The sequence below is a fragment of the Microbulbifer jejuensis genome (assembly GCF_047289955.1).
GTDB lineage: Bacteria > Pseudomonadota > Gammaproteobacteria > Pseudomonadales > Cellvibrionaceae > Microbulbifer.
The window spans coordinates 1-56,827 of the sequence record NZ_JBLBUB010000019.1; the positions used below are offsets into that span (position 1 = coordinate 1).

General features: G+C 54.0%; 58 protein-coding genes and 1 pseudogene (1 of these 59 cut by a window edge). 38 read left to right on the forward strand and 21 right to left on the reverse strand.

Annotated elements, in window-relative coordinates:
- Nucleotides 1-301: transposase (locus tag ACL7TT_RS13105; protein WP_413395994.1), on the reverse strand; the 301-nt coding region annotated here is incomplete at its 3' end.
- 28 nt (nt 302-329) lie between these two features.
- On the opposite strand from ACL7TT_RS13105, the gene ACL7TT_RS13110 reads away from it, so the two are divergent.
- Nucleotides 330-941, forward strand: a complete 612-nt coding sequence (locus tag ACL7TT_RS13110) for a hypothetical protein (protein ID WP_413395995.1) — start codon at nt 330-332, stop codon at nt 939-941.
- Between the two features lie 57 nt (nt 942-998).
- The gene (locus ACL7TT_RS13115) at nt 999-1,472 is read left to right on the forward strand and encodes a hypothetical protein (RefSeq protein ID WP_413395997.1); all 474 of its coding nucleotides are present in this window, start codon (nt 999-1,001) and stop codon (nt 1,470-1,472) included.
- A gap of 237 nt (nt 1,473-1,709) precedes the next feature.
- Here the strand turns inward: ACL7TT_RS13115 and ACL7TT_RS13120 are convergent.
- Nucleotides 1,710-2,872 (reverse strand): IS3 family transposase gene (locus ACL7TT_RS13120; RefSeq protein WP_413395999.1). Its coding sequence is split into 2 segments (ribosomal slippage): nt 1,710-2,605 and nt 2,605-2,872, totalling 1,164 coding nucleotides; the frame shifts between segments, so codons are not numbered across the junction.
- Between the two features lie 56 nt (nt 2,873-2,928).
- Here ACL7TT_RS13120 and ACL7TT_RS13125 point away from each other — a divergent pair.
- From ACL7TT_RS13125 to ACL7TT_RS13135, 3 genes are all read left to right on the forward strand, one after another.
- Complete coding sequence (locus ACL7TT_RS13125) at nt 2,929-3,366, forward strand: hypothetical protein (protein ID WP_413396001.1); 438 nt, start codon at nt 2,929-2,931, stop codon at nt 3,364-3,366.
- Nucleotides 3,367-3,643: 277 nt separating this feature from the next.
- Complete coding sequence (locus tag ACL7TT_RS13130; RefSeq protein WP_413396003.1) at nt 3,644-4,921, forward strand: RHS repeat-associated core domain-containing protein; 1,278 nt, start codon at nt 3,644-3,646, stop codon at nt 4,919-4,921.
- Nucleotide 4,922: 1 nt separating this feature from the next.
- A complete protein-coding gene (locus ACL7TT_RS13135) occupies nt 4,923-5,594 on the forward strand; it encodes a hypothetical protein (protein WP_413396005.1) in 672 nt (223 codons plus the stop codon).
- A gap of 405 nt (nt 5,595-5,999) precedes the next feature.
- Here ACL7TT_RS13135 and ACL7TT_RS13140 read toward each other — a convergent pair whose 3' ends face one another.
- Together ACL7TT_RS13140 and ACL7TT_RS13145 are read right to left on the reverse strand one after the other, a co-directional pair.
- On the reverse strand, nt 6,000-7,496 hold the full coding sequence (locus tag ACL7TT_RS13140) for a YifB family Mg chelatase-like AAA ATPase (protein WP_413396006.1): 1,497 nt from the start codon (nt 7,494-7,496) through the stop codon (nt 6,000-6,002).
- Nucleotides 7,497-7,527: 31 nt separating this feature from the next.
- A complete protein-coding gene (locus tag ACL7TT_RS13145; RefSeq protein WP_299948017.1) occupies nt 7,528-7,770 on the reverse strand; it encodes an accessory factor UbiK family protein in 243 nt (80 codons plus the stop codon).
- Between the two features lie 428 nt (nt 7,771-8,198).
- Between ACL7TT_RS13145 and ACL7TT_RS13150 the strand changes: the two genes are divergently transcribed.
- The 5 genes from ACL7TT_RS13150 to ACL7TT_RS13170 all read left to right on the forward strand — a co-directional run bounded on the left by ACL7TT_RS13150 (nt 8,199) and on the right by ACL7TT_RS13170 (nt 11,649).
- On the forward strand, nt 8,199-8,924 hold the full coding sequence (locus tag ACL7TT_RS13150) for a TorF family putative porin (protein ID WP_413396009.1): 726 nt from the start codon (nt 8,199-8,201) through the stop codon (nt 8,922-8,924).
- 51 nt (nt 8,925-8,975) lie between these two features.
- A complete protein-coding gene (locus tag ACL7TT_RS13155; protein WP_413396010.1) occupies nt 8,976-9,314 on the forward strand; it encodes a P-II family nitrogen regulator in 339 nt (112 codons plus the stop codon).
- Nucleotides 9,315-9,371: 57 nt separating this feature from the next.
- On the forward strand, nt 9,372-10,631 hold the full coding sequence (locus tag ACL7TT_RS13160) for an ammonium transporter (protein WP_413396012.1): 1,260 nt from the start codon (nt 9,372-9,374) through the stop codon (nt 10,629-10,631).
- A 76-nt stretch (nt 10,632-10,707) separates the two neighbouring features.
- A complete protein-coding gene (locus ACL7TT_RS13165; protein ID WP_299948010.1) occupies nt 10,708-11,046 on the forward strand; it encodes a P-II family nitrogen regulator in 339 nt (112 codons plus the stop codon).
- Between the two features lie 378 nt (nt 11,047-11,424).
- Nucleotides 11,425-11,649: a hypothetical protein gene (locus ACL7TT_RS13170; protein ID WP_413396014.1), complete on the forward strand. Its 225-nt coding sequence runs from the start codon at nt 11,425-11,427 to the stop codon at nt 11,647-11,649.
- 116 nt (nt 11,650-11,765) lie between these two features.
- On the opposite strand, the gene ACL7TT_RS13175 is transcribed toward ACL7TT_RS13170, so the two are convergent.
- The 4 genes from ACL7TT_RS13175 to lptM all read right to left on the reverse strand — a co-directional run bounded on the left by ACL7TT_RS13175 (nt 11,766) and on the right by lptM (nt 15,191).
- The gene (locus tag ACL7TT_RS13175; protein WP_413396016.1) at nt 11,766-12,503 is read right to left on the reverse strand and encodes a DUF484 family protein; all 738 of its coding nucleotides are present in this window, start codon (nt 12,501-12,503) and stop codon (nt 11,766-11,768) included.
- A 129-nt stretch (nt 12,504-12,632) separates the two neighbouring features.
- Entirely contained in the window at nt 12,633-13,463 is an 831-nt protein-coding gene (gene dapF, locus ACL7TT_RS13180; RefSeq protein WP_413396018.1) for a diaminopimelate epimerase, read from the reverse strand.
- Nucleotides 13,464-13,701: 238 nt separating this feature from the next.
- Nucleotides 13,702-14,955: a diaminopimelate decarboxylase gene (gene lysA / locus ACL7TT_RS13185; protein WP_299948442.1), complete on the reverse strand. Its 1,254-nt coding sequence runs from the start codon at nt 14,953-14,955 to the stop codon at nt 13,702-13,704.
- Nucleotides 14,952-15,191, reverse strand: a complete 240-nt coding sequence (lptM, locus tag ACL7TT_RS13190) for an LPS translocon maturation chaperone LptM (protein WP_299948440.1) — start codon at nt 15,189-15,191, stop codon at nt 14,952-14,954. Before lptM ends, lysA begins: the two co-directional genes overlap by 4 nt.
- 107 nt (nt 15,192-15,298) lie before the next feature.
- Here lptM and cyaY point away from each other — a divergent pair, with 107 nt between their 5' ends.
- A complete protein-coding gene (gene cyaY / locus ACL7TT_RS13195) occupies nt 15,299-15,625 on the forward strand; it encodes an iron donor protein CyaY (protein ID WP_299948438.1) in 327 nt (108 codons plus the stop codon).
- On the opposite strand, the gene argH is transcribed toward cyaY, so the two are convergent.
- Nucleotides 15,605-17,068 (reverse strand): argininosuccinate lyase, encoded by a 1,464-nt coding sequence (gene argH / locus ACL7TT_RS13200; RefSeq protein ID WP_413396021.1) that lies wholly within the window; start codon nt 17,066-17,068, stop codon nt 15,605-15,607. The two genes, cyaY and argH, sit on opposite strands and share 21 nt — an antisense overlap.
- An 89-nt stretch (nt 17,069-17,157) precedes the next feature.
- Here argH and ACL7TT_RS13205 point away from each other — a divergent pair, with 89 nt between their 5' ends.
- The gene (locus tag ACL7TT_RS13205) at nt 17,158-18,315 is read left to right on the forward strand and encodes a sensor histidine kinase (protein WP_413396023.1); all 1,158 of its coding nucleotides are present in this window, start codon (nt 17,158-17,160) and stop codon (nt 18,313-18,315) included.
- A complete protein-coding gene (locus ACL7TT_RS13210; protein WP_413396025.1) occupies nt 18,312-19,052 on the forward strand; it encodes a LytR/AlgR family response regulator transcription factor in 741 nt (246 codons plus the stop codon). Before ACL7TT_RS13205 ends, ACL7TT_RS13210 begins: the two co-directional genes overlap by 4 nt.
- Before the next feature lie 15 nt (nt 19,053-19,067).
- Here ACL7TT_RS13210 and ACL7TT_RS13215 read toward each other — a convergent pair whose 3' ends face one another.
- From ACL7TT_RS13215 to ACL7TT_RS13230, 4 genes are all read right to left on the reverse strand, one after another.
- Nucleotides 19,068-19,667: a LysE family translocator gene (locus ACL7TT_RS13215; protein WP_413396027.1), complete on the reverse strand. Its 600-nt coding sequence runs from the start codon at nt 19,665-19,667 to the stop codon at nt 19,068-19,070.
- Between the two features lie 11 nt (nt 19,668-19,678).
- The gene (locus ACL7TT_RS13220) at nt 19,679-20,440 is read right to left on the reverse strand and encodes an SDR family oxidoreductase (RefSeq protein ID WP_413396029.1); all 762 of its coding nucleotides are present in this window, start codon (nt 20,438-20,440) and stop codon (nt 19,679-19,681) included.
- Between the two features lie 195 nt (nt 20,441-20,635).
- The gene (locus tag ACL7TT_RS13225; protein ID WP_299943080.1) at nt 20,636-21,787 is read right to left on the reverse strand and encodes a PilT/PilU family type 4a pilus ATPase; all 1,152 of its coding nucleotides are present in this window, start codon (nt 21,785-21,787) and stop codon (nt 20,636-20,638) included.
- 64 nt (nt 21,788-21,851) lie between these two features.
- Nucleotides 21,852-22,886: a type IV pilus twitching motility protein PilT gene (locus ACL7TT_RS13230; RefSeq protein WP_299943082.1), complete on the reverse strand. Its 1,035-nt coding sequence runs from the start codon at nt 22,884-22,886 to the stop codon at nt 21,852-21,854.
- Nucleotides 22,887-22,954: 68 nt separating this feature from the next.
- Here ACL7TT_RS13230 and ACL7TT_RS13235 point away from each other — a divergent pair, with 68 nt between their 5' ends.
- The gene (locus ACL7TT_RS13235) at nt 22,955-23,659 is read left to right on the forward strand and encodes a YggS family pyridoxal phosphate-dependent enzyme (RefSeq protein WP_413396031.1); all 705 of its coding nucleotides are present in this window, start codon (nt 22,955-22,957) and stop codon (nt 23,657-23,659) included.
- A 173-nt stretch (nt 23,660-23,832) separates the two neighbouring features.
- On the opposite strand, the gene ACL7TT_RS13240 is transcribed toward ACL7TT_RS13235, so the two are convergent.
- Nucleotides 23,833-25,839, reverse strand: coding sequence for a S9 family peptidase (locus ACL7TT_RS13240; RefSeq protein WP_413396033.1), 2,007 nt, complete (start codon nt 25,837-25,839; stop codon nt 23,833-23,835).
- Between the two features lie 141 nt (nt 25,840-25,980).
- Here ACL7TT_RS13240 and proC point away from each other — a divergent pair, with 141 nt between their 5' ends.
- From proC to ubiD, 12 genes are all read left to right on the forward strand, one after another.
- On the forward strand, nt 25,981-26,814 hold the full coding sequence (gene proC, locus ACL7TT_RS13245) for a pyrroline-5-carboxylate reductase (protein WP_413396035.1): 834 nt from the start codon (nt 25,981-25,983) through the stop codon (nt 26,812-26,814).
- Between the two features lie 63 nt (nt 26,815-26,877).
- Nucleotides 26,878-27,486: a YggT family protein gene (locus tag ACL7TT_RS13250; protein ID WP_299943089.1), complete on the forward strand. Its 609-nt coding sequence runs from the start codon at nt 26,878-26,880 to the stop codon at nt 27,484-27,486.
- 150 nt (nt 27,487-27,636) lie between these two features.
- Nucleotides 27,637-29,604, forward strand: a complete 1,968-nt coding sequence (locus ACL7TT_RS13255; RefSeq protein WP_299943090.1) for a dynamin family protein — start codon at nt 27,637-27,639, stop codon at nt 29,602-29,604.
- A gap of 116 nt (nt 29,605-29,720) precedes the next feature.
- Entirely contained in the window at nt 29,721-30,902 is a 1,182-nt protein-coding gene (gene metX / locus ACL7TT_RS13260; protein ID WP_299943092.1) for a homoserine O-succinyltransferase MetX, read from the forward strand.
- Complete coding sequence (gene metW / locus ACL7TT_RS13265; protein ID WP_299943094.1) at nt 30,902-31,492, forward strand: methionine biosynthesis protein MetW; 591 nt, start codon at nt 30,902-30,904, stop codon at nt 31,490-31,492. Before metX ends, metW begins: the two co-directional genes overlap by 1 nt.
- A 177-nt stretch (nt 31,493-31,669) precedes the next feature.
- Nucleotides 31,670-32,122: a DUF4426 domain-containing protein gene (locus ACL7TT_RS13270; protein WP_299943096.1), complete on the forward strand. Its 453-nt coding sequence runs from the start codon at nt 31,670-31,672 to the stop codon at nt 32,120-32,122.
- Nucleotides 32,123-32,230: 108 nt separating this feature from the next.
- Nucleotides 32,231-32,848 carry an RdgB/HAM1 family non-canonical purine NTP pyrophosphatase gene (rdgB, locus tag ACL7TT_RS13275; protein WP_299943098.1) on the forward strand — a complete coding sequence of 206 codons (618 nt, stop codon included), beginning with the start codon at nt 32,231-32,233 and terminating at the stop codon, nt 32,846-32,848.
- Nucleotides 32,838-34,049, forward strand: a complete 1,212-nt coding sequence (gene hemW / locus ACL7TT_RS13280; protein ID WP_413396039.1) for a radical SAM family heme chaperone HemW — start codon at nt 32,838-32,840, stop codon at nt 34,047-34,049. The genes rdgB and hemW overlap by 11 nt, the downstream gene beginning before the upstream one ends.
- A gap of 146 nt (nt 34,050-34,195) precedes the next feature.
- Nucleotides 34,196-34,525: a thioredoxin TrxA gene (gene trxA / locus ACL7TT_RS13285; protein WP_299943102.1), complete on the forward strand. Its 330-nt coding sequence runs from the start codon at nt 34,196-34,198 to the stop codon at nt 34,523-34,525.
- Nucleotides 34,526-34,895: 370 nt separating this feature from the next.
- Nucleotides 34,896-36,155, forward strand: coding sequence for a transcription termination factor Rho (gene rho / locus ACL7TT_RS13290; protein ID WP_413396040.1), 1,260 nt, complete (start codon nt 34,896-34,898; stop codon nt 36,153-36,155).
- Nucleotides 36,156-36,424: 269 nt separating this feature from the next.
- Nucleotides 36,425-36,694: an RNA recognition motif domain-containing protein gene (locus tag ACL7TT_RS13295; RefSeq protein WP_299943106.1), complete on the forward strand. Its 270-nt coding sequence runs from the start codon at nt 36,425-36,427 to the stop codon at nt 36,692-36,694.
- Between the two features lie 154 nt (nt 36,695-36,848).
- Nucleotides 36,849-38,312 (forward strand): 4-hydroxy-3-polyprenylbenzoate decarboxylase, encoded by a 1,464-nt coding sequence (ubiD, locus tag ACL7TT_RS13300; RefSeq protein WP_413396042.1) that lies wholly within the window; start codon nt 36,849-36,851, stop codon nt 38,310-38,312.
- Between the two features lie 284 nt (nt 38,313-38,596).
- On the opposite strand, the gene ACL7TT_RS13305 is transcribed toward ubiD, so the two are convergent.
- Complete coding sequence (locus ACL7TT_RS13305) at nt 38,597-39,556, reverse strand: alpha/beta hydrolase (RefSeq protein WP_413396044.1); 960 nt, start codon at nt 39,554-39,556, stop codon at nt 38,597-38,599.
- Nucleotides 39,557-39,974: 418 nt separating this feature from the next.
- Between ACL7TT_RS13305 and ACL7TT_RS13310 the strand changes: the two genes are divergently transcribed.
- From ACL7TT_RS13310 to ACL7TT_RS13320, 3 genes are all read left to right on the forward strand, one after another.
- Entirely contained in the window at nt 39,975-40,448 is a 474-nt protein-coding gene (locus tag ACL7TT_RS13310) for a type VI secretion system amidase effector protein Tae4 (RefSeq protein ID WP_413396046.1), read from the forward strand.
- Nucleotides 40,449-40,455: 7 nt separating this feature from the next.
- On the forward strand, nt 40,456-40,791 hold the full coding sequence (locus ACL7TT_RS13315) for a hypothetical protein (protein WP_299943113.1): 336 nt from the start codon (nt 40,456-40,458) through the stop codon (nt 40,789-40,791).
- A gap of 162 nt (nt 40,792-40,953) precedes the next feature.
- Nucleotides 40,954-41,352, forward strand: coding sequence for an ester cyclase (locus ACL7TT_RS13320; RefSeq protein WP_413396048.1), 399 nt, complete (start codon nt 40,954-40,956; stop codon nt 41,350-41,352).
- Between the two features lie 115 nt (nt 41,353-41,467).
- On the opposite strand, the gene ACL7TT_RS13325 is transcribed toward ACL7TT_RS13320, so the two are convergent.
- The 3 genes from ACL7TT_RS13325 to tkt form a co-directional block, all read right to left on the reverse strand.
- Nucleotides 41,468-42,004, reverse strand: coding sequence for a peroxiredoxin-like family protein (locus ACL7TT_RS13325; protein WP_413396050.1), 537 nt, complete (start codon nt 42,002-42,004; stop codon nt 41,468-41,470).
- 174 nt (nt 42,005-42,178) lie between these two features.
- On the reverse strand, nt 42,179-43,186 hold the full coding sequence (locus ACL7TT_RS13330) for a type I glyceraldehyde-3-phosphate dehydrogenase (RefSeq protein WP_413396052.1): 1,008 nt from the start codon (nt 43,184-43,186) through the stop codon (nt 42,179-42,181).
- Nucleotides 43,187-43,302: 116 nt separating this feature from the next.
- On the reverse strand, nt 43,303-45,300 hold the full coding sequence (gene tkt, locus ACL7TT_RS13335) for a transketolase (RefSeq protein WP_413396054.1): 1,998 nt from the start codon (nt 45,298-45,300) through the stop codon (nt 43,303-43,305).
- A gap of 260 nt (nt 45,301-45,560) precedes the next feature.
- On the opposite strand from tkt, the gene ACL7TT_RS13340 reads away from it, so the two are divergent.
- The 4 genes from ACL7TT_RS13340 to metF all read left to right on the forward strand — a co-directional run bounded on the left by ACL7TT_RS13340 (nt 45,561) and on the right by metF (nt 50,232).
- Nucleotides 45,561-46,517 (forward strand): metalloregulator ArsR/SmtB family transcription factor, encoded by a 957-nt coding sequence (locus ACL7TT_RS13340; protein ID WP_299943123.1) that lies wholly within the window; start codon nt 45,561-45,563, stop codon nt 46,515-46,517.
- Nucleotides 46,518-46,589: 72 nt separating this feature from the next.
- Complete coding sequence (gene metK, locus ACL7TT_RS13345) at nt 46,590-47,810, forward strand: methionine adenosyltransferase (RefSeq protein ID WP_299943125.1); 1,221 nt, start codon at nt 46,590-46,592, stop codon at nt 47,808-47,810.
- Nucleotides 47,811-47,906: 96 nt separating this feature from the next.
- Entirely contained in the window at nt 47,907-49,292 is a 1,386-nt protein-coding gene (gene ahcY / locus ACL7TT_RS13350; protein ID WP_413396056.1) for an adenosylhomocysteinase, read from the forward strand.
- A gap of 61 nt (nt 49,293-49,353) precedes the next feature.
- On the forward strand, nt 49,354-50,232 hold the full coding sequence (metF, locus tag ACL7TT_RS13355; RefSeq protein ID WP_299943129.1) for a methylenetetrahydrofolate reductase [NAD(P)H]: 879 nt from the start codon (nt 49,354-49,356) through the stop codon (nt 50,230-50,232).
- Between the two features lie 204 nt (nt 50,233-50,436).
- Here metF and bla read toward each other — a convergent pair whose 3' ends face one another.
- Nucleotides 50,437-51,312, reverse strand: a complete 876-nt coding sequence (gene bla, locus ACL7TT_RS13360) for a subclass B3 metallo-beta-lactamase (RefSeq protein WP_299943131.1) — start codon at nt 51,310-51,312, stop codon at nt 50,437-50,439.
- Nucleotides 51,313-52,033: 721 nt separating this feature from the next.
- Here bla and ACL7TT_RS13365 point away from each other — a divergent pair.
- From ACL7TT_RS13365 to ACL7TT_RS13385, 5 genes are all read left to right on the forward strand, one after another.
- Entirely contained in the window at nt 52,034-52,504 is a 471-nt protein-coding gene (locus ACL7TT_RS13365; RefSeq protein WP_413396058.1) for a GNAT family N-acetyltransferase, read from the forward strand.
- Between the two features lie 1,315 nt (nt 52,505-53,819).
- Complete coding sequence (locus ACL7TT_RS13370; protein ID WP_413396060.1) at nt 53,820-54,065, forward strand: hypothetical protein; 246 nt, start codon at nt 53,820-53,822, stop codon at nt 54,063-54,065.
- A 538-nt stretch (nt 54,066-54,603) separates the two neighbouring features.
- On the forward strand, nt 54,604-55,092 hold the full coding sequence (locus ACL7TT_RS13375) for a hypothetical protein (protein ID WP_413396061.1): 489 nt from the start codon (nt 54,604-54,606) through the stop codon (nt 55,090-55,092).
- Between the two features lie 10 nt (nt 55,093-55,102).
- The gene (locus tag ACL7TT_RS13380) at nt 55,103-55,504 is read left to right on the forward strand and encodes a hypothetical protein (protein WP_413396063.1); all 402 of its coding nucleotides are present in this window, start codon (nt 55,103-55,105) and stop codon (nt 55,502-55,504) included.
- 150 nt (nt 55,505-55,654) lie between these two features.
- Complete coding sequence (locus ACL7TT_RS13385; RefSeq protein ID WP_413396128.1) at nt 55,655-55,909, forward strand: IS4/Tn5 family transposase DNA-binding protein; 255 nt, start codon at nt 55,655-55,657, stop codon at nt 55,907-55,909.
- A 17-nt stretch (nt 55,910-55,926) separates the two neighbouring features.
- On the opposite strand, the pseudogene ACL7TT_RS13390 reads toward ACL7TT_RS13385, so the two are convergent.
- Nucleotides 55,927-56,297: pseudogene (locus ACL7TT_RS13390) on the reverse strand (transposase); the annotation flags it as partial.
- A gap of 212 nt (nt 56,298-56,509) precedes the next feature.
- On the reverse strand, nt 56,510-56,827 hold the 3' portion of the coding sequence (locus ACL7TT_RS13395) for a GNAT family N-acetyltransferase (RefSeq protein WP_413396065.1). The gene runs 252 nt beyond the window's last position; only the last 318 of its 570 coding nucleotides appear in the window; the start codon falls outside the window, past its right edge — the gene reads right to left on this strand; the stop codon is at nt 56,510-56,512.

Consider the following 56,827-nt stretch of genomic DNA (forward strand, 5'->3'; position numbering starts at 1 on the left):
ATGGCGGCACCAAAGCTGAGCGGAAGGTTACTGGCTTACCGTCCTTGCTCCGGACCTTCGGCACTTTCACTTTCACCGGGCCAATTCCGGTCTGTATATCACGCTCTGGCAGGTATCCATTGCGGACTACAGCCGCTCGGCCATCACCCAGGCGGCGGTTTTGAAACTCCTCCATGAAGGTCGACAGCTCTGCCTCCACTGCCTTCTGAAGCAGCTCTCGTGCCCCTCGACGTAATAGCCCAGTTAGCGGATCTACTGTCTCATGTCGACCTGCAAACTCAACAACGGTATTCTTATCCATAGCAGCGTATTCCTGGTTGGTTGACTGTTTGGCGACAACAAATCAACCAGATACGCTGCTTTCTTTCAAACCTTCAAACACCAAAATTGGTTATAGCTCGCTTGCAGGTGGTGCAGCGGCAAAGGCTTTGGGTGGTCGCTTTAAAGATGGCTTTGCCGGAGGCTTGTTAAGTGCCGGGGCTCGGCATGCGATGGGGCATTTTAATCAAAAAGCCGTACAAGAAGCTGCTGAATCACAGGAAGGAATAACTTATACAAAGTTAAATGATAGAGAAACTGAACAAGCCCTTATGGTAAAAGCTGATATGATAGCTGATGGTCTAGGCGCTCCTGGGGGCGATGCGGATTGGCACTATTCTGGAGTGGAATCTATAGATTGTGCCGGAACTATGACTTACGGTTGTACCTCAACTACAATCATCAGGCACACGGACGGAACAAAGAATTATATAAGTTCTATTGAATACGGACATGGCGTTGCTAGTCCAGGTACTCATAGAATTGTCTGGCGGGCCAATCAGACACGGCTAATGGAATTTAAGACAGGTCTTGAAAGAGCAGTATTTGTTACTTTACATGAAAGAGCGCACGTTGCAAAACCGGGTAACACCCCGTATAGCGAATTATTTGCAAATAAATAAGCCCTAAAGTATTACAACGAATGGTTAAAACAAGATTAGCTGAAGAGAGTAAAACTGATGTCTTTTAAGAACCCAAGATATAGCCTTGTTATTTTTGGCTTTGTTGCTTCTATCGTAATTTTTAGTTCACCTCCCGCGAAAGCTTGCATGTGTGTTTCAAAAGATGACAGTTTAGAAAGTGTATACAAAGGAGCACAAGGTATCTATCTAGTAGCAATCAGCGCAATACAAAAAGATGGTTTACGACAAGGTAACGAAAGCGTTTCTCTGACGTTAGATGTCCTCAGAGTGCTTAAAGGGGAATCTGTCCCTCAGCTAAATGCAGTTGGTTATGCCGGGTTTCCCAAAGTTGATTCGACTGGTGCTATTACGGAATTAATAACGAGCTGTGGTATGCAATATATTTATGGATCACAGCATATCGTTGTTAAAAAAGGCAGTAGTGAAATTATATTAAGCAAGTGTAGTGAAAATGTTATTAGGCTTGAACAATTGGCGGCACTAATTTCATTAATTAAAGAACAGAGATAAATAAATGGCCCCTACAGAATTATAATCTGTAGGGGCTATTTTTTAAAACATATAAGCCAAGCCAAATTGCCAAGCGCCCAAGTTATTCAAATCAAAAACAATGCGCTCCCCATCTCCAAGCTTGTATTGCCCAATCTCGCCTATTAAATAATTCACGTATTCTAATTTAACTCGCACATGATCCGCAAATTCGTACCGAAAACCTCCTGATCTTGCCCACCAGCAACGGACACGCCATTAAGCAGCTTGCTGTGCCTCAAACGCTTCTGGGCTGAGGTAGCCGTTGGCGCTGTAAAGGCGGGTTCGATTGTAATCCAATTCTATGTATTCAAACACCGTTTCACGCATCGCCAGTCTTGTTGGAAATCGTTCGTCATGAATCGATTCTACTTTTAGTGAGTGGAAAAATGTTTCTGCGCAAGCGTTGTCGTAGCAGTTTCCCTTCGCGCTCATGCTACATTCCAGATTATGCGCTTTGATTAGCGACTGATAATCTCGGGAGCAGTATTGGCTCCCCCGATCAGAGTGCACGATAACTCCCCTAGGCATTTTTCGTCGCCACAGGGCCATACGCAAAGCATCACAGACTAGTGTGGCCGTCATTCGCTCTGACCTCGCCCAGCCGACAACCAGGCGGCTGTAGAGATCTATCACTACAGCCAGGTATAGCCAGCCTTCTTCTGTCCATAAATAGGTGATGTCCCCAACCCATTTCTGATTCGCCGCCGTAGCATTGAAGTTCTGCTTCAGTAGATTGGAAGCCACCGGCAGATTGTGCTTCGAGGAGGTAGTGGCCTTATACTTTTTGGCTGCCTTAGCCCGCAGTCCCTGCCGCCGCATGCTGACAGCAACTGTCTTACGGTTATACGCATTACCTCGGCTTGCCAGTTCCTTTGTCAGCCGCGGAGCGCCACTGCGGTTTTTGCTGGCCGTAAAACACTCCTGTACCAGGCGATCCAGCTGGTCCCGATGTTGCTGTCGCTTGGAACAGAGTGTTCCTCTGGCTACCCAGTCGTAGAAGCCGCTGCGGGATACGTTCAAAACCCGCACCATTGCCTTGACGCTGAACTCTTGCCTGTGTTCTTGCATGAAGGCGTACCTCATTTCAGGCTCTTTGCAAAGTACGCCGCGGCTTTTTTTAAGATTGCCAGTTCCTCTGCCTGCTCCGCCAGCTGCCGTTTCAGCCGGGCATTCTCAGCCGCTAGCTGTTTCTCGGCATCTCCTCGATCCTGGTGTAATCTAGCCTTACTCCCCCAGCCGTAGATCTGGGAGGCATGCAGGCCGAGCTGTTTGGCTGCAGCGCTTACGCCCACCTTGGCCGCCAGTGCCAGGGCCTCTGACCGGTACTCCTCGGAGTATTGCTTGCGAGTGGTTTTGGTTGATTTCTTTGGTCTTGCCATGGGTCACCTCTGTCGCGTAGTTTATCGCCTCACAGTAAATATAAATAGGTGAACTTATGCTTTCTAAAATTAGACACCTAAAAATATTTCTTGGGCTTATTTTTTTATTATCAATAAATGTGAATGCTATTTTTGATGAGTTTGCTTATACACCTGTTTCAGTATTCGAATTGATAACAGTTGGTGAAGATTATGATGATTGGAATGTGGAGGTGGTGGGTGTTCTTTATTTTCATCGGGAAAGTACGATGCTTTTTGTAAGCAAAGAAAAATATAAATTTATGGATAATTCAAGTGCTGTGTTTATTGATGCTAGTAGCTTTGATGAAAGCATGAAAAATCAGTTCACTGATGCCTCTGGTAAATATGTATCTTTACAGGGGCTATTTAACAACACAAATAGGATTAAGAATACTGCAAGCTCCCATACTTTTGGTCCGGCATATAGCGGGGTATTATCTAAGATAAAAAGTATTATGGTGTTGGAAAATTAGGGAAGCTATTGAATTACTGAGGGAGATAGGATTTCCAAAGCCCCGGCAGGTAACTGTCGAAGAGTATAAATGATTCTGCGTAATCGCCCCTGCCAGTTGCTTATTTTTTATCAGTGAGGCGGTTGCCAAATTCGATCATAAAGCGGTTCATTGCCGGCTTCCAGTTACTGACGAATAGATGAACATAGTAGAGGAGTTCAGCTTTGATGCCTGGGGCAAGTGTCGGGCACCGAGTCTCGCAAGACTGGGGTAATTGCTTAACAAGCCCTGGGCCAGTATGACGGCGTACGAGAGGGACAACCTGACCCTGAACCCCTGGGACCTGGCCTCCAGCATTACCAACAAGGGTTTTACCGGTCATGAACAGCTGGATGGTGTGGGCCTGATCCATATGAACGGGCGGGTATATGATGCCGAGATAGGGCGCTTTCTCAGTGCCGACCCGTTTATCCAGGACAGAACGAACCTACAGGCTTTAAACCGCTACACATATGTGCTAAACAACCCTTTAAGCTATACAGACCCTAGTGGGTATTTCTTTAAGAAACTGTTTAAAAAAATAGGAAAAATTTTTAAAAAAGCCTGGAAAGGAATAAAGAAAGTAGCTAAGGGGATTTTCAAGGGCATCAAGCGTCAGCTTCAGGCAGTGGGCAAAGTTCTCAATGCGGTACCGGGCCTATCGACTGTGGTAGGGATCGCCATAGCGATAGTGGCCTCACCAGCAGCCGCAGAGATCTATTTCCAGGCGCTGGCATACCTCAATACAGCCATCAGTTTGGCCAATGGGGCTCCTATAGGGGATGTGCTGACGGGCTTTGCAGTGGGGATGGTGGTTGGTGGGATTAGCGGCGGCCTGGGGGACGCATTGGCCCAAACGTCACTAGGGGTTGCCGGACACTATGTGGCCAGTGGGCTTGCAGGTGGTGCAGCGGCAAAGGCTTTGGGTGGGCGTTTTAAAGATGGTTTTGCAGGCGGTTTGTTGAGTGCCGGGGCGCGGCATGCGATGGGGCATTTTGACCAGAAGCTGGAGGCCGATTCCGGCCCACACTCTAAAAATGATCCGACAGATATTCGCAACGGTGTTAAAGATACCGGGTTAAGTTTAAGAGATGAGAATGGGGTATTAACTGGTGATATTGTGCTTAAATGTCAATATGGCGCTGCGGACTGTGGGCAAGCTTTAACTGAAATGGCGAGCGTTGTTAACGCGCATGAAAAAATCAATATAAATTTTAGCCTTGCTGGAGAAGGGCAGGCTTATGATTTAGGATTAAAGGTTGGTGATAGTAGAATTCTCGGGTTGGATGGTGATTACGGAAATTATGCTAGGGTAGGTGTAATATCAAGATTTTTTAGTAATAAGCCTGTCATAACACTTAATACTACTCGACTCGATACCACTGCAGCCCATGAATTCGGCCACGCCATGGGGCTGGGGTACCAAGCTAATTATACCAGAAGATTGATGTCCTACAGCCACCGAGATGGAGTCCCTAGAACAAGGCAATTCTCAGGCCAAGCGGTTGGATGGCTCCTCGATCATTATGGTGATTGAAATGAAAACTAGATTTTTATTTAGTGTTTGTATGTTAATTGCGGCGCTGAATTCCCGCGCAGATAAGGCGATCACGTTTTGTGAAATTATATCTGATGGTGTTTGCAGCATTACATGGATGAGAACTCCAGCAGAGAAAATAGTCGATTACTATTCTATACATAGAATGGATTACTCTGGTTACTCGTTTGTTTGGCGGTCTGAGATTGAGAATGCAGAAATACAATATAAGTGGGTTGACAATCAGGAAGGGGATTCCATTTTTTACGCATTTCCGAAAGGCACACCGGGGCTGGAAATCAAATCCGTGGATACAAACAGCGCTGTTTACGTGTATCTATCAAATGAATTTGCCAGCATGTCCGTTCGTGAATTTATCAGTATTTATGAGCTTATGCAATCCGGACGAAAATCTAAATATGAATTTAAAAAGGTTTTTTCCGGTTTAAATTTTCTTGAAAAGATATACTATAATTTTAATGAGTTTAGAGAGTCGTATTTAGGGTTAGATGGATCTGATTTAAAACTAACCGCAATAAGGTTCGGTTCACCCTTAGAATGTCAGGACTGCTTGTATTTAACTTTTGAAGGCCCTAAAGGTAATTGGAGGCTTTGGGGAAAGCTTGGCAAAGGCGGATATTTTAGTATACAGGGCATATCTCAATTTGAATAGAATTACGGAATTTAATTAACAGATATGAAATGGTATGCGTATCAAGGTTGAACCTGAGCAGTTTTTCGGCACAATTCTCACTACTGTCAAAATAAAGGTCGTGATGAACAATATTCCGGCTTACATTTGGCCATATTTCCTGTAAAACTGTACGTATATAAAGCTTTGGTAGGTTTAAATGAAGAATATCCCTATATCCGCTTCGAAAATCTCCTCTAGATTTATGCATCGATTGCAGAACTTTATGCGGTCAAAGTATTTGACTTGGAAAACCGAAAAAACCTATCGCTATTGAGTAAAAGATTTCATGCGTTTTAACCTGATGCGCCACCCGGAGCTGCTTGGCATCGATCAGGCTGGCCCAATTCAGGTGACAAATTGCGGTGTGTTTTTTATAAGGCCATGCTAGATCGAAGCCGTAATGGCTCGGCGTCTGTCCAGGTTGCGGTAGGCAAGGGCCTCGGAAATATGCGTCGTATAGGCCCTTTCAGCACCCGCAAGGTCTGCCAGGGTACGCGCGACCCTGAGTACGCGGTGATAGCTGCGCGCAGAGAGCCCCAGTTTTTCTATAGATTGTCTCATCAGATGCTTTTCATTGTTTCCCAGTGCGCAGTGCTTTTCCAACTCGACACCCTGTAAGAGGGTATTGATCTTGCCCTGGCGTTGGATCTGTCGCTCGCGGGCGGTGCATACCCGCGTGCGCACCACTTCGGAAGGCTCTCCGGTGGGAGCGTCCTGTAATTGAGCGGCGTTCATGGTGCTGACCTCCACCTGCATGTCAATACGGTCCAGCAGCGGTCCGGAAAGTTTGTTGCGGTAGCGGCCAATCTGGTCCGGTGTGCAGCGGCAGCGGTTCTCCCCCAAGTATCCACAAGGGCAGGGGTTCATGGCGCCCACCAATTGAAAACTGGCGGGAAAGGTGACCTGGGCTTGTGCGCGGGAGATGCGCACTTCACCGTTTTCCAGAGGCTCGCGCAGTATTTCCAGTGCCTGGCGGGGAAATTCTGGCATTTCATCCAGAAACAGGACGCCGCGATGGGCCAGTGAGACCTCACCAGGTTTCGGTGTACTGCCGCCCCCCACCAGCGCGGCTGGCGAGGCGCTGTGATGCGGCGCACGGAAAGGACGCAAACTCTGGTGAGGCATGCCTGCACTGGAGTAGACGGCAGCCACCTCGATTAATTCGGTAGTGCTGAGCGGAGGCAGTATGCCCGGCAGGCGGCTGGCCAGCATGGTTTTGCCGGTGCCGGGGGGGCCGTAAAAAAGCAGGTTGTGGCCACCGGCTGCAGCCACCTCCAGGGCGCGCCGGGCTTTTAGCTGGCCGCGCACATCGACAAGATCGGCGCAATGTATATCAGCATCTTGCGGTTTGGGAGTGGCGCGGGGCAGGGGCTCACGCCCGTGCAGTTCGGCACATACCTGCAATAGTGAAGCGGCACTGCCGACTTCGCCTCCCGCCAGAGCGGCTTCGGCACCACACGCCTGTGGCACCACCAGTTTGCGCCGGGCAATGGTACTGGCAATCGCTGCGGGTAGGGCGCCACTGACTTCGCGCAGTATGCCGGTCAGTGCCAATTCGCCGATAAACTCATAATTTTGCAGAGGTTCGCAGGGCACCTGTCCGGAGGCCGCGAGGATACCGATGGCGATCGCCAGGTCGTAGCGCCCGCCTTCTTTGGGCAGGTCGGCGGGCGCGAGATTGACCGTAATACGGCGCTGTGGAAACTCGAAATGGCTATTGATCAGAGCACTGCGTACCCGGTCGCGGCTCTCTCTCACCGCTGTCTCAGGCAGGCCGACGATATGGAAGGCGGGAAGGCCATTGGCCAGATGTGTCTCGACTGTGACCAATGGGGCAGATACCCCGAGCTGTGCACGGGCATGGGTAACTGAGAGGTTCACAGTTTCATCCTGGAAATCACCAGCCGAGGATTCAGGTTTCGGGTTTGTTGTCCCTTGAGGCCAGGACCTGTTCCAGCATTTCCACTTTATCCTCCAGGCGCGCCAGCTTTTCCCGGGTGCGTCGCAGAATATCCACCTGGGTATCGAACTCGCGCTGGGATACCAGTGGCAACTTGTCCAGGGAAACTTCCAGGGCGCTGCGCAGGTCATTGCTGACAACCGCACCCTGTTGTTGCAGTTCTTTCAGTAGCTGTTGCAGTTTATCCGCAGCCACAGGCAACTCCTCGCTCAGTAATTCATCGTTATTGGCACCAGATTGTAACCCACAGTACTTTGTCGCAAAAGCTGTCCAAGGTGCACCATTTTGATTATTCCCCCCTGCAGTGCCTCCCCACTTCAGTGCGTGTTTCGATCAAAAGGGCCAGTTTGGTGCGTACTCTTTTGTTGGCTCTTTGTTCGTATTTATTCCAACTGTCTATTTTCTTAGCTAACCCGTTGATTTTATTCAGTGTTGCAGCTTTGGCATCAACCCTGCACTCAATTAGGCAGGTGTGCCATTGACGATCACTGGCAGTCCGGGAAAGTCGCCGTTCACAAGACGCAAAAGACCCTCTGTCATACCCGACAGTACAGGACCGATTGCAGGCGGCGCCATTACAGGAATCAGAAATTTAGATACATGGAAATCTTGGAGGATCAAAGGTGAAAACGAAAATGCACAAAATCGCCACTGTCTTCACTGGTGCTGCCCTGGCTCTGGCTATTGGCGGTACGGCTTTTGCCGAACAAATCGGTCCCAGTTTCAGTGTCAGCGCGGGTCTGGTCTCGGAGTACAGATTTCGCGGTATTAGTCAGAGCGATGGGCAACCGGCAATTCAGGCGGGGATAGACTTAGATTTTGTCAATGGCTTTTATCTGGGCACCTGGGTTTCACAGGTGGACTTCGATTACGGCAATGACGAAACTGATTTTGAACAGGATTTCTATGGTGGCTACTCTGCGGAAGTGAATGATTCCACGCGCTATGAGATTGGTTATATCCATTACGCTTATCACGGAAGTGATCGTGATGAGGACTATCAAGAAATATATGGAAGTCTGACCTTCTCCGACCTAACGCTGGGTTTTGCTTATTCCGATGACTATTGGGCTGAATCAGGTGCTTTTTATTATCCTTACGCAGAGTATAGTTTTTCTTTGCCATCTGATCTGAGTTTAGAGCTTCATATTGGTTTAAACCTTTTTGATGAAGAAATTTTCCTATACGAGTCTGATTCCTATATCGATTACTCTGCAATCCTCAGTAAAGCGTTTGGTGACCTAACCCTGAGCGCTGCTTTTATTGGCACAGATATAAGCGACAGAGCGTGCTTTGACACCAGCTGGTGTGAGGCGACACTGCTCGCTGAAGCGAGCTATACCTGGTAATACAAACGCCTGTAATTAGTTGCGGGCATTGTTCTTTTGTGGGGGGAAGCCATGAAACTGATCACTGCAATTATTAAACCTTTCAAACTGGATGCAGTGCGAGACGCTTTGAGAGAAGCAGGTGTTAATGGCGTTACTGTCAGTGAGGTTAAGGGGTTTGGCCGGCAAAAGGGCCATACGGAATTATATCGTGGCGCAGAGTATGTAGTGGATTTTCTGCCTAAAACCATGCTGCATATTGCAGTTTCAGCGCAACAACTGGATGTGGCGTTGGAAATAATCGGTTCCAGCGCGCATAGCGGGAAGATCGGCGATGGCAAAATTTTTGTAGCCAACCTTGAGCAGGCAGTGCGTATACGCACCGAAGAATCCGGCAGCGATGCTATTTAGATCAGAAATATTCAAAACATAATTTTAAAAAATATACAGGTTTAATCGGAGAGGAAAATGGAGAGTCAAGTATTTCAGTTGCAATATGCAGTTGATACCTTTTATTTTTTGATATGTGGTGCGCTGGTGATGTGGATGGCTGCCGGGTTTGCAATGCTGGAAGCAGGCCTGGTGCGTTCAAAAAATACCACCGAAATTCTCACTAAGAATGTCGCCCTGTTTGCCATTGCCTGCATCATGTACCTGATGACCGGTTACGCGATTATGTATGATGGCAATTGGATGCTTTCCGGCATTGAGGCCTTCAGCCTTGACGGTGTACTGGCGGAGTCCGCTGAGAATGGCTTTGAGGGCGACTCCGTATATTCCGGGGCCTCCGACTTTTTCTTCCAGGTAGTGTTTGTCGCCACGGCAATGTCCATCGTATCCGGTGCCGTAGCAGAGCGAATGAAGCTGTGGAGCTTCCTGGCGTTTGCCGTTGTCCTGACAGGCTTTATTTATCCGCTTGAGGGGTCCTGGACCTGGGGTGGCAAAGACGTTTTCGGACTGTATAACCTGGGTGATCTCGGCTTCTCTGACTTTGCCGGTTCCGGTATTGTACATATGGCTGGCGCAGCTGCTGCACTGGCTGGCGTTCTGGTGCTGGGCGCGCGCAAGGGCAAGTACGGCCCCAATGGTCAGGTCTATGCGATTCCCGGTGCAAACCTGCCGCTGGCAACCCTGGGGACTTTTATTCTGTGGATGGGTTGGTTCGGTTTTAATGGTGGCTCCGTGCTCAAACTGGGCGATGCTGCCAATGCACACACGGTGTCGATGGTATTTGTCAATACCAATACTGCTGCAGCCGGAGGGGCTATTGCCGCGTTAATCACCGCGCGCATCCTTTTTGGCAAGGCCGATCTGACGATGCTGCTCAATGGGGCATTGGCCGGTCTCGTGGCCATTACCGCCGAGCCCGCCACTCCGACTGCGCTGCAGGCAACCCTGTTTGGCATGATCGCCGGTATCATTGTGGTTTTCTCCATTATCGTGTTGGACAAGCTGAGAATAGATGACCCGGTTGGCGCAATTTCCGTACACGGTGTGATTGGTATGCTCGGTCTGATGCTGGTGCCGCTCACACATGAAGACGCCACTGTTAGCGGTCAGTTGACAGGCGCCGTGACCATTTTCTTCTGGGTCTTTACCACTTCCCTTATGGTCTGGTATCTGCTCAAGTGGGTGACCGGTATCCGCGTCAGTGAGGATGAGGAGCAGGAGGGTATTGACTTGACGGAATGCGGAATGGAAGCTTACCCGGAGTTCATGAGCAATTAGTTGTTCTGCGAACCCCGCCAGGTGGCACCCTGGTTGCGGTTATTATAGAGAAGACACATCAGGGGGAATAGACAAAATGAAATTGATAACGGCCGTGGTTAAGCCCTTCAAACTGGATGATGTACGTACAGCCCTTTCGGAAGTGGGTGTACAGGGGATGACGGTAACGGAAGTGAAAGGCTTTGGTCGCCAGAAAGGGCATACCGAACTCTACCGCGGTGCTGAGTATGTGGTGGACTTCCTGCCCAAAGTCAAACTGGAGCTGGCAGTGGATGACGATATGGTGGATCCCGCTGTTGAGGCCATTACCAAGGCCGCCCAGACAGGAAAAATCGGTGACGGTAAAATCTTTATTACCGCCCTGGAGGAAGTGATCCGTATCCGCACTGGTGAAACGGGCAGGGAGGCGGTGTAATCAAGCCACATATATTCGATAGTTGAAATAGAAAAAGAACGCCAACTGCTTTTGTAAGCCCCTCGGAGGGCTTTTCTCTTTTCTGGGTATTGTCGGTTATGCCATTTGCGTGATGTGGGCAAACACCCCTGCACAGCTTTCGCTGAAATCCCCATAGCAAAAGGCAATATCTCACAGTTTTGTCCCAACAAAAAACTCTACGGCTCAAGCGCTCACAGCTGGCGGCGCAGATAGGAAGTGCCTATATATTATTCGCCACTTGTGATGGGGCACGGGATTGTCACTCGAACTGGCTTTCGGTTTCTTATACGCCGCGGGGAAAAGGCGGCGCAGAGGTACTCCCTCTGTAACAGGAGTAAAGGTTACAGGGTTTTAGCTATGAAAGATGGTTACGAAGATCAGGGCAAGAACTCTCGCAGTAAAGACTCTGAGGAATTTGCCGAAGAGCGCAGTGTCACCTCGCGCGAACGCGCAAGGAGTCAACTCAGTGCCGATGTGGAGGAGTTTCTCGATGGTGGCGGCGCAATCAGCGAAATTGACCCGGATGTCAGCGCCGATCCCCCTCGCAAGCCACAGCCCAAATACGGCAGCCGCCCGATTTAGTCCCCTAAGAAGGCCACCTCCGCCGGCAGGGTGGCGGTACACACCGGTCTCCAACCTTAAAAGGTCAGTTGGGTTGTTGGGGCTGGCTGGAAAAAACCCGGTAAACCGCTCCCGGCCTAGCGCTCCAACCACTTTGGCAACAGGCGTTCCAATACCTCAGCGATGTAGGACAGAAACAGTGTGCCCAGGCTGGAACGATAGTATTGCGGGTCGGAAGAACCTGCCGCAAGCACGCCCAATTGACTGCCCAGCGGCACTACTGCTGCAGAGGCCACCTGTTGTCCCTGCCCGGCAAACAGGTATTCACGCTCTACCGGGCGTAAAACACCACAAACAGGGCGACCATTGCGCAGAATTCCACCAATAGCGGTTTGGGCGCTGGCGCTGGAACTGGTTTGCACCTGGCCCAGACTGCTGCGTGTCCCAGGTGGGGGGTCAAACAGGGTCAGAGTAGTGAATTCCACATTGAAGTCGGTAAAAAAGTTGGCATAGAGGACCTCAACGGCCTTGCCCACGTTCTGCGCCTCCAGCAGGGCCAGAATCAGGCGGCGACTGTTGAAAAATAACTGGTCGTTTTCGCGGGCATTGTGCAGTAGTTGGTCGAGCCGCTGGCGCATCTCGATATTGCGCTCGCGCAACAGGTTGGTCTGGTGTGTCATCAACGACACCGTCTTGCCATTTTCCCGCGGCAATTTGATGGTCTCGAGCAGGTCCATACGCTCGACAAAGAACTCGGGGTTTTGCATCAGGTAGCGGGCAACCTGGCGTGCGAGCAGCTTTTCATTGCGCTGTGCCTCCTTGTGCGGATCAGAGGCAATCTCGTCAAGGGGATGCTTGGCGTCTTTTTGTTCCATTTTGGTGTGTTCGATATCCGTGCGGACCTGAGGTGCAGTTGCAACTTCAGCGGGTGGGCACCCTCTGGCGGCAGGTGCGCGTAATCCCTGGGAAGTGCGAATAGACTGCCACCCTGCCCGTATTGTTATTCAGAGAATAATTTGCCCGTGAAAAACCGTGGTTGCGGGCCCACTCATAGTAACTGGCTGACCCGGTCCACTCCAGTGGATTGTCAGGGCGCCCCCCGGCAGATGGATTTCCACCTTGTCCTCCACCAGTCCGCGTTGGTGTGCGTAGACCATGGCAGCGCAAGCGCCAGTGCCACAGGCACGGGTTTCGCCCACGCCGCGCTCGAATACCCGCAGATGCGCCATGCTGCGGGCCTCAATTTGCAAAAAGCCCACATTCACGCCCTGTGGAAAACGCGGGTGCATTGCCAACAGGGGACCCAGCTCGGGCACCGGAGCCATCTGTACATCCTCAACCAGTAACACTGCGTGGGGGTTGCCCATGGATACGGCGCCGATAATAAAAGTCTCGCCGTTGATCTCCAGGGGATAGCTTTCCGCACGGCGATCGGCACTGAAGGGAATTTGCTCCGGCTCCAGGAGTGGCGCCCCCATGTTCACCTCGACCTGGTCACCACCTATAAGGTTGAGCTGCAGCGTGCCGCTGGCGATTTCCACGTTCAGGTGTTGTTTACCGGTAAGGCGGCGCTCGTGTACAAAGCGTGCAAAGCAGCGAGCGCCATTGCCGCAGTTCTCCACTTCCCCACCGTCCGCATTGAAGATCCGGTAGCGGAAATCCGTATCGGGATACTGGGGTGGTTCCACCAGTAGTACCTGGTCGCAGCCGATGCCCAGGCGGCGGTCGGCAATTCGGCGAATCTTGTCTGGCGACAGCCTGATTCGCTGACTAACGCCGTCGAGCATGACAAAATCGTTTCCGAGCCCGTGCATCTTGCTGAATTTAACGCGCATTCCATTTCTCTGTGGGTTCTGTATTGGGTAAACGAAGTATCATCCCTGAATACATCGGCTGTCGTCCGCGGAGTACTGGCAAAGCGGTGTGCGTCAGCGGGTACCGCATGGCCTTGCAACTTTACGCCGGCGACGGCACCCTTTGTGTCGCACTTTGGCAATGAGAAGCTGGGTTCTCTCAGGGTTCTCGATTGCGCCAATGTCATTCTTATTCTGACATCGATTCCGTCACCGGGGGTCAGATTTTTTCCGGTACCGGGCTCTCGCCCCGTACCAAGTCGGCGAAAGTTTCCCGCGCCCGCACCAGATAGGTATTGCCACCGTCCACCAGCACCTCTGCTGCACGGGTGCGGCTGTTGTAGTTTGAGCTCATGGTAAACCCGTAGGCGCCGGTGGAGAGCACCGCCAGCAGCTGCCCCTCCCTCAAGGATAGGGTGCGGTTCTTGCCGAGGAAATCACCGGTTTCACAAACCGGGCCAACGATATCCCACAGGGCGCTCTCGCCATGGTTCAGTGTCACCGGCACGATATCCTGCCAGGCCTGGTACAGGGCCGGGCGCAGGTTGTCGTTCATGGCGGCGTCGACAATGGCGAAGTTGTGTTCCTCGGTCGGCTTCAGGTAATCGACCCGGGTCAACAGTACGCCGCCGTTGGCAGCGATGGAACGCCCCGGCTCCAGAATCAGGCCCAGGTTGCGATCGCCAATGCGCTCGAGCACCGCCATGAGGTAGGCCGCCACCGGTGGTGGTTCCTCTCCCCGGTAACGCACACCCAGGCCACCGCCCAGATCCAGATGTTCCAACTGGATGCCCTCCCCGAGGAGCCGGTCGACCAGTTCCAGCAGTCGATCCAGAGCATCCATAAAGGGCGCTATCTCGGTTAGCTGGGAGCCGATATGGCAATCCACACCGATCACTTTCAAGTGTGCGGAGTTTGCTGCGCGAGAGTAGGTGCCTAAGGCGTGTGCAATGGCGATACCAAACTTGTTTTCCTTAAGACCTGTGGAAATATAGGGGTGGGTCTGGGCATCGACATCCGGATTCACTCGCAGGGAGATGGGGGCGACGGTCTCGCACTCTGCCGCCACCTGCGCCAGGCGGTGCATTTCCGCCTCGGATTCGATATTGAAGCAGTGCACACCCACCTCGAGCGCACGGCGCATCTCGTCAGCGGTTTTTCCCACACCGGAGAAAACCACACGGGAGGGATCGCCGCCGGCCAGTAGCACCCTCTCCAACTCGCCGCCGGAGACGATATCAAAGCCCGCACCCAGCTGTGCCAGTAGGGACAGGATGCCCAGGTTGCTGTTGGCCTTGACCGCATAACAGATCAGGCCGGGATGACTGCCGAGGGCATTGGCATAGGCTTGGTATTGCCGCTCAAAGTGCGCGCGGCTGTAGACGTAGGTTGGGGTGCCGAAACGCCCGGCGATCTCTTCCAGGCAAACCTGCTCCGCCCACAGACTGCCGTCGCGGTAATTGAACTCGCTCATTTCTGTGTTTCTTGCTCTGCTGGGTCTTCCGCGCTTTTGCGATCCTCCTCATCAGATTCGCCCGGCTGAGTCGCTGTGTTGCTGGTGGGTGCGGTGGAGGGTGGTCCAGTGGTAATACTCGGAGCCGGCGAAGCGGGAGCCTGGGGCAGGTACAGCGGGCCTTTCTGGCCGCAACTGGTTGCGAGGCCGGCACTGGCCAGGAGGGCCAGGAGAGAGAGAAACGGTGTTTTCGACATGGATGACATCCTGCGCCCGGGCTTGCCAAGCGGTGTTCGGCAAAAGCCTGATAGTATAGCGGCCCGGAAATTTCTACCAAGCAGACCCTAACAGAAGTTACATAAAGATGAGCCAGACCAGATACGAGGCGGCCGTTGAGCACACCCTGATGACGATCGAGGACGCTGTGGATAACTGCGCCTGGGACATTGATTTCGAGCGCAATGGCGCCGTGTTGACCCTGACACTGGAGGACAATGGCAGCCAGGTTATTATCTCGCGCCAGTCGGCCAGTGGCGAACTTTGGGTCGCTGCCAAGTCCGGAGGCTACCATTTGGCGTTTGCCGATCCCGGTTGGCAATGCGCTTCCACGGGCGAAGATCTGCCAGCGCTGCTGGATCGCGTGTTGAGCGATCAGCAGGGGGAGCGGGTGTTATTGGCACTGTGTCTGTAGATCGGTCCCGGATGGGGCCTCAGCGCGCAGTGCGATGGCGTCTCTCGCCCGGGCACAGGCCGCGCGCACTTGCATCGGCGCGGTGCCGCCGATGTGGGCACGGGCAGTGACCGAGCCCTCCAGGGTGAGCACGGCAAACACATCCTCATCGATTTCCGCGCAGTATTGTTGCAGTTGGTGCAAACTCAATTCTGCCAGGTCCTTGCCCTGTTCGATGGCAAAGGACACCGACTGGCCGACAATCTCATGGGCATCGCGAAAGGCAACGCCCTTGCGCACCAGATAGTCGGCCAGGTCTGTGGCGGTGGAGAAGCCCCTGGCCGCAGCCTCCAGCATATTGTCTCTCTTCGCCTCCAGTGCCGGCACCATATCTGCAAAGGCGCGCAGGCAGTCCAGTGCGGTATCGGCGCTATCGAATAGCGGCTCCTTGTCCTCCTGGTTGTCCTTGTTGTACGCCAGTGGTTGGCTTTTCATCAGCGTCAGCAGCGCTACCAGGTGGCCGTTGACGCGACCGGTCTTGCCGCGCACCAATTCCGGCACGTCCGGATTTTTCTTCTGCGGCATGATGGAGGAGCCGGTGCAGAAACGGTCCGGCAGGTCGATAAAATCAAACTGACTGGAGGTCCAGAGCACCAGTTCCTCACTGGCACGGGACAGATGGGTGAGCAGCAGCGCGGCGAAGGCGCAGAATTCGATTGCGAAATCCCGGTCACTGACAGAGTCCAGAGAGTTCTCGCTGGGCGCGTCAAAGCCCAGCAGTTCGGCGGTGCGAGCGCGGTCAATCGGGTAGCTGGTGCCGGCCAGTGCGGCGGCGCCCAGGGGAGAGCGGTTCAGGCGCTTGCGGCAATCCATCAGACGCTCAAAGTCCCTGCTGAGCATGGCGTTCCAGGCCAGCAGATGGTGACCGAAGGTCACCGGCTGCGCGCTCTGCAGGTGGGTAAAGCCCGGCATGATAGTATCGGCCTCGCGCTCGGCCAGGGCCACCAGTCCCGATTGCAGGCGGGTCAGTTCGGCGGCGATGCGATCAATACGGCTGCGCAGCCACAGGCGAATATCGGTTGCCACCTGGTCGTTGCGGGAGCGGCCGGTGTGCAGCTTCTTGCCGGTGGGGCCGATACGCTCGGTCAGGCGTGCCTCAATATTCATATGCACGTCCTCCAACTGAACCGACCAGGGAAATGTCCCCGCTTTAATTTCCTCGGCAATATCCCCTAGGCCAGCGGCGATTTTACGGTATTCCCCGTCGCTCAATACCCCTACCTCCGACAACATCTGCGCATGGGCAAGGGAGCCCTGGATATCCTCCAGTGCCATACGTTGATCGAAGGAGACCGAGGCGGTAAATCGCTCGACAAAGGTATCGGTAGCCTCGCTGAAGCGACCGCCCCAGGGTTTGGGGACCGGGTTGTTGGCGGAGTTGGTGGGGGCTTTGCTATTGCTCATGCTTTTCCTGGCTGCAGTGAGGTGAAAGACCGGGGAGCTTGGTGGTATCTTGCCCTTCGTGTTTAAGGACAATCAAGAATAACAACTGCATGTCATTTCCCAGGCCGCCGGGCATTATAGCGCAGAAAATTCGAAAACCTGATGCTAATAACAAGGATTCTGCGATTTCTGGCACACTGCCTTTTTTGCCGGATCTGTGCAGTGGCACCGCCCTGGTGGCACTGGTACTGATGGGTGAGCTGCTGGCCCTGGTGCTGGTACTGGCCCTGGATGGATTGCGTGAATTCAGCTGGCAGCGCCTGGGACTGGTGTCGTTGGTGATCCAGTGGGTGATCCTGCCCTCCGCCGCGGTCTTGTGTCGCCTGCGCCCTTATTTGGCCAAGTTGCCCCACAAACAGGCAGGCGGTCTCAGTTTCGCAGCGGCGCTCGCTGTGCTGGGCGTGATTATGGTGATACAGCGCGCCCTGCGCGCGCTCTTGCTCCAGGCCGGTTTTGACTGGTGGGGGCTTGCCAGCGACTGTCTGCTGGGGGCTATCTGCGCCGGTGTAGTACTGCGCTACGCCTATCTGCAACAGCAACTCGTCAACCAGCAGCAGGCGGAACTGGGTGCGCGCATTGAGGCGCTGCAGTCCCGTATCCGTCCCCATTTTCTGTTTAACAGCATGAACAGCCTGGCCAGCCTAATCGCTGTGGACCCGGACCGCGCCGAACGCCTGGTGGAAGACATGTGCACGCTGTTTCGCGCCAGTCTTGCCGACCCCAAACTGGTGTCCCTGCAACAAGAGGTCATCCTCGCCAGACGCTACCTTGAGATCGAGGCATTGCGGTTGGGGGGGCGCCTGAAACAGCGCTGGCAGTTGGATGCAGGGCTGGAGGAGATTCAACTGCCCAGTCTGTTGTTGCAACCCCTGCTTGAAAACGCCGTACTGCATGGCGTGGCGCAGTTGCGTAAGGGAGGGGAAATTACGGTGCAGTGCGGAATCCGGGATGGCGCCCTCAGAATCACGGTCGTCAACCCCCTGCCGCGGGAAACTGTGCGCCCTTGCAGGGAAAGCAACGGTATGGCCATGGAGAATATCCGCCAGCGTCTCGCAGCCTATTACGGTGATCGCTTCAAATTTACCGCCCGTCGGGAGGGCGGTCACTATCGGGTGGCCCTGCAGCTACCCTTGGTTCCCAGGGAGTCGGCCCAACGGGGTACAGAGGTCGCTATGAACAGCAAAAGACATGCCGAGGTGACGCAGTGACCCAGTTGCGAGTCCTGATTGTCGATGATGAGCCTCTGGCCCGTACACGTCTACACCGGCAGTTGGGTACTATTGATCATTGCACTGCGGTGGGCGAAGCTGCGGATAGTGAGTCCGCGCTGATACAGGTGCAGGTACTGGACCCCGATCTTGTTTTACTCGATATCGAAATGCCCGGCGGCAGTGGCCTGGCGCTGGCGCAGCAGCTGGCTGCCCGCAACTATCCACCGGCAATCATTTTTTGCACCGCCCACGATGAATTCGCCCTGCCCGCGTTTGCCACCTCCGCAGCTGGCTATTTACTCAAGCCGGTCAGCGTCGAGCAGCTGCGCCAGGCGGTCGCGAAGGTGCAGCGTCTCAGCAAACCCCAGCAAAAACTGTTACAGGGCGCACAGGAACCCCCTGACTGCAGCCGTATCAAGGCCGTGAGCCGCCTGGGGGTGGAACTGCTGCAGGTGAATACCATCCGTTGCCTGATCGCCGACAGCAAATATGTCCTGGCCCATCACCCCGCCGGCGAGACAATCCTGGATGAATCCCTGAAGGAGTTGGAGTGCAAGTTCGGCGCGCGCTTTGTGCGCGTGCACCGCAGTACCCTGGTGGCGCGGGAGTTTATTGTCGGCCTGCGCAGGGAGAGCGGTCATTACCGGGTAGAGCTGGACGGGGTGGCAGAGGCACCGCTGGTGAGCCGGCGCATGCTGTCGTCCGTAAAGGCCCTGATTGCAGAAATGTGCTGAGTATCCCATCCGCTTTTAACGCAGAAACACAGTCGCTACTGCGGCTACCATCAACAGAGCAAAGCTCACCCTGATGACCCTTGCCGGTAATGGCTTGTGGAAAAGGGGCCGCAGGCTGCCGCCGAGACACAACCAGAGAAAATCCACCAGGGCAGCGACCAGCAGGCAGACCAATCCGGTTACAAGATAGCTTGGGCCATGCCCTTCAATCGGGAGCAGGAACTGGGAGAAAATGGCAAAAAAAGCGGCGTAGGCCTTTGGGTTGAGCAAATTAAAGATAAATCCGTCCAACAGTGACGGCACCCGGGTCTCAGCCGATTGGCCCGGATTCAGTACGGGCGCCGTAGCAATTTTTATTGCAATGTAGCCAATATAAAGTGCTCCACCCACCTGTACAATAAAATGGGCTTCAGGCCAGGCCGACAACAGTGCCGCCACGCCGGCAGTGGCACCTACAATCGCTATGCACAGGCCGAGCAGGATACCGATCAAAAAACCGGTACTTTTCCTCACGCCAAAGGTTGCTCCAGAAGCTGCCAATGCGAGTGGCGCAGGGCCGGGAGAGCCGAGCAACAGGCCCGTGGCTGCAATCAGGGAAAACAGCGCTTCCGGCATAAATGCTTATCCTATTTTCCGCCCGTGACATCAATAAACGCACCCGTGGTAAACGCAGACTCATCGCTGAGAAGCCAGGCTGCCGCTGCAGCCACCTCTTCCGGTTGACCGCCTCGCCCGAGGGGAATTGCGGATTTTACCCGCTCTACCCTGTCGGGCTCCCCGCCATCTGCGTGCATTTCTGTGTAGATACAACCGGGCCGTACGCCGTTCACCCGGATTCCCTCGCTGGCAATTTCCTGGCTGAGACCGATGGTCAGGGTATCGACTGCACCTTTGCTGGCCGCATAGTCGATATATTCATTGGGCGATCCCGAACGGCTGGCACCGGAAGAGATATTGACAATGGCACCGCCACTACCGCCATGTTTGGTTGACATTCTTTTTATGGCTTCGCGGCAGCAGAGTAGGGTGCCTGTGATATTAATGGTGAGAATCTGGTTAATGCGCTCTGCATCCATTGCCTCAACACGCATTTGTGGTTTGAGGATTGCGGCATTGTTCACCAGGTATTGCAGGGGGCCGAGTTGCCGGTCGACTTCCCTGAATAAATGCAGGATATCCGCCTCTGAGGCAATATCTGTGCGCACGGCTATTGCCTCAACGCCAAAAGCTTGAAGTTCATTTAGCAGGCATTCGGCCTGTTCTTTCCGCTCCCGGTAACTGATGGCGATATGATATCCACGCCGGGCAAGTAACCGTGCCGTGGCGGCACCGATTCCGCGGCTTCCACCGGTGATCAGCGCGATCTTTTTTTCACTTTTTGAGCTCATTTTCCAAGTCCGTGAGCGCGTTTTTTGTACAAAGAGAGCGCCGGTGCGCTCCTAATTTTCTGCCAGACGTGTTGCTAGCTGTATAGCGGGGGTTTGGGGGACCATGTTCTTTTTTAAAGCGGGGAAAGGCACTGTCGGACCGGGTACCCCAATCGACGCTAAGCGCCGCGATCCCAGCCAAATTTAAGTGAGCACTTAATACAACTGCGGCCCACCGTCGCCGTACTCTGAATCATTTTGCAGGCTCAATTCGCCCGCGGCGCTGTTTAAGTATTCGGCATCGGATTCGGACTTGAGCTTGATCATCAGGCGCAGGTCGTTGGAGGAATCCGCGTGGGAGAGGGCATCTTCGTAGGTGATTTCGCCGCGGTCGTAGAGTTCGTACAGGGCCTGGTCGAAGGTTTGCATACCCTGCTCGCCGGAGCGCTTCATCAGTTCCTTCATTTTGTGCACCTCGCCCTTGCGGATCAGGTCCGACATCAGCGGGGTGTTGATCATGATTTCCAGACAGGCGCGGCGGCCATCCCCATCCGGTGTCGGCACCAGCTGCTGTGCCACCATCGCCTTCAGGTTCAGCGACAGGTCCATAAACAGTTGTTCGTGGCGGTCCGCCGGGAAGAAGTGGATGATGCGGTCCAGGGCCTGGTTGGCGTTGTTGGCGTGCAGGGTGCACAGGCACAGGTGGCCGGTCTCGGCGAAGGCGATGGCGTGGTCCATGGTCTCGCGCGAGCGCACCTCACCAATCAGGATCACATCCGGTGCCTGGCGCAGGGTATTTTTCAGGGCCACTTCAAAGGATTCGGTATCCAGGCCCACCTCGCGCTGGGTCACAATACAGCCGCGGTGCTGATGGATAAACTCGATGGGGTCCTCGATAGTAATGATATGACCTTTGGTGTTCTCGTTGCGGTGACCGATCATGGAGGCCAGTGAGGTGGATTTACCGGTGCCGGTGGCGCCCACAAAAATGATCAGGCCGCGCTTGGTCATGGCCAGGTCTTTGAGTCCGTCCGGCAGGCCGAGCCCGTCGATCGTGGGGATTTGGGTCTCAATGCGTCTCAGTACCATACCCACCAGGCTGCGCTGGAAAAATGCCGAGACCCGGAAACGGCCCACGTTGCGCACGGCAATCGCGAAATTCAGCTCCTTTTTCTCGGCAAATTCGCGCCGCTGTTTTTCATTCATGATGCCCACCACCAATTCGCGCGCCTTTTCCGGCGTGAGCGAGGTGCTGCTACAGGGCACGACGCGGCCGTGCAGCTTGATGGAGGGCGGTATGCCGGCGGTGATAAACAGATCCGAAGCGCCTTTCTCTACAACCAGTTGTAGAAGTCTTTCAATTTCCATGGTGGTTACCGCAATTTAAAGTTGACAGTGATGGGCCGCGCCTGAGGCCCAGGTAGATCGGCGCTTAGAAGTTTTCCGGCATTTTGGCTTTTTCCCGTGCAACTTCGCGGCCGACGATACGGCGCGTCACCAGATCTTCCAGGCACTGGTCCATGGTCTGCATGCCAGCGCTGGCACCGGTCTGAATGGCGGAATACATCTGTGCGATCTTGTCCTCGCGGATCAGGTTGCGGATTGCCGGGGTGCCGCGCATGATCTCGTGGGCGGCGACACGGCCGCCGCCGTTTTTCTTGAGCAGGGTCTGGGAGATAACCGCCTGCAGGGATTCCGACAGCATGGAGCGCACCATGGCCTTTTCCTGTGCCGGGAATACATCCACAACCCGGTCGATGGTTTTGGCTGCGGAGGTGGTATGCAGGGTACCGAATACCAAATGGCCGGTTTCCGCTGCGGTGAGCGCCAGGCGAATGGTCTCCAAATCCCGCATCTCGCCCACCAGGATAATGTCCGGGTCTTCACGCAGTGCCGAGCGCAGCGCCTCGGCGAAGCTATGGGTATCCCGGTGCACCTCGCGCTGGTTCACCAGGCACTTTTTGGATTCGTGCACAAATTCGATCGGGTCCTCAATGGTGAGGATGTGCTCGTATTTGTTGTCGTTGATGTAATCCATCATCGCCGCCAGCGTGGTGGACTTACCGGAACCGGTGGGCCCTGTGACCAGCACCAGGCCGCGGGGGGTGTCTGAAATCTGCTTGAACACCTGCCCCATCCCCAGGTCTTCCATGGTGAGTACCTTGGAGGGGATAGTCCGGAAGACGGCACCGGCGCCGCGGTTGTGATTAAACGCATTGACACGAAAGCGCGCCACGCCGGGCACTTCGAAGGAAAAGTCTGTCTCCAGGATTTCCTCGTAGTCCTTGCGCTGCTTGTCGTTCATGATCTCGTAGATCAGGCCGTGCACCTGCTTGTGCTCCATTGCCGGCAGATTGATGCGGCGCACGTCGCCGTCCACGCGGATCATCGGCGGCAGGCCGGCGGAGAGGTGCAGGTCCGAGGCGTTTTGCTTGGCGCTGAAGGCGAGGAGTTCAGTGATATCCATACTGCTACCTTAGGTTCTTGTTTTGGCTCAGGTAAAATTGCCGCTCAATTCGGTACGGACCCCAGTATATGCGCAAAGAGACCATCGTCGAAAACCTGAATGGAGTCGGTGAGCGGATTGTGACCTGCTGCAACAACTGCGCTCGCAGCCCTGCAGAAATCACCCTGCTGGCGGTTTCCAAAACGCAGCCGGCAGAGGTTCTGCGCATCGCCTATGAGGCCGGCCAGCGTCACTTTGGCGAAAATTATCTACAGGAGGCCCTGCAAAAACAGGACAGACTAGCGGAGCTGGATATTTGCTGGCATTTTATTGGCCCGCTGCAGTCCAACAAAACCCGTGCGGTGGCCGAACACTTCCAGTGGGTACATAGCGTAGATCGACTGAAAATCGCCCAGCGCCTATCCAGACAGCGCCCCGATGCACTGCCACCACTGAATATCTGCCTGCAGGTGAATATTGATGGCGAGCAGAGTAAGTCTGGCATAGTCCCAGAGGCACTGGCAGCGCTGGCGCAGTCCGTGGTGCAGCTGCCGGGATTGCGCCTGCGCGGGCTGATGGCGATACCGGTGGCGCGGCGCGACCCGGCGCAACAGCGTAGGCCTTTTGTCGAGCTGGCGCGCCTGCTGCAAGCGTTGCGGGCGCAATTTCCCCAAACGCCCCTGGATACCCTGTCCATGGGCATGTCGGCGGATATGGAGGCGGCGATCGCCTGCGGCGCCACCATTGTGCGTATCGGCACAGATATTTTTGGCGCACGGAATTACTCTGTGTGAAGGGACCTGTGCCTTTTCCCTGCGCCGGGAATAGCTTTCATCGCAAGCTTGCTGAACCCTATTGTGTTAGTGGCACTCTGGCCACCCAGCAGGCATTGGCTGTGGGTGCTGGAGTGGGGACCCTGCAGTAAAAACGGCTCCGCAGGACCGTGGGGTGGTCGAATGTTTCGGGCTCAAGGCTGGTTTAGCGCCAGGTTCTTTTTCTGTCCCTCTTTGAGCAGGTATGTGGCAAAAAATAGCGCAGTGGCCTGGGTAAAGACATCGCGGTTTTCCTTCTTGCGATAGCCGTGGCCCTCGTTCAACGCGTTCATGTACCATACCTCGTTGCCGTTTTCGCGCAGTGCTTCCACAATCTGCTCCGCTTCGGTAACGGGCACGCGGGGGTCGTTTTGCCCTTGCACCACAAACAGGGGCACCCGAATCTTTTCCACATTGTTATTGGGGCTGATGTTCTCCAGGAAGGCGCGCATTTGGGGATCGCGCTCATCACCGTATTCCACCCGGCGCAGGTCGCGGCGGTAACTCTTGGTGTTCGTCAGGAAGGTGACAAAGTTGGAAATACCCACGATATCCACTGCCGCCTTGAGTCGATTGGAGTAGTGCATGCCGGTGGCCAGTACCATATAGCCGCCGTAGCTGCCGCCGAACACGGCGACCCGCTTCGCATCCAGATCCGGCTGGGTGGCGATCCAGTCCAGCAGGGCGCCGATATCTTTGACAGAGTCCTCGCGCTTATAGCCGTTATCCATGCCCAGGTAGCTTTTGCCGTAGCCTGCGGAACCGCGCACATTGGGTGCGATGACTGCGGCGCCCAGCGTCTCCAGCCACAGCTGGTAGGTACTGGAGAACACCGGGCGGTACTGGCCCTCCGGGCCACCGTGGATGGAAATAATCACCGGCACCGGGCCCTCGGCTTCGCGCGGTTTGTAGACGAAAGCGGGAATCTCGCGAGCCTTGCCGTCGATTATATCGAAAGTGGGATAGCGCACCAGTTGCGGCTCGACAAACTGCCCGGTATTCAGGCCGCCGACTTCGCTGTAGGTCCAGCGGGTGAGATCGCCACTGGACAGCGGGCGCCGGCCAAGCGCAAGCACAAAGGTATCGGTGGGGGTCTTCGGGGTGTTCAGGGAAAGTGCCAGTTTGTCGCCGCGTGGGGTGAATTCGATACCGCCGATAACCCCGATGGGCAGGGAATCGACTTTGCTGTAGCGGTCGTTGCGCGGATCGTACAGATAGAGTGCGGATAAGCCGTTTTCGTTGGCCACAAAGGCGCCACGGCGGCCATCTTTACTCAGTACAAAACTGCTGATGTCCCAGGGGATATCAGCGGTAATCACTTTTTCTTTACCGCTGGCCAGGTCCTTGCGAATCAGCTGGGTGAATTCGCCGCCTCGGTCGCTCATCAGGTAGACAGAGCGGTCGTCTTGGCTAAAGCCCGCGGGAAAGTTGCGCGAGTCGTCTTCACCACCACCGGCGACCAGTGTCCGTGCGCCGCTGTCGAGATCCAGCAGGTGGGCCAGGGAGCGGGTCGAGGAGATGTACTGCAGCACCAGCAACTGGTTGCCGGATTGGGAGAAACCGGCGGGCCCCCACCAGCTGCCGTCCTCGGCTTTCACAATCAGGCGATCCTTTTGGGTATCACCGTCAAAGGTGCTCAGCCAGATATCGTTGGCGCTGCCGTTACGGCGGGTGCTCTGGTAAGCCAGGGCAGCCCCCTGTTTGTTCCACAGCAAGGCACCGTTGCGGGATTTGCCGTCGGTCATCATCATGCGCTTGCCGCTGTCGATGTCCAACAGGAAGATCTGTGCATACTCATTGCCACCGGCATCCATGGTAAAAGCCAGCTGCCGGTGTTCCGGGCGGGTGGCTACAGCGCCGATCGGTTCTTTAAAAAAGGTCAGCTGGCGGCGGGCACCACCGGCACCCTCCACCTTGTGCAATTGGCTCACTTCGCCAAATCGGGTGCTGACAAACAGGCCGGTGCCATCCATATCCCAGCCGCGAAAGCTGGCCGAGCGCACGTTCTGGTAGCGGTTCAGCTTATCGACAATGCTTTGTGGAATAGAGGGGACATCTTCCAGCACCAGCTGGCCGCTGTTTTCCGTACGGCTCTCCACCGCACTGGCCAGGCCCGCTGCGCTGAGCAGTACGGCAGTGATTAAAGAGCGCCATTGGCACATAGTGTTCTCCTTGCTGGCCCAGGCAGGCGCAGCTCTCTTGTTATTGGAATGAGGCGGCCACATATTAGCGGAATCCCCAATAGGGGAAACAGAGGTTGAAATTCACAGCAGGTGAGCCGGGGGCTTGCCGAGGTAATCCGAGTGACTGCGACAGACCCCAAAATCGTTTTTATCGGCGGTGCCGGCAATATGGGCGCTGCGGTGATCGGCGGCCTGTTGGCGGCCGGCTACCCAGCGGACAGGATTGTGGCAACCGGACGCGATCCCCACAAACTGGCGGCTTTTGCCAGAGGTCACGGTGTGGTGGCGCACAACGATAATATTGCTGCGATCAGTGATGCCGACGTGATTGTATTGTCGGTCAAGCCCCAGATGATGCGCGATTTGTGCATGGGTCTGCATCCGCACCTGGCCGGGCGCAATCCGCTGATTATCAGTTTTGCAGCCGGCATTCCCCTGGCCGCTTACCGGCGCTGGCTCGGCGAGCACCTGCCCATCGTGCGCGCCATGCCCAATACCCCGGCGCTGGTACAGGCGGGAGCGACCGGTTTGTATGCGGGCGCGGGGGTGACTGCTGAGCACCGCGCCATCACCGAGCAGATTGCCAATGCGGTGGGGATTTCCCTGTGGGTCCGGGACGAGCGCGAAATCAACCAGATCATTGCTGTGGCGGGTTCGGCACCAGCCTATTTTTTCCAATTTATGGAGGCCATGATTGAGGCATCTGTCGCCAGCGGATTTGCCCGCCCCGATGCGGAGCGCCTCGTGTTGCAAACTGCACTGGGCGCCGCCAAACTGGCCATGGCCAGCGAAGAGGATGTGGCCCAGTTGAAACGCAAGGTGATGTCGCCAGGTGGTACCACAGAGTGTGCCGTAAAGCGTTTTGAGCAAGGGGGGCTCTTCCAACTGGTGGCCGAGGCCATGGGCGATTGTGCCGAACGCGCGGCAGAGATGGACCGGGAACTGGACCGCTAGGGTTATGAATCAATCGGGTGGTGCAGGCAGCGCCGTATATCAGTCACTTTTCAGGGGTTTTTAATGACAAATACCTTCAGCAATATCGGCGTCTTTCTGGTGGCGACCCTGGGTATCCTGTATCTATTTGCGGTCTTGATGCGTTTTTTACTGCAATTGGCCCGCGCGGATTTCTACAATCCCATTTCCCAGGGGATCGTCAAGATCACCAACCCGCCGCTGTTGCCCCTGCGCAAGGTGGTTCCCGGCATTTTTGGCATTGATATGGCATCGGTGGTACTGGCGCTGCTGGTGGGGCTGGTGATGATACTGGCCTGCGGCCTGTTGGCCGGCTTTGGTTTGTTTAACCCCCTCAGTGCGCTGCTCTGGTCCCTGATCGGCTGTGTTGCCACGGTGATCGCGGTCGTGTTTGTCGGCCTGCTGATCTCCATCGTATTCAGCTGGATTGCGCCCCACAGCGGCCATCCGGCGCTGATGTTGCTGCGCCAGCTGCTGGACCCCTTCTACGCGCCGGTGCGCAGGTTGATACCGCCTTTGGGGGTGATTGATATCAGCCCGATTTTTGTGTTTATCCTGCTGACGGTGGCAGACAAACTGTTGCTGGGCTTTGCGCGGATGGCCAATATGCCCGCTTTTGTTTACCAGCTGTTTTGGCATATCCCCGGCTTTTAGGGGATATTGCGCAGGGAAGATTTCTTCCGTTGCGCGCACTGGGTCGCATCTGCCCGAGCGTCGGGCCCTTATACTGGTAGCGGTTGACCCCCGCCGGCTGCAACGGGCGGGGGCCTGTATCCAGGCTGTCAATAACAAGAACACCTTGACATGGAAGACGCACTCTTACGCCAGCATATCGCCGACTACGACCGCTGGAAAAAGAATCTGGACTGCCAGTTTGCCCGCTTCAGCCAGTGGCTGGAGCAATACTTTCCCAATTCTGCCGGGGCCCGCCAGGCCGTGCAGCAGGCGCGCGCTCTGCTCACCGAAGACCAGTTTACCCTGGTTCTGGTGGGGGAATTTTCCCGGGGCAAGACAGAGCTGATCAATGCGCTTTTGTCACAGACCTACGGCAAGCGCCTGCTGCCCTCCAAACCCGGGCGCACCACCATGTGCCCCACGGAGATCTTCAACGATGGCGCCGAGTATGCCAGCCTGCGCCTGCTGCCGATCGAAACACTCGCCACCAATACCAGTCTGGAGAGTTTCCGTCGTATTCCTCAAAAGTGGGTCACTCACGAGTTCGACGCCAATGATCCCGAGGCCACCCGCGCGGCCCTGCTGAAGGTTGCCGCGACCAAATCGGTGATGCCGGAGGAGGCGGCGCGCTACGGCTTTGACCGCCGCCACCTGGATGACAAGGGCAATCTGGTGGAGATTCCCGCCTGGCGCTATGCCCTGATCTGCCTGCCCCACCCGCTGTTGGATCAGGGGTTGCGCATCATCGATACACCGGGGCTGAACGCCCTCGGCAATGAGCCAGAGCTAACACTCAGCACTCTGCCCGGGGCCCAGGCGGTGGCCTTCCTGCTCGCCGCGGACGCCGGTGTCAGTGGTACCGATATGCACATGTGGGAGACCCATCTGGCACCACTGCGCAATCATCGCGGGACGGCGGTGATGGCACTGCTGAATAAAGTGGACGTTCTCTGGGAGGACCCCGATGAGGATGCCGAGATTTTGTTGCAGCGTATGCGCGCCGAGGTCGCCCGGCGGTTGTCGCTGCCCCGGGAGAGTGTCGCCGCTGTATCGGCGAAAATGGCACTGCTGGCGCGACAGCAAAGTGATGTAGCGCTCTTGCGCAACAGCCGTTTTGCGGATTTTGAAACACTGCTGGTACAACGCCTGCTGGAGCACCGCCAGAAGGTGGCAGAGCACCGCGCCCTGCACCAGGCCCTGACCCTGATGGCGGATACCCGCGATCTGCTCAAACGCCGCCTCAACAGCGGTCGCGCGGCACTGGCGCACCTGCAGCGCAACAGCACCAATACCCGGGAGCAACTGGCGGAGCTGGGCCAGTTGCAGCAGGTGGCGCGCGAGCAGCACAAGCTTTGTCACCAGGAACTGCTCACGCTCAAATCCAGCCAGCGCATGCTGATGCGTCGGAGCGCTTCTCTATTGGCGCCAATTTCCAGTCAGCAGTTGCAGCTGTTGATCGACGACACCAGCAAAGCATTGCACAAACGCTGGACGCCTATGGGATTGGCCAAAGCCATCGAAGGTTTTATGCTGGGTGTCGATCACCAGCTCTCCAACCTGGAGCGCGAGGTGAACCAGGTCAACCGTCTGCTGGATGCCGTTTTCGAGCGCTCGAGCCTGAAGAGGGTGGCCAGTACCGGACAGTATTTCAATATTCGACAATTCCGTGCGACCCTGCGTGGGCTGCACCGTCAGGCGGCCCAGCTGCGCCGCTCACCGCAATTGTTACTGGCGCGACGCAATCGACTGAGTGAGCGCTTTCTCGCGACCCTCGCCTGTGAGGTGAGGCGGCTCTACCAGGAGATGAGTACCGCCGCAGAGGACTGGCTGGAGCGGGCCCTGGACCCTCTCAGGCAGCATGCCCAATACCAGAAGCACCTGTTGAACCGCCACCTGATCAAGCTTACCGAGTTGAAACAGAAAAGCCGCAGCCGGCGCACCGATCTGCGCAGCCTGGAGGATGAGGTGCTGCGCAACGACGGGGCTCTGTCGGCGCTGGAGGCGTTGCTTCACCACAGTGCTTCTACCCCGCAACCGCTGGCTCCTGCACCCCGCGCGCGTAATGTCACGCCTCTGAAGGCCTCTCTCAACCGCTGAACAGGGCAGGTGATTTTCCACTGGCGGCTTCCGCAATTGTCATCCGTTGCGGCGCTCCCGTACACTTGTCGCTCCGGTATTTGCCAACCGCCAAGTAACCGACAGATATAAACGCCTTGTTCACGCAAAACCCCACCACGCCTCAAGAGGATCAGACTGCCAGCGACAGGGGCTCTGTGGGTCTTGTCACCCCCAAGCGCCACAGGTTTATTGAGCCATTGGCGCTGGCCTGCGGACGCGTTCTGCAGGACTACACCTTAGTGTACGAAACCTACGGTACACTGAATGCCCAGAAGAGCAATGCGGTACTCATCTGTCATGCGCTCTCGGGTCACCACCACGCCGCCGGGCGGTATCGCCCCGAGGACAAGCGGCCGGGCTGGTGGGATCACTATATCGGCCCCGGTAAGCCGATTGATACCAATGCATTTTTTGTGGTCGCCCCCAATAACCTGGGCGGCTGCCATGGCTCTACCGGGCCGGTTTCCATCAACCCCGACACCGGCAAACCCTGGGGGCCAGACTTTCCCTCGTTGCGGGTGCGCGACTGGGTACACAGCCAGGCACGTCTTGCGGACCTGTTGGGTATTGAGCAGTGGGCGGCGGTGATTGGTGGCAGCCTGGGCGGCATGCAGGCCATGCGCTGGTCACTGGAGTACCCAGAGCGGTTGCGCCACTGCGTGGTGATTGCCTCGGCGATGAAATTGTCGGCGCAGAATATCGCCTTCAATGAGACCGCCCGCCAAGCCATCACTTCCGATCCGGATTTTTGTGAGGGGCGTTATTTGGAGCGGGAAAAATTGCCCCGCCGCGGCCTCGCGGTGGCGCGTATGATAGGCCATATCACCTATCTCTCCGACGATGGTTTGGGGCGCAGGTTTGGCCGTGAGCTGCGCACCGGCAGTTTCCAGCAGGGCGCCGAGGAAGTGGAGTTCCAGATTCAGAGCTATCTGCGTCACCAGGGCGATACCTTCTCCAACAGTTTTGATCCCAACACCTATATACTGATGACCCGCGCCCTTGACTATTTCGACCTCGCGCGGGAGTACGGCGACGACCCTGTGGCCGCATTTGCCAATGCCCGTTGCCGTTTCCTGTTGGTTTCCTTTACGTCCGACTGGCGCTTTGCGCCGCAGCGCTCGCGGGAGATTGCGGATGCGTTGATGCACGCCAATATGCCGGTGAGCTATGTGGAAATTGAATCGGCCATGGGCCACGATGCTTTTCTGCTGCCAAACAAACGCTACGAAAATATCTTCCTTGCCCATATGCAACGGGTGGCGGAGGAGAAGTTCTGATGCGGATAGATTTGGATGTGATTCAGGAGTGGATAGCGCACGGCAGCTGTGTTCTCGACCTGGGTTGTGGCGACGGAGCTCTGCTGGAGCAGTTGGGCAAGAACAAGGCTGTGACAGGCTATGGGCTGGAGATTGACCCGGGGCAGATCACGCGCTGTGTAGAGCGCGGTGTGAATGTGGTTGAGCAGAACCTGGATGCCGGGCTCGGCAATTTTTCCGATGGGAGCTTTGATACGGTAGTGATGACCCAGGCCCTGCAAACGCTCAGACACCCCCACCTGGTTGTAGAGGAAATGCTGCGGGTGGGGCGCGATTGCATCATTACCTTTCCCAATTTCGGCCAGTGGAAGGCCCGCTGGCATCTGGCCTTCTCCGGGCGCATGCCGGTTTCTGACCTATTACCCTATGAATGGTATAACACACCTAATATTCACTTTTGTACTTTCGGGGATTTCGAGGTGTTGTGCAGGGAGCGCAGTTGGACTATTTTGCATCGCCAGGTAGTATGCGAATCTATGCCGGGTGGATTATTGAAAGAGTATTTACCCAATTTATTTGGTGAGACCGCGATATATCATCTGACTCGCTAAACTAATAATCCGGTAACCAATGATGCGCTGTCGAACAACTATTCCTGCGCCATGTTTTGTGTCCTTATCCTGGGCAAGGCAAGCCGTTTTGGGTGGGTGCTTCTGTGTTGTGAGCGCGCCACCGGGATACACTGACCCCGTTTGCCGGTCGCTACCCATTACCATTGGAGGTGAAGCGTGAAATCAATTCTTGCCGCAGCCGCCGCACTGGCCCTGTTCTTCTGGATGTCCGGCGCTGCCGCACAGCAGGCCCGGCTTATCAAGAACCATGAGGATTTTGGCGATTACCGGGTGGTCTACTCGGTCTTCAACAGCGATTTTATCCAGCCGGATATCGCGCAGAAGTACCAACTGGTGCGGGCCAAGGATCGCGCCTTCGTCAATGTGACGGTGGTGAAAAAAGAGGGCGGTATCCACGGTCTCAGTGCTGAGATGTCGGGCTCGGCGACAAACTTGATCCAGCAGTCGCGGCCGCTGAAGTTCACCGAGATCCGCGAGGGCGATGCGGTCTACTATCTGGCAGCTCTGCGCTTCGAAGACGAGGAGACACTCACGTTCAACGTGGATGTCAGCCTGCCCAACGGCAAAAAAGAAACTGTCACGTTCCGCCGTAAGCTGGACAGGCCCTGATCGGTCTCGCCGGGGCCCTTGCCGGTGTCTGGTGCAGTGCAGGGGAATACTACTTTTTAATGGGATTCACTGCGGGCCTGACGCCCGCTTTTTATTGGGTGGGGTAAGGTGAAAAGCATTGTTCTTGCCAGCGGTAACACCGGCAAGTTGCGAGAGTTTTCCCAGCTTTTCAGCACTTGGGAAATAGAGGTTTTGCCGCAGTCAGCCTTCGGTGTGTCCGAAGCGCAGGAGACGGGGCTCAGCTTTATCGAAAACGCCCTGATCAAGGCCCGCCATGCGAGTCGCATCAGCGGTCTGTCGGCACTGGCAGATGACTCGGGCCTGGCGGTGGACGCACTGGGTGGCGCGCCGGGCATCTATTCGGCCCGTTACTCTGGCGAAGGGGCCACAGATGCACGCAATAACAGCAAGCTGCTCGAGATGCTGCAGGGGGTTGAGGAGGAGCAGCGCGGAGCCAGCTTCCATTGCGCCCTGGCCTTTGTACGCCGCTACGACGATCCGGTACCCCTGGTGTGCAGTGCACAGTGGCGCGGGCGTATACTCGACGCGCCTGCAGGGGAGCAGGGTTTTGGTTATGACCCCCTGTTCTATGTGGCCGCCGAAGGGTTGACCTCGGCGCAGTTGCCGCGGGAAGTGAAGAATCGCCTTAGCCACCGCGCCCAGGCACTCGCAAAGTTTGAGGTCATTTGGCGCCAGGCCATGCTGGGAGCCAGCCTTGCCGGTTAGCGGCAACGGCCTCGTGTTGCCGCCTATCAGCCTCTACGTGCATATCCCCTGGTGCGTGCGCAAGTGCCCCTATTGCGACTTTAATTCCCACCAGGCCGCCCGCGACCACACAGATACCGACTACGCACTGCCCCAGGCGGACTATGTGGCCCAGCTGCGACGCGACCTGCTGAGCCAGCTGCCCTGGGTGCAGGGGCGCGAGCTGCAGTCGATTTTCTTTGGCGGTGGTACCCCGAGCCTGTTTTCCCCGGAGGCCATCGGGCAGATCCTGTCGATGGCCGAGGAGCTTGTAGGCTTTGCCAAGGGCATCGAGATTACTCTGGAGGCAAATCCGGGCACCTTCGAACAGGCAAAGTTTACCGGTTACCGAGCTGCCGGGGTCAACCGCCTGTCGATCGGGGTGCAGAGTTTCAACACCGCCCAGTTGCACAACCTGGGTCGTATCCACAGCGGCGAGGAGGCCGTCAGTGCCCTGGCCATGGCGCGCAGAGCCGGATTCGACAATATCAACCTGGACCTGATGCACGGCCTGCCGCGACAGACGGAAGCGCAGGCGCTGGAAGATCTGCGCCGCGCTGTGTCCCTGGCACCGGAGCATATCTCCTGGTACCAGCTCACCATTGAGCCCAATACCGCCTTCTATAGCGCGCCACCCTCCACACCGGGTTCGGAGCTGATTGTCGGTATGCAAAGCAGTGGGCGTGCGCTTCTCGCCGCACAGGGTTATATGCGCTACGAGGTATCCGCCTATAGCGGGCAGGGGCTGGAATCCCGCCACAACCTCAATTACTGGTCGTTTGGCGACTATTTGGGTATCGGCGCCGGGGCGCACGGCAAAGTCACACTGCCAGAGGAGGGCCGGGTCCTGCGTACCCGGCGCACGCGCACCCCGAGGGACTATTTGTCGATTGCGCCTGCCCGTGAGTTACTGTATACAGAGCTGGCTGCACCGCATGTCGATCCGGTTGAGGCGGGAGATCTGCCGCTGGAGTTTTTGATGAACACTCTGCGCCTGGTCGAGGGTGTGCCCCTGGACAGTTTTGAGCGGTATACCGGACTCTCTTTGGAAGCGCTGTCGCGGCAGTGGCCGGCACTGGTGGCTATGGACCTGGTAGAGCCTCTTGAGCGACGTATCACTGCCAGTGCCTTCGGCTTTAACTATCTCGATGAGATTCTGCAATGCTTTCTGGAGCAGCCGTGAGCTACCCGCGCCGGGCCTTGAATTATGTGTCAGCGCCCCAATCTACGCGGTAGCTGGCATACTCCGGCTGTATTTCTGCGGCCAGCCTTGTGCGCTGATACCCCCGAGTGGCCCCGCACTGAGTAACTAGAGAACAGGAAAGCAATATGAGCGAGCACGCAATCATCAATGTAACTGACGCCGATTTTGAAGCGGAAGTACTCAAGGCTGAAAGCCCAGTGCTGGTGGACTTCTGGGCACAGTGGTGTGGTCCCTGCAAGATGATTGCCCCGGTGCTGGATGATCTTGCTGCTCACTATGGTGACAAGCTGAAAATTGTCAAAGTCGACGTGGACACCAACAAGGAGAGCCCCGCGACATACAATGTGCGCGGTATCCCCACTCTGTTGCTATTCAAAGGCGGCAATGTGGAAGGTACCAAGGTCGGCGCCCTGTCCCGTGCCCAGTTGACCGAATTTATTGACAGCCAGTTGTAATCCCGGTGGCTCCATCCTGTAAAGATGGTAAATTTGCTTGCAGGATGGAATACACCCGTTATACTGGCAGTAATTCTGTAATAGCCCGGCGGCTATGAATCAACTGGTGGCCAGCTGAATTAAACGCCCCTCCACAGGGTCTCCGATCATTCCCGGCGTATATATTCCTCGGATTGAGCTTATTCTAATACTGCTCCAGTTTTGACGATGGAGCACATAGGCTTGACGAATACTGCGCTCTGGATGGGCAAGGGCACTTTTGGTGTTTTGGAAAAATAGACGAGCAAACCCTTAATTTTCAAATCCCTCCTCGAAAAATTTCCGGCGTGTCCGCGCCAAATGACAACAGAAACCTTAATAAGCAATTGGTATGAATCTCTCCGAATTAAAAACCAAACCCATTGAAGAGTTAATCGAAATAGCGAAAGGTATGGGCCTGGAAAACCTGGCCCGGTCTCGCAAACAGGATATTATTTTCAATATCCTAAAGCGCCATGCCAAAAGCGGTGAAGATATTTATGGTGATGGCGTATTGGAAATCCTCCAGGATGGCTTTGGATTCTTACGCTCCGCGGACTCCTCCTACCTCGCGGGACCGGATGATATTTACGTTTCCCCAAGTCAGATTCGCCGCTTTAATTTGCGTACCGGTGATTCGATTTCCGGAAAAATTCGCCCGCCCAAAGAGGGTGAGAGATATTTTGCCTTATTGAAAGTTAACGAAATTAACTTTGACAAGCCAGAGAATGCCAGAAACAAGATTCTGTTTGAAAACCTGACGCCGCTGTTTCCCAATGAAAGTCTTACTTTGGAATGTGGCAACGGCTCTTCCGAAGACCTTATTGGTCGTATTATTGATCTTGTGGCGCCGATTGGTAAGGGCCAGCGCGGTTTGATCGTGGCGCCACCCAAGGCCGGTAAGACCATCATGCTGCAGAATATGGCCCAGGCCATTACGCGCAATAACCCAGAGTGCCATCTGATCGTTCTGCTGATTGATGAGCGCCCGGAAGAAGTGACAGAAATGCAGCGCTCCGTGCGTGGTGAAGTGGTGGCCTCTACTTTTGACGAGCCGCCGGCGCGCCATGTCCAGGTTGCTGAAATGGTGATCGAGAAAGCCAAGCGCCTGGTTGAACACAAGAAAGATGTCATCATTCTATTGGATTCTATTACCCGCCTGGCGCGGGCGTATAACACAACGGTACCGAGCTCCGGTAAAGTGCTCACCGGTGGTGTGGACGCCCACGCTCTGGAGCGTCCCAAGCGCTTCTTCGGGGCTGCGCGCAATATTGAAGAGGGCGGCAGCCTGTCTATTATTGCTACTGCATTGATTGATACTGGCTCGAAGATGGACGAGGTGATTTTCGAGGAGTTCAAAGGCACCGGTAATATGGAATTGCAACTGGATCGCAAGATTGCTGAAAAGCGCGTCTACCCAGCGATTAACGTACGCCGTTCCGGTACGCGACGCGAGGAGCTGCTGATGCCAGAGGGCGAGCTGCAGCGGGTGTGGATTCTGCGCAAACTGCTCCACGATATGGAGGATTTGGCCTCGACTGAATTCCTGGTGGATAAGCTGAAGGGCTTCAAGACAAATGATGAGTTCTTCCTGTCCATGAAGCGGAAGTGATTTTCACCGGGATAGACACCGGTATCGGTACCATTTGTGTGCTTGGGAGCGAATTAGGCGATTATTTGCACGGTTTATTGTTGAAAAGGCGAGCTATTAGGCATATAAAGCTCCACAGAGTGGCGCTGGATGTGAATGTTACTGAGGGGCGCCCGACTGAATTGGCTCAGGAGTAATTCCGCAAAGGGCCAATCTCAAATGGAAAATCTGGTGGAGCTGGTTTCCATTTGTGACTGCACGACAGCCCACATATCTAGTGAGAACCTTTTGTGAATATCTATATTGGAAATCTGGCCTACGGTGTAACCTCTGACGACCTGAACGAAGCTTTCGGTGCTTTCGGAGAGATCTCTCGGGCTACTGTTATCACCGACCGTGAGACTGGCCGCTCTAAGGGCTTCGGTTTCGTAGAAATGCCCAACGACGACGAAGCGCGCAAAGCGATTGAAGAGATGAACGATCAGCCGATGTCTGGCCGTAACATTCGTGTTAACGAAGCCAAGCCACGCGAAGATCGTCCGCGTCGCCCCCGCTTCTAAGCTTGCAAAAAGCTTAAGATTTTTTCGGCCCGCTGCACATCGCTTGCGGGCCGTTTCTTCCCTTCCGCTCAGCCATCCTGCCAGGGAGCCGCTCCCTATTTTGTGTCTTCTGTTTTACACTGATCGCCGGTTTATTGACTGCGTTCGCTAGCCCATGAAATACAAAGACCTGCGCGACTTTATCACGCTATTGGAAAAGCGTGACCTGTTAAAACGTATTCGGTATCCCGTCGACCCGCACCTGGAGATGACAGAGATCTCGGACCGCGTGCTGCGCTCTGGTGGGCCGGCACTGTTGTTTGAGAACCCGGTGGGCTCTGATATCCCCGTGCTTACCAACCTGTTCGGCACCCCGGAGCGTGTGGCTTTGGGCATGGGACGGGAAAGTGTGGCGGAGTTGCGAGCGGTTGGCGAATTACTCGCTTTTCTCAAGGAGCCTCAGCCGCCGGAGAATCTGCGCGATGCATGGGAGAAGCTGCCGCTGTTCAAGCAGGTGCTCAATATGGGACCCAAAGTAGTCCGGGGCCCTGCCTGCCAGCAGGTTGTGCTGGATAAAGATCAGGTAGACCTGCACAAGTTGCCGATCCAAACCTGCTGGCCCGGGGATGTGGCGCCCCTGGTGACCTGGCCACTGGTCATTACCCGTGGGCCGGAAAAGAAACGCCAGAATCTCGGCATTTACCGTATGCAGCTGATTGGTAAAAACCGCTTGATTATGCGTTGGCTCAGCCACCGAGGCGGTGCCCTGGATTACCGCGACTGGTGTAAAAAGCACCCCGCTGAGCCCTATCCCGTGGCTGTGGCCCTCGGTGCAGATCCCGCCACCATTCTTGGCGCTGTTACTCCAGTTCCGGATTCTCTGTCCGAGTACGCGTTCGCGGGCCTGCTGCGCGGGGATAAAACCGAAGTGACAAATGCCCTGTCAAGCGATTTGCAGGTGCCGGCCAGTGCCGAGTATGTCCTGGAAGGCTTTCTCTACCCCGGGGATACCGCCGATGAAGGCCCCTACGGGGACCACACAGGTTACTACAACGAAGTGGACCGCTTCCCGGTATTTACTGTGGAAAAAATCACCCACCGCAAGAACCCCATTTATCACAGTACATACACTGGGCGCCCACCGGATGAGCCGGCAATTCTGGGAGAAGCGCTGAATGAGGTATTTGTGCCAATATTGCAAAAGCAGTTTCCTGAAATCGTCGATTTCTATTTGCCGCCGGAAGGCTGCTCCTACCGTTTGGCAGTGGTAAGCATAAAAAAGCAGTATATCGGGCATCCCAAGCGGGTGATGATGGGGATCTGGTCCTTCCTGCGCCAGTTTATGTACACCAAGATGGTGGTTGTTACCGATGACGATGTGAATGCGCGGGATTGGAAAGAGGTGATCTGGGCCATCACCACGCGTATGGATCCGGTACGGGATACGGTGATGATAGAGAATACACCGATTGACTATCTGGATTTTGCCTCACCGGTATCGGGGCTCGGCTCAAAAATGGGATTGGATGCGACCAACAAATGGCCCGGCGAGACTGACAGGGAGTGGGGCAATCCTATTGAGCGGGATACAGGGGTCGTCAAAAAAGTGGATGAAATCTGGTCCCAGCTGGGTCTTTAAGCATCGCTGCAATTGGATTGCATTCAAATTCGGAACAATCCGCCCTGCCGATAGACTATCCGGTAAAATGCGCTATCTGATTGTTACTCAATTGAGCCTGGTAATTGTCAGTTCTTCTATTTGGCCAGATAGCCTTTTCCCGAGATGTCATGTATTGCCAACAGCCTTTGGCAGTCTACTTGGAAATGAGAATAATCTTGAGTGATATAAGATAGCGGATGAGACCCATAACCCGGGGCTTCACTTTATGGCCTGAAGTTACCATTCTGCCAAACGCTAATGTCTCAAGGCACTAGCCAACGTTGCAGAATTTGGTGCTCGGTTTGTCCGATCACTGCCATACTGGCGTGATTGCGATCTGCAAGCGCAATCACTTTGATCGTATGATCGTTTAATGCTTTGAAGTTGTCGTATGGCGATACCAGATCGGCAGGTGAGGAAAACAGCAGAACAGGTGTGTCGGAGGCTACGAGGAGCGGTTCTATTCGAGTGTCTTCGAGTTGAATATTAGCGTTTTCTAGTGCTAATAAAGCACCCTTGCGAATTTGCTCTTCGGAAATAAGATTGCCAACTAAGCGATGGTTTGCTCTGGAATAGTTATAAACGGCTGTGTCAAACTGTGGCATCGGTGCCTGTAAAATAAGTCCCCTGATGTCCTCGCGGTTAGAGGACACCCGTGCGGCTGTTAATGCGCCCATGGAGCTACCCAAAAGATAGAGTTTCTCCCCGCTGATGGTCTGCTTGCTGATCAGGTCGTCGATAAGATTGCTGACAACAGCGCTATCTCCCACGCCGTATTTTTTAGCGCCGCCTGACTCTCCGTGTCCCAAAAGATCCGGGACAACTACCTCATACCCCAGGAAGCGAAAGTAGAGCGCAGAATTGATCATGAACTCCTTGGAGACCCTAAAGCCGTGCAAAAGAACAATTGTTCCGGAGTAAGTATTCGCCAGAGCGCCTCTTTGCACAGCAAGCTCAACCTGGCTAGTGCGGTTACCCGAATCCACTTCGATAGAATATCCAAGCTTTTTTGATGTGATGGGCGGTGCAAAGAAATAACTGATGCAGCCCCCCTCAGAATTGGAGCAGAATTGGTTTTTGTTAAAACCCAAGTCCTCAATTTGTTCATCTGTGATTATTTGTTCGTAGGGAAAGCTCTCGGACTTTTCTAAAAAAAAGGCAACACCCGATGAGCAGGAAGATATCAATACACATAGGGTCACGAGGGAGAGTAACTTTATCATATTGATTATTAGATAAACGTATATGGCGTAAAGTATAACCAATCCCGGATTCAACTCGCTACTGTTATTGTTGTTGACATTCGCAATTAGGTAATGCCGTACCAGGTTGTGAACGAGTTCTGGCAATCCGAGGTTTTCAATGTGTTGCTTTACCCACACTGAATAAGAACGGTTTGGCATTTGGTGAGTGTAAATTCCGGTACTATGGGAACGGATGGCTATTGTTCACACTTTTTTGAGTGGCCAGGAACTCTATTTGTTTAAAAAAACACTCGCATTCCGGGTTGTTTGAATTAATTCGAAAAGTAGATCAGCTTTGTGTTCAACGAACGCTGCGTCAATGACAAGTGCCTCTCTGTTTGACAGGCCATTGATGGTTTAAGATTCAGTCTTTTCAAGTCTCAGGGAAGAACTTGTGATGTTTGACAAACTATGGAGCAATCATCCTACCATTAGCGCATCGATATTCTCGGATGACGCGCCATGCACCGTGGATGGGAAAAGGACATATACTAATCAATGCGCAATCCGAATGGGAGTTTCCCTGCAAAAATCCGGAGTGAAACTTGATACCTTTAAAGGCGCCCGTTGTTGGTATGGGCATAAGCCTGGCCATATCCTCCGCGCAGAGGAGTTAGCCAATTGGCTAAAGGGCCCTTTCTCTCCTTTCAGGCAAAGTTTGGGTTTTGAAGCCTCAAAAGGGTTTGTGAAGATCAACGGAAAGAAAGGAATCGTCTTCTTCAAAGACTATTATGGCCCCGGTAATCGGGGCGACCATATTGATCTCTGGAACGGGCGCAGATTAACCAAATTCACAACCTGGTTTGAATTCAGTATCCGCAACGGCCGCCACTACGAAAAAGCCACGGTTTGGTTCTGGCCGGTAGCGTGAGGGCGATATGAAAAAATATACCCTCTCGGTTTTGATTGTTTTTGTACTATTCGCCTGTAGCCTTGAGGAGCGACCCCCATACAAGGCCTATGAAAATACCCTTCCGGAGCAAGGTGCCACCCTTCAATACGATCCTGAAGACGGCCTGACCAATTTGGATCAGGTTAAGGCCGGGCTGCAAGAGGGCGACCTCATCAAATTCAATCGCTCCTTGGAGTGGTATGGCACTGAATCTGATTTTGGGCTCGAAAAGATAGGTGGCAAAACCGCCAGGGAGCTTGTCGATGTGGTTAACTGTTTGAAGCAAAATGAGCCAAACCAACAAGGCGCAGCCTGCTTCTGAAAAGCAGCTATTATTGAGTTGTGGCGTCGGTATAGTAGATAAACAGTTAAGTCAGTAGCACAGGGATTTACCGGCTGGAGAACTATATAGGGTGGAAGTTAGGATTATTCGTTGTGTGACAAAATTGCAATGAATCTTTCAATCTGAGGGAGTTTATTTGCTATGAAAACAGAAGAAGAAAAATTTGTATATGATTTTTGGATGCAGGTTTGGGACAGGCAACTGCTGACTAAAATTCCAAATTTTATAGCCCCGAATTTTATCATTCATTCTGCAGGAAAAGATGTTCTTGGTATTGATGCATTTTCTAAATGGGTGGCTAATTTTCAGTCTAAGATAGGTGAACTCAGATTTATTGTTCACGACATCTTTTCCAGTGAAGCAAAGGTTGTCAGTCGCTGGCAAATTACCGGTCAAAATAAGGGCTTTATGAATACGGATAAAAACCTTCGGCCAGTAGACCTTTCAGGAATTACTATTTCAGTAGTCAGAGAAGGAAAAATAGTAGAAAAGTGGGTTGAAAGGAGTGCCTGGGAGCTCTATCACAGACTTGAATCCTAGTTTGAGCAGAATGGAGGACGTCGAAATAGATCGTATTTGGAGTTCTGCGCCAGTGTTTTACCCTCGCGGATCCAGACAGAGATCAAATGCATCTGGCACCGCCAACCTGCTGGAGTCAGACCGGCCCGGTGTACTCGCCCCGCGCTGGGTAATTGTTCTCTTGAACAAATTTGAGTGCACCGAGCATTTCCTTAAAATGTGGACGCACGAACGGCATGGTTTGAACGATGGCAAAATAGAGCGTGCAATCCTTTCGAACCAAAAAAACCCCTGGTTCAGAGAAGAGCGCCGGCTCCTCAATACCGATAGAGGTCGTGCCGCGGCCCGATGAAAGGTAAAGCCCCCATTCCTTTGCCACTGACAATGGTAAGTCGTAACCAACACGTAGTTCTGGATAGCCAACCTTATCCGCCATCTTCCTGGCGCAACTTTCATTGTCGGATGAAATTGCAATGGTCTTGACGCCGCTTTCTAAGAACTCGGCAGACACACCCCCGAGTTCTTTTAGGTAAGTTGCGCAGATAGGACAATGCAGACCACGATAAAAGACAACCAGCGTTGCGAATTCGGGATTATCCCGGGATAGATCGAAGGTGCCTGAAGATAGGGTTTCCAATGCCAGCCTGGGAACTGGTTGGCGGGGAATCAGCATCGTTTTCCTCACACAATACAGGTATAGGATGTATTTCAGGAGCTGTGACTAATACATTAACCGTTTTGTAACCAATGAAGAGTGGCCATTACAGTGTATAGGCAGTTTAGTACATCTTATAACTTCGTCACAGCGGCGAGGGTATCCTTTCCTTTCAGCCCGGTAGTAAGCAGTTCAAATGATCTGCCTGGCCACATCCAGCATGCGATTTGCAAAGCCCCATTCATTATCAAACCAGATTAAAATCTTCACCAGCTTACCTCCTGCTACCCGTGTCTGGCTGGCATCGATAATGCCCGAGCGCGGGTCATGATTAAAATCACAGGAAGCTAGCGGCTCCTCGGTAAAACCCAGTACGCCTTTGAAGCCTTTTGCAGCTGCCGATTTGAGTAGGGCATTCACTTCACGTTGACTGGTGGTTTTTTGCAATTGCACAGACAGATCAATGGCGGAAACATTAACGGTGGGCACACGCATGGCCTGGGCTTCGAATTTCCCGGCCAAATGGGGGAGAATGCGTTCGATGCCGCGGGCCAGTGCGGTATCAACGGGAATAATTGATGAAACGGCGGAGCGGGTTTTTCTCAGGTCGGTATGGTGGTAGGCATCATTTACCGGTTGATCGTTCATGGCTGAGTGGATGGTCGTAATTACTCCGGCCTCGATACAGAATGCTGTATCCAAGGCAGCAATAACGGGCACACTGCAGTTGGTGGTACAGGAGGCAGCAGAAATAATCCTTTCTTTACCGCTGAGGATCTGGTCATTGACGCCATAGACAATGGTGGCATCCACATCGCGGCTGGCGGGTTGGGAAAATAAAACCCGCTTGGCACCGGCAGCCAGGTGTAGCTCAGCGTGCTTGCGCTCCTTAAAGCTGCCGGTGCACTCCAGTACAATATCCACATTGTTTTTGTGCCACTCCAGCTCTTCTAGTCGTTCGCAGTGCGTGACAGCGATACGATCTCCATTGACCACCAGCGTATCATTTTCCGCGCACACTTCGCCGATGAAGCGCCCGTGTACTGAGTCGTATTTGGTCAGGTGGCCGATAGTGGCGCAGTCGGCAAGCTCATTGATGGCGACAATCTGCAAGGTATCGCGGGCACCGGATTCGTAGAGGGCGCGTAGTACGGAGCGGCCGATACGGCCATAGCCATTGATAGCGAGTCGAATCGTCATAGCAGTGTTGCCGAATTGAGGTTACAGAGGGCGCTGGGACAACCGTTGCCGGCTGGCGTGGCAACGGGTTTGCCATCCGGGCCGGTATCGGGTAACAGCGCCAATAGCCGAGTTGGCTACAGCAGTTTTTCCACGGTTTCCACAACGTTATCCACAGTGAATCCGAAATAATGCATCAGCTCGGCGCCGGGGGCGGACTCACCAAAAGTACGCATGCCGATGATAGCGCCATCGAAGCCGACGAACTTGTACCAGTAGTCTTTGTGGCTTGCCTCCACTGCCACTCGTGCGCGTACCGCAGAGGGTAGTACGGATTCGCGGTAGGATTCGTCCTGTTCCATAAAGACCTCGGCACAGGGCATGGAAACTACGCGAACCATTTTACCTGCCAGTTTCTCTTGTGCTGCCATGGCCAGATCCACTTCGGAGCCGGTGGCGATAATGATCGCTTCCGGGGTGCCTTTGCAATCGGATAAGACATAGCCGCCTTTTTCTATCTGTGTCAGTTGCGCGGCATTGCGGCTTTGCGGCGCCAGGCCCTGACGGCTGAATACCAGGGTGCTGGGGCCCTTTTTACGCGCAATGGCCATTTTCCAGCTCACAGCGGATTCGGTGGCGTCGCAGGGGCGCCAGGTGTGCAGGTTGGGCGTAGAGCGCAGTGCACTCAGTTGTTCTACCGGCTGGTGGGTGGGGCCGTCCTCGCCGAGGCCGATGGAATCATGGGTGTAGACGAAGATCACGCGCTGCTTCATCAATGCGGCCATGCGCACCGCATTGCGTGCGTACTCCATAAACATCAGGAAGGTGGCACCGTAGGGTACAAAACCACCGTGCAGGGCAATGCCGTTCATCATGGCACTCATCCCAAACTCGCGCACGCCATAGTACACGTAGTTGCCGGAGGCATCCCCTGCACTGACCGCCTTGGAGCCGGACCAGAGGGTGAGATTGGAACCGGCCAGATCCGCGGAGCCGCCGAGTAATTCTGGCAACAGCGGGCCGTAGGCGTTGAGGGTGTTCTGGCTCGCTTTGCGTGAGGCGATTTTCTGACCCTGCTCCTGGCATTGTTTGATGTATTGATCGGCTTTAACGTGAAAGTCTGTCGGCAGTTCACCGCCCATGCGGCGTTCAAACTCGGCGGCCAGCTCTGGAAAGGTCTCGCGGTAGTCGGCGAGGATGTCTTTCCATTCGTCTTCCTGCGCTTCTCCTTTAGCCCTGGCATCCCAGCCTGCGTAGATCTCTTCGGGGATATGGAAGGGGGCGTGGGGCCAACCCAGGGTTTCGCGCACCAGCGCAATCTCATCATCGCCCAGTGGTGCACCGTGGCACTCTTCGCGGCCCTGCTTATTGGGGGAGCCGAAGCCTATGACGGTTTTGCAACAAATTATGGAAGGCTTGTCGGCATGGGTGCGCGCCTCTTCGATCGCGGCCTTGATGGCTGCGGCATCGTGCCCGTCGACATTGGGGATCACATGCCAGCCGTAGGATTCGAAGCGTTTGGGTGTGTCGTCGGTAAACCAGCCCTCGACTTCACCGTCAATGGAGATGCCGTTATCGTCGTAAAAGACGATCAGCTTGCCCAGGCCCAGGGTGCCGGCGAGAGAACAGGCCTCATGGGAGATCCCTTCCATCAGGCAGCCGTCCCCAATAAATGCATAGGTGCGGTGGTCAATCAATTCGTAGCCGGGACGGTTAAACTGGGCCGCCAGCACTTTCTCTGCCAGCGCCATGCCGACCGCATTGGTAATGCCCTGGCCAAGTGGGCCGGTGGTGGTTTCAATTCCGGGGGCATAACCGTGTTCCGGATGCCCTGGGGTCTTGGCGTGCAACTGGCGGAAATTCTTCAGCTCTTCAAGTGGCAGATCGTAACCGGACAGGTGCAACAAGGAATACAACAGCATGGAGCCGTGACCGTTGGACAGTACAAAGCGGTCGCGGTCAGCCCAATCGGGATTGGCCGGGTTGTGTTTCAGGTAGTCATTCCAGAGCACTTCGGCGATATCTGCCATACCCATAGGTGCACCGGGGTGACCGCTATTGGCTTTCTGGACTGCATCCATGGACAGGGCCCGGATAGCATTGGCCTTGCTTGTGCGAGAGGGGATAGAAGACATAAAAAGGGCTCTCTGGTTCTGGGAGGGGCCGCGGCGCTGCTCTGCGGGCAGATTTCCGTGGGGTCACTAAAACGGGGGCGTATTCTCCCGTAAAGGTCCGCTCCGCGCAAAGCCTTGGCGCAGAATTTGCCAATAATAGTGCAGCAACAGCGATTCAAACGGTAATCTGAGCAACCTTAAATCATCTGCATCAAAATACTTTTATCAACCTATATCAAAAAATTTTGATATAGCTGCGCACGCTTGCTAGACTCGTCCCCATGCCTGAATCCCATTCCCCCTCGGAACCCGGCCCCGGCACGGAAATGCCCCGCTTGGCGGCGACCCTGAAAGCGGCCGGTGACCCTCTGCGGCTCGAGATATTGCGCCTGCTCAGCCGGGATTCCTACAGTGTGCTGGAGTTGTGCCGTATCTTTGATCTGCGCCAACCGGCCTTGAGCCATCACCTGAAGGTGCTCGCCCAGGCTGGCCTGGTCAGTAAGCGCCGCGAGGGCAACAACCTCTTTTACCGGCGCACCGGCAGTTCTGCGCTGCTTGTGCAGCTGTTTACCGATCTGGATCAACTGCCCCTGTCCACCGGGCGGGCTCAGTCGGTAGCACGTATTTCCGAGGAGCGGGCCGAGGCCTCGCGACGCTTCTTTGCCGACTACGGCAACCGTTTCCGCGAGCAGCAGGAACTGATCGCCGGCTACGGGGTATACGGTCCGCAGGTTGCCCAGCTGCTGTGCCCCGGGGCCCACGCGATAGAAGTGGGCCCCGGAGAGGGGGAATTTTTGCAAGAGCTGTCGCAGCGCTTTGACACGGTGACAGCGCTGGATCTGTCGTCTGCCATGCTGGCGCGCGCCCGGATCTTTGCCGGTGGGCATGGCCTGAACAATATTGAGTTTGTCTGCAGCGACACCCGTGCAGCCGCAGCGCGCCCGGACAGTGCCGACACCATCGTGGTGAATATGGTGCTGCATCACACACCGGACCCCGCCCGGATTTTTTACGACCTGCACAGCGCCCTGAAAAGCGGAGGGCGTCTGCTGGTGGCCGAGTTGCAGGAACACGCGCAGGACTGGGCCAGAGAGGCCTGTGGGGATCTGTGGCTGGGATTTGCACCGGAACAGCTGAGTGACTGGGCGCAGAGCGCCGATCTGAAGGACGGGCGCAGTGTCTACAGTGCCCTGCGCAATGGTTTTCAGATCCAGATACGTGAATTTATAAAGCCCTGAAGGTATTAACCAGGCGTTGGCAGAAGCAGAATTTATACAACCGCCCGCAATGGAATCAATGGAGACTCTCACATGAGTGAATACACACTGTTTACTTCGGAATCCGTTTCCGAGGGACACCCGGATAAAATTGCCGACCAGATTTCCGATGCGGTACTGGATGCTCTGCTGGCCCGTGACAAACAGGCCCGTGTGGCCTGTGAAACCCTGGTAAAAACGGGTATTGCAGTGATTGCCGGGGAGATCTCCACCTCTGCCTGGGTCGATCTGGAAGAGCTGGTGCGCAAGGTGATCACCGATATTGGTTATACCTCCTCCGATGTGGGTTATGACGGTGAAACCTGTGGCGTGATCAATGTGATTGGCAAGCAGTCTGTGGATATCGCTCAAGGTGTCGATCGCGCCAAGCCCGAAGATCAGGGTGCGGGTGATCAGGGTCTGATGTTTGGCTACGCCACCAATGAGACCCCCACTTTTATGCCGGCACCGATTTACTATTCGCACCGCTTAGTGGAGCGTCAGGCAGAAGTGCGCAAATCCGGACTGCTGCCGTGGTTGCGCCCGGATGCCAAGAGCCAGTTGACTTTCCGCTATAACGAACAGGGCCGCCCCTGTGCCATTGATGCGGTCGTGCTCTCCACCCAGCACAACCCGGATGTGAGCCAGACGGATTTGCGCGAAGCGGTCATGGAGCTGATTGTGCATCACACCCTGCCCCTTGAGTGGCTGCACGCCGGCACCAAGTACCATATTAACCCCACAGGCAATTTTGTGATCGGTGGCCCAATGGGAGACTGTGGTCTCACCGGGCGCAAGATTATCGTGGATACCTATGGTGGTTCGGCCCGCCACGGTGGCGGTGCCTTCTCCGGCAAGGACCCATCCAAGGTGGACCGCTCCGCCGCTTATGCGGGTCGCTATGTAGCCAAGAATATTGTCGCGGCGGGACTGGCCAAATGCTGTGAAATCCAGGTGTCCTACGCCATCGGTGTCGCTGAGCCCACCTCCGTTGCTATCAATACTTTCGGCACTGGCATGGTCCCGGAGGACAAGCTGGTGGAACTGGTACGCGAGAATTTCGACCTGCGCCCTTTCGCCATATCCAGATCCCTCGATCTGTTACACCCCATGTATCAGTTGACGGCGGCATACGGCCATTTCGGTCGCGACCCCGGTACCCATACCTACAACTGGGTGGACGGCAATGGACAGCAGCACAGTGAAACCTTTACCGCCTTCCCGTGGGAGAAAACGGACAAGGTAGACGCCCTGCGTGCCCAGGCCGGGCTTTAATGCGCGTCGACTAATCTATGGCTCTGTAGGAAGAGCTTCTGAAATCCGGGCGGTCAGCGCCCGTGTGAAAAAACAATTTTACTGGACCTGAAAAGAATGAATCAGATGAGTACTGAATTTAAGGATTTTAAGATTGCGGATATCTCCCTGGCCGAATGGGGCCGCCGCGAAATCGAGATCGCCGAGGGTGAAATGCCGGCCCTGATGACCCTGCGGGAAAAATATCACGCAGAGCAGCCGCTGGTCGGAGCGCGCATCATGGGTTGTATCCATATGACCATCCAGACCGCTGTGCTGATCGAGACCCTTGTCGCGCTGGGTGCTGAGGTGCGCTGGTCGTCCTGTAATATTTTTTCCACCCAGGACCACGCCGCAGCCGCAATTGCCGCGCGCGGTATACCGGTATTTGCCTGGAAAGGCGAGACCGAGGATGAGTACGCATGGTGCCTGGAGCGCACCGTGGGTGCGGAGGTTGCCGGCTGGCAGCCGAACATGATTCTCGATGATGGCGGTGACCTCACGGATCTGCTGCATCGCAACTATTCGCATATTCTCGATCAGTGCCATGGGGTCAGTGAAGAGACCACCACCGGCGTGCACCGCCTGCAGGATATGTTGCGCGAGGGCACACTGAAAGTGCCCGCAATCAATGTCAATGATTCCGTCACCAAGAGCAAAAACGACAATAAGTATGGATGTCGCCACAGCCTGAACGATGCCATCAAGCGCGCTACCGACCACTTGCTGGCTGGGAAAAAGGCGCTGGTGATTGGCTATGGAGACGTGGGCAAAGGCTCCGCTGCCTCCCTGCGCCAGGAGGGCATGATTGTCAAGGTTTCCGAAGTGGACCCTATCTGCGCCATGCAGGCCTGTATGGACGGCTTCGAACTGGTTTCCCCCTACATCGACGGTATCAATACCGGTACGGCTGAGGGCATCAATACACAGCTGCTTGCCAATACGGACCTGATTGTTACCACCACCGGTAATGCCAATGTCTGTGATGCGCACATGCTGGCGGCCCTGAAGAGTGGCGCTGTGGTGTCGAACATCGGCCACTTCGACAACGAAATTGATACCGCGTTTATGCGCGAGCACTGGCAGTGGCAGGAAGTGAAGCCGCAGGTACACAAAGTGGTGCGCAACAGGGAAAACAATGATCACCTGCTGCTGCTTTCCGAAGGCCGTCTGGTCAATCTCGGCAATGCCACCGGCCACCCCAGTCGCATCATGGATGGTTCATTTGCCAACCAGGTTCTCGCGCAGATTCATCTGTTCCAAGAGAAATTTGCCGACCTGCCCGCAGACCAGAAAGTGTCGGCCCTGTCTGTCAAAGTGCTACCAAAGCGTCTTGATGAAGAGGTGGCGCGCTACATGGTGGAGGGTTTTGATGGTGTCATTACCCGCATGACCGAACAGCAGGCCAACTATATCGGTGTCTCTGTGGACGGCCCCTATAAGCCCGAAAGTTATAAATACTGATACCCTCATAAAAGGTGCCGGCTGTGCCGGCACCTGGATTTCGCAGGGAATGGAACAGAGTATGAAAGACCCCATTCGGATCAGTTTCGAATTTTTCCCCCCAAAAACGGCTGATGGCCGTGCCAAACTGTACCGAACCCGTGAAATACTGCAGGCATTTAATCCCGAGTTCTTTTCTGTGACCTACGGTGCCGGTGGCACCACGCGCGAGACCACCGCCAGTATTGTCACGGATCTGTGCCGCGACGGGATCTCCATCGCACCGCACTTGTCCTTTGGTGGAGATAATGAGGAAACCATTCTCGGGTTGTTGAATTTATACCGGGAAGCCGGAGTCACCCGGATAGTGGCCCTGCGTGGCGATATGCCCTCCGGTATGGGTGCCGTTGCGCAGTTGGTGTATGCCAATGAGCTGGTGGCTTTTATCCGCCGCCACAGCGGAGATCACTACCATCTGGAAGTTGCCGCCTATCCGGAAATACATCCGGAATCCACTAGCTATGGTGACGATATCCGCTTTTTGAAAGCCAAGTTTGAAGCGGGCGCCAACAGTGCGCTTACCCAATATTTCTACAATCCAGACTCCTATTTTTACTTTATCGATCAGTGTGAAAAGGCCGGCATAGATGCACCGATTTATCCCGGCATTATGCCCATTGTCAATTTCGATAACCTGATGCGTTTTTCGCGCAACTGTGGTGCGGAAATTCCAAGGTGGCTGAAAAAGCGTATGGAGAGCTATCGCAATCGGGAGGATATCCGCAAACTGGGGCTCGAGGTGGTGACGGATTTATGTGAGACCCTGTTGGCGGGGGGCGCCCCCGGGTTGCACTTTTATACCATGAACCAGGTGGACCCGACGGCCAGGATTTTGCAGGAACTACACCTTGAAACCCAGACTGCTTCAGAAATGTGCCCTCAAACCGAAAAGCACTCCTGAAAGCAATGACTGGGGCTCTTCTACTATATTCTGATCCAGACACCTCAGGGCTGACCCGCCAGGGCAGGGTCGTATCACTGCTGGCAGTCAGCGGGTGCCAGACCCTGCAATAAGTAACTGCGTGCAGTTGCTTTGGCTTCAAGGGGTGGCGAATACACAGGCCACGAAACCGCAGTTTGATGGCTGCATTCGCCAAGCCTGGGATCAGCCCTCCGAACCCTTACGTTCTGCCTCTAACTGGGCTTGAAGTTTCCTCTCTGCCTTATCTGCATAGTGCTTGCAGCTAAGCGGCGTTTTCTGTGTAGCGGTGTTCTCAAATAACCAGCCACTGGCTGCTGGGTGGGGCGTGATCAGCAGTTCGCAGGGCAGGTTGCGCACGCGCTCGAAACTGGTTTGGTAGTCCTGCACAATATCGGGATAGCGGCTATTGTTAATCAATTGATAACCCGGCGCACTCAGGCTGTCCACATAGGCGAGTTGTGTTTTATTACCATCGACAATATCCTGCCAGGTCCAGGCCATGCTGCCCGGGGTATGGCCCGGAATAAAGTGTACGCGCAGATGCAGATTGCCCAAAGCGACTTCCTCGCCATGATGCAGTATGCGATCGGCTTGGATGGGCGAATACAATATCCCATCTCCGAAGTGGATATCATTAGCGCCACCGCGGGCCATCAGGAGTGCGGATTCTGCATTGGTAGCGATTCGGGCACCTGTTGCACGTTGCACAGCCGCCAGGGAGCCGACGTGATCGGCATGGGCGTGGCTGTGCAGTATCAGTTTCAGGTCGGCGGGCTGTAGCCCGAGTACCCCCAGGTTTGCGAGCAGGTGATCCGCTGTTTGCGCCATACCCCCATCGATCAAAATCGCCCCTTCACGGCCTGTGAGTAGCAGAGCGGTAATACCCTCTGTACCGATTTGCCAGGTATTTGCGGCAATCCGCAGGGGTGTCACCGGCTGTCGCCAGGACTTTGGCACCTTGTAGGCTTCCAATTGTGGCAGTGGGTCCAGCTCTGTTGCCGAGGTTATCCCGGCAAGTAATACTGGCAGAGCTGCGGCAGTGATTGTGCTGAAATGCATCGAATTGACTCGTTTTATCTTTTACCAGGTGCTTAAAATGAAGTAATTATCGACTGAATTTTCACTGCCCACAACACGCTGCCCCGGGCACACGGTAGGCGCTATTTCTATCGAATTGCGTAAAAAGGCTTCAGCCTGATGATTTGCACCTTGCTCTTCCTCAATAAGTGCTGCGGCAAGGAAGATTTTCTCTATTTGCCAGAGAAGAGAGCCTCGTTAATATGCCCTGCTTCTCTTCTGCCCCATCTCAACTAATAGATCTGCAATTCGCGAAAAGTGATTTTCACCCGCGCAGTTATTTCGATCCCCTTGACGCGTTATTAATTCTGAGATACTAATTAAGGTGACATCGGTCAGGGTGATCAGTATAGCAATGTTAGATGTCAAAGCATGACTGGTGGCGTTTTAATGTTTTTATTTGCTCAATTGTTCATTCTGGGATGAGAAATGTCTGTAGCAGGTCGAACTGGCTTGATCTATAAGATTCAGGTGGCAGTTATACTTTTAGCATCTCTGGCCTGCGTGTTGGCCATAGTAATCGGCATCCCGCATGCAATTTGATTTCTATTAATTCAAGCATTGGTATTTTTAAGTGCAGTCTATGTTATTTATCGCTATCACCGTAAAACTACCCAACCATTGCCAGCAAGCTGGCTGGACTGTTAAAAACGTTGCTACGCAACAACGCGGCCGGTAATAAAGGTATGGGAATTCTCTACCGATGATCTATGGAACTACAATCAGGCCGCTTTATGAGAGAAAGGGAGACATACCTCAGTTAGGGGCACTCTTTGAAAGTGAATGGCCTGCGTACTATGGAGTATCTGGCCCAGGCGATGCGTTAGCTGATGTACAAAGCTACGCTGGAAAGAAGGCATTGCCGATTGGCCTGGTGGCCTATGTTAACGGTGTGCTGAGTGGGTTTATGGCCTTGAAGTATGAATCGATAGAAATTCGGCCAGAATTAGGCCCCTGGGCGGCAGCAGGCTATGTTGTTCCTAATATGCGTGGCCGTGGACTTGGTGCACAGTTATTGGCAAGTATTGAGAATACGGCTGCAAATATCGGGGTATCCAAAATTTATTCAGGCACAAGCAAAGCACACAATTTGTTGCTTCGTGCTGGTTGGATCAAGAAGGAGGTGGTGGCCTATGGTGGAGAGGTTGTCACCATCTACAGAAAACAACTCTAACAAATCTATCAACGTGGAGACCCTTTCCATTGTTTTTATTTTGTACTTACTAACAAGGCGGAAGGGAAGAATACTCTTATCTCGGGACCGTATGAGGCATGGACGCCGATTACGAGCGTACAGGGAGGTATTTACAGCGTGTCCTGAGAGGAGGGTATTTTTTGCTTCCGACCCGGTAGTAATTAGCACAAAATAAAATTACCTGCGTCTCACCGGTTCTAGTGGTGTTTAAGGCCAATATGAAGACTGCCATTAATAATACGTTTTTCTTAGGGGGGCGATTCTTGCAGGGGTGATCGCATGGATTTGGGTTGAGACTGTAAAAAGCAATGGGCTAATCGTAATTACAAATATTCCAGTCACATCAGCCAATCACGGTTTCTTCGACGTTCTCAATGACTATCGCCAGGACCACAAAAATTCATAACAGTATATGTGCCCGAAAAGGGTATACCCCTCCATGTATTCCTGAATCAGCATTGAAGGGTGAATTCAAGGCGTTTTCTCCAAAACATTTGCATATCTGTGGCACAGGAATACGTATACTACTGGGCCGGAAGGAAAGAATATCCCTCTCCCAGGACACGCTGTGAATACATCCTTGTACGCTCGGAATCGGCATCCATTGGCACAACAGGTATTATGCTATGGCCATGCGCTGCACACAAAAACAGCGTGGGATTTTGGTCAATCGTATTCTGCTCGGGGAACTAAACTTGGTGTCGCCTAAAACTTCACCTTGATTGTATTCCTTGCAGAAAGCGATTAGGGTAGGTCTGCTGCCATAGTGCCCAGCCGTTTAACCGGCGTAAGCAAAGAAAAAACAGATAAAAAACAGCGCAACGACCAGTATTCCGCTCACGAGGCGCCCTGTAACGGGAGCACTCGCGGGAAACCCAAACGTAAAATAATCATACAAACAAGGACCGCATCATGACCGCGTAAATGAGAGAAAAACGCCACCCCCCGGTGCTGATAACACCGAGAGATGGCTAACCCCAATAGATACATAACCTATCTAGCGAGGCTGTCTTGAATGATACGCCATACACTCGTTCGTCTTCAATAAACGTCTCCCTGAAGGCGGGCTTTTCGAGTCACTTCTGCCCCCGGCGACGGAGTGTGCTGTGGCGTTGCGCGAGGATTGGTGTGGTGCTTTACTTCAGTCGCGCACCGCCTGCCTGGCTATGTACCCCTACTCTAAACTTCCCTCTATTTTCCCCACAAGGACCGCGCCTGCGACGGAAAAAACACGCAAAGCGATGCGCTTTTTCTGCACCTTTCCGCCACAGGTGACTCAAGGAGCTTATGAAAGATGCCTATATTACCCTGTCGATTGTTTCAGCCGCTGAACCTGGGTGGGTATTTTATTATCACGCTGGTCGCTATCAGAGAGAACGCTGTGGATCTGCATATTGCCCCCGGCAAGGGTAACCGCGTGATGCGGGCCGTGCGTTTACTGCAACTGTTGGAAGAGGCCTGGGCGCTGGAGGAGGACTCAACCGATCAGCCCCCAGCCATCCTCAGGCCATTCAAACACCGCCCCAAGAAAAAGACGTAGCGCTGAAAGGCAGAGCGGGTGGATCGAAAGTCTGTGCAACCCCGAGCAGCACCGCAAACGCTTGCCTTCCTGTGCTGTCACTGCGGGGAGGTAAGCGCAAGCCTGTGAGCTTCCGCTCCGCTCTGGTACTACTATAGGTGCGCAAGGCGCGATCGCCGGCACTGTCGTGGCTGTACCGGAAAGGTGTGTCAACGGGCGAGAGGGAAAAGATCCTGGCGATACGCCTATCTGGATAGTGGTGCAGTTTTACAGGTAATAGGATCAGATACGAGTCGGCATTTCGATCACTGTGACCGCTATTATTGAGAAGCGCGTAGCTGCTCCTAAAAAGTGAATAAATCCAATGGGTTACATTTATTGTTGATTTTTGGGATACTGGTCGTAGTGATCATTATTTCAGGTGGTTCGATAGTGCTAAATTATCGTATCTGATTGATTCACAGTAATTATTTAATAGTTTGGCGTGAAAAAAGTCCATAAATACTGGTCATGGTGATCAGTATATAAATGTTAACAATAGTCAAAGGGTTAATTAGAAATGCCTAATATTCACATAAGCTCATCAAAATATATGGCACCTTCAAAGCTACAAGGTTGGCAGTGGTTGCCTTATATTGACAAAATAATGCTTGATGTAGTTAAGCGCGCTATTACTATAATTGATAAGCGGATCAAGGGGAGTAAACCATGTGAGGCGGCATTTAAGACATTACCTGACGGCAAATCTTTTACAGATATATGGAACTTAAAAAATGTTTGGATCAGTTATGATCCTGATAGGTCTGGCAACAAATACGGTGTAGCGTTAAATAAACAACATATTTCAATTACCGCTTACGCATTGGCTATGGGACAGTGGATGACCGCAGCAACAATTATTCATGAGCTTGCTCATGTTAATGGCGCACCCGGCAATAATACTCAGGCAGAAGACATGCTATTGAAATGCATGCTAAAACAGCATCACAACCCTAATATAATTGGTCAAATTCGAAACAGCAAGCTTAAAAATGTTGCGTTAGTATAAGGGTAAAGCTATGAGAATTTTTAGCATTTTGTTATTTATTGTTTTTATGTACCCGATATCTGCATTTGCGTGTCGATGCCAAGAACAAAGCATTCAAATTAACTATGAACGCTCATCTATGGTTGTGTATGCTAATGTGCAGGATTTTATAGCTGCACCTTCAGGTGAAGGCGGAACTGCAATCTTAGCTATTAACCATTGGTGGAAATCTTCATCGCCAAAAAAAATAGTGGTTAACTCACTTACAAATTGCAGTCAAAATTTTGAGATTGGCGGTAGCTATTTGCTATTTCTGAATATGGAGCCCAGTGGTTTATATTACACTGACCGATGTCTTGGCAATAAGGATTTAGGTTACACAGAAGCTTATAGCAAAGTGCTTTCTAAGCTAAAGGAAAATGGTAACAAGTAACTACACCGGAAAACGAAAAGCACAGCGTTGCTCTGCTTTCGTTTTCCAGTAAGTAAGGCGCTAAGTTTTATACACAAGTTTTTCAGTTTTATTTTCTTAATCAATAAGTTACAGTTTCCACTTAATAAGAACCACATGGTTGACTGAATTATTACGCAGAACTGGGTCACGGATGAAGTGCAATATCTAGTTATGGGTGATGCTCGATTGAATAAGCGTTTGTCCAATATTCTCAGCAATTTAAGTTCCGACCCAAAGAATAGCATTCCCTGTGCAAACAGGACTTGGACAGAAATATTTGGAATCTATCGTTTTATTGAAAATGAAAAAGTCAACTTTAATATAGCTGAGGAGCTGGGTACGGTAGTTCCGCACTTCCGGATCTGCGTGGGGGCGTCTCAGTAATAGGCTGTTCTACCACAACGATAGCAACTTTCACTGACACCGAAAGCGGCACAGGCAATTCGAATACTGATGTGCCGTGTGGCTACGGCTTGCCGCGCCATCTCCTTTCGCCGAGATGGCTTTACCACTTTTTTTGCAGAGCTTCCTGAACGATTTCAGCCTTCAACCGCTCTTCGGCATACATCTTCTTGAGGCGCCGATTTTCATCCTCCAGTTCCTTCAGGCGGGCCATCATTGAGGCATCCATGCCGCCGTACTTCGATCGCCACTTATAGAAGCTCGCTGAGCTCATACCGTGTTCTCGGCATAGTTCAGGCACTGGCACGCCGTTTTCGGCCTGCTTGAGTATCGCCAGAATCTGGCTGTCGCTGTACTTCGATTTTTTCATGCAGAATCTCCTGCGCGTATTTTACGGGAAAATTCTACTTTTGGTTCCGGTGGGTTTTCGGGGTGATTACCAGCCTTGCCCCTTCCCAATATGCCATAGCAGGAAAGAATTCGGTTTGTCTCTTGAAAAAATCCTCAATAAATTAACGCACTCATCTCCGGCCTCATAAAAAAGGTTCTCCAGGTAAATAAAAGTGCTTTGTAGCTGTGTAATTATTTCGCAGCGACCGCTTTGCACCAGTCTTTTGCTGCCAACCGAAACAGGCAGTGACGCAACAGGGGGCTTTCAGTGGGAACCTGGGGATGTTCAAACACCAGAGAATCCCGCTGCATGCCGAGACGTTCCATCACTCGTTGGGAGCGAATATTTGGCAGGGCGGTAAAGGAGACCACTTCAGCAAGTTGTAAAATCTCAAAGGCCACTTCCAGGGATGCGCGCGCGGCTTCACTGGCATAGCCTTTGCCCCAGTGTGGATGGGCCAAGCGCCAGCCAATTTCTACCGCAGGGGCAAACGGCAGGTCATCGGTGAT

Bases quoted from the DNA above. Each gene is read 5' to 3' on its own strand.
- ACL7TT_RS13115 (WP_413395997.1), top strand. From the start codon at position 999: ATGTCTTTTAAGAACCCAAGATATAGCCTTGTTATTTTTGGCTTTGTT.
- ACL7TT_RS13125 (WP_413396001.1), top strand. From the start codon at position 2,929: ATGCTTTCTAAAATTAGACACCTAAAAATATTTCTTGGGCTTATTTTT.
- ACL7TT_RS13130 (WP_413396003.1), top strand. From the start codon at position 3,644: ATGACGGCGTACGAGAGGGACAACCTGACCCTGAACCCCTGGGACCTG.
- ACL7TT_RS13135 (WP_413396005.1), top strand. From the start codon at position 4,923: ATGAAAACTAGATTTTTATTTAGTGTTTGTATGTTAATTGCGGCGCTG.
- ACL7TT_RS13155 (WP_413396010.1), top strand. From the start codon at position 8,976: ATGAAACTGATCACTGCAATTATTAAACCTTTCAAACTGGATGCAGTG.
- ACL7TT_RS13160 (WP_413396012.1), top strand. From the start codon at position 9,372: ATGGAGAGTCAAGTATTTCAGTTGCAATATGCAGTTGATACCTTTTAT.
- ACL7TT_RS13165 (WP_299948010.1), top strand. From the start codon at position 10,708: ATGAAATTGATAACGGCCGTGGTTAAGCCCTTCAAACTGGATGATGTA.
- ACL7TT_RS13170 (WP_413396014.1), top strand. From the start codon at position 11,425: ATGAAAGATGGTTACGAAGATCAGGGCAAGAACTCTCGCAGTAAAGAC.
- ACL7TT_RS13175 (WP_413396016.1), bottom strand. From the start codon at position 12,503: ATGGAACAAAAAGACGCCAAGCATCCCCTTGACGAGATTGCCTCTGAT.
- dapF (WP_413396018.1), bottom strand. From the start codon at position 13,463: ATGCGCGTTAAATTCAGCAAGATGCACGGGCTCGGAAACGATTTTGTC.
- lysA (WP_299948442.1), bottom strand. From the start codon at position 14,955: ATGAGCGAGTTCAATTACCGCGACGGCAGTCTGTGGGCGGAGCAGGTT.
- lptM (WP_299948440.1), bottom strand. From the start codon at position 15,191: ATGTCGAAAACACCGTTTCTCTCTCTCCTGGCCCTCCTGGCCAGTGCC.
- cyaY (WP_299948438.1), top strand. From the start codon at position 15,299: ATGAGCCAGACCAGATACGAGGCGGCCGTTGAGCACACCCTGATGACG.
- argH (WP_413396021.1), bottom strand. From the start codon at position 17,068: ATGAGCAATAGCAAAGCCCCCACCAACTCCGCCAACAACCCGGTCCCC.
- ACL7TT_RS13205 (WP_413396023.1), top strand. From the start codon at position 17,158: ATGTCATTTCCCAGGCCGCCGGGCATTATAGCGCAGAAAATTCGAAAA.
- ACL7TT_RS13215 (WP_413396027.1), bottom strand. From the start codon at position 19,667: ATGCCGGAAGCGCTGTTTTCCCTGATTGCAGCCACGGGCCTGTTGCTC.
- ACL7TT_RS13220 (WP_413396029.1), bottom strand. From the start codon at position 20,440: ATGAGCTCAAAAAGTGAAAAAAAGATCGCGCTGATCACCGGTGGAAGC.
- ACL7TT_RS13225 (WP_299943080.1), bottom strand. From the start codon at position 21,787: ATGGAAATTGAAAGACTTCTACAACTGGTTGTAGAGAAAGGCGCTTCG.
- ACL7TT_RS13230 (WP_299943082.1), bottom strand. From the start codon at position 22,886: ATGGATATCACTGAACTCCTCGCCTTCAGCGCCAAGCAAAACGCCTCG.
- ACL7TT_RS13235 (WP_413396031.1), top strand. From the start codon at position 22,955: ATGCGCAAAGAGACCATCGTCGAAAACCTGAATGGAGTCGGTGAGCGG.
- ACL7TT_RS13240 (WP_413396033.1), bottom strand. From the start codon at position 25,839: ATGTGCCAATGGCGCTCTTTAATCACTGCCGTACTGCTCAGCGCAGCG.
- ACL7TT_RS13250 (WP_299943089.1), top strand. From the start codon at position 26,878: ATGACAAATACCTTCAGCAATATCGGCGTCTTTCTGGTGGCGACCCTG.
- ACL7TT_RS13255 (WP_299943090.1), top strand. From the start codon at position 27,637: ATGGAAGACGCACTCTTACGCCAGCATATCGCCGACTACGACCGCTGG.
- metW (WP_299943094.1), top strand. From the start codon at position 30,902: ATGCGGATAGATTTGGATGTGATTCAGGAGTGGATAGCGCACGGCAGC.
- trxA (WP_299943102.1), top strand. From the start codon at position 34,196: ATGAGCGAGCACGCAATCATCAATGTAACTGACGCCGATTTTGAAGCG.
- rho (WP_413396040.1), top strand. From the start codon at position 34,896: ATGAATCTCTCCGAATTAAAAACCAAACCCATTGAAGAGTTAATCGAA.
- ubiD (WP_413396042.1), top strand. From the start codon at position 36,849: ATGAAATACAAAGACCTGCGCGACTTTATCACGCTATTGGAAAAGCGT.
- ACL7TT_RS13305 (WP_413396044.1), bottom strand. From the start codon at position 39,556: ATGATAAAGTTACTCTCCCTCGTGACCCTATGTGTATTGATATCTTCC.
- ACL7TT_RS13310 (WP_413396046.1), top strand. From the start codon at position 39,975: ATGTTTGACAAACTATGGAGCAATCATCCTACCATTAGCGCATCGATA.
- ACL7TT_RS13315 (WP_299943113.1), top strand. From the start codon at position 40,456: ATGAAAAAATATACCCTCTCGGTTTTGATTGTTTTTGTACTATTCGCC.
- ACL7TT_RS13320 (WP_413396048.1), top strand. From the start codon at position 40,954: ATGAAAACAGAAGAAGAAAAATTTGTATATGATTTTTGGATGCAGGTT.
- ACL7TT_RS13325 (WP_413396050.1), bottom strand. From the start codon at position 42,004: ATGCTGATTCCCCGCCAACCAGTTCCCAGGCTGGCATTGGAAACCCTA.
- ACL7TT_RS13330 (WP_413396052.1), bottom strand. From the start codon at position 43,186: ATGACGATTCGACTCGCTATCAATGGCTATGGCCGTATCGGCCGCTCC.
- tkt (WP_413396054.1), bottom strand. From the start codon at position 45,300: ATGTCTTCTATCCCCTCTCGCACAAGCAAGGCCAATGCTATCCGGGCC.
- ACL7TT_RS13340 (WP_299943123.1), top strand. From the start codon at position 45,561: ATGCCTGAATCCCATTCCCCCTCGGAACCCGGCCCCGGCACGGAAATG.
- metK (WP_299943125.1), top strand. From the start codon at position 46,590: ATGAGTGAATACACACTGTTTACTTCGGAATCCGTTTCCGAGGGACAC.
- ahcY (WP_413396056.1), top strand. From the start codon at position 47,907: ATGAATCAGATGAGTACTGAATTTAAGGATTTTAAGATTGCGGATATC.
- metF (WP_299943129.1), top strand. From the start codon at position 49,354: ATGAAAGACCCCATTCGGATCAGTTTCGAATTTTTCCCCCCAAAAACG.
- bla (WP_299943131.1), bottom strand. From the start codon at position 51,312: ATGCATTTCAGCACAATCACTGCCGCAGCTCTGCCAGTATTACTTGCC.
- ACL7TT_RS13365 (WP_413396058.1), top strand. From the start codon at position 52,034: ATGATCTATGGAACTACAATCAGGCCGCTTTATGAGAGAAAGGGAGAC.
- ACL7TT_RS13370 (WP_413396060.1), top strand. From the start codon at position 53,820: ATGCCTATATTACCCTGTCGATTGTTTCAGCCGCTGAACCTGGGTGGG.
- ACL7TT_RS13375 (WP_413396061.1), top strand. From the start codon at position 54,604: ATGCCTAATATTCACATAAGCTCATCAAAATATATGGCACCTTCAAAG.
- ACL7TT_RS13380 (WP_413396063.1), top strand. From the start codon at position 55,103: ATGAGAATTTTTAGCATTTTGTTATTTATTGTTTTTATGTACCCGATA.